Source organism: Sphingobium chlorophenolicum, assembly GCF_000722875.1.
Taxonomy (GTDB): Bacteria; Pseudomonadota; Alphaproteobacteria; order Sphingomonadales; family Sphingomonadaceae; genus Sphingobium; species Sphingobium chlorophenolicum.
This window is the reverse complement of the sequence record NZ_JFHR01000002.1, coordinates 169,520-215,787: the sequence shown is the minus strand read 5'-3', so window position 1 is coordinate 215,787 and position 46,268 is coordinate 169,520. Positions and strand designations below refer to the sequence as shown.

General features: G+C 65.8%; 38 protein-coding genes, 1 tRNA gene, 1 other RNA gene and 2 pseudogenes. 9 read left to right on the top strand and 33 right to left on the bottom strand.

The window, feature by feature from the left end:
* Positions 1-131 precede the first annotated feature (131 nt).
* The 14 genes and pseudogenes from BV95_RS02620 to ssrA all read right to left on the bottom strand — a co-directional run.
* Positions 132-710: pseudogene (locus BV95_RS02620) on the bottom strand (prepilin peptidase); the annotation flags it as partial.
* Positions 707-1,429 carry a type II secretion system protein N gene (gspN, locus tag BV95_RS02615; protein WP_037446988.1) on the bottom strand — a complete coding sequence of 241 codons (723 nt, stop codon included), beginning with the start codon at positions 1,427-1,429 and terminating at the stop codon, positions 707-709. The pseudogene BV95_RS02620 and the gene gspN, both read right to left, overlap by 4 nt.
* Entirely contained in the window at positions 1,426-1,908 is a 483-nt protein-coding gene (gene gspM / locus BV95_RS02610) for a type II secretion system protein GspM (protein WP_037446987.1), read from the bottom strand. The genes gspN and gspM overlap by 4 nt, the downstream gene beginning before the upstream one ends.
* Positions 1,905-3,017 (bottom strand): type II secretion system protein GspL, encoded by a 1,113-nt coding sequence (gspL, locus tag BV95_RS02605; protein ID WP_037446984.1) that lies wholly within the window; start codon positions 3,015-3,017, stop codon positions 1,905-1,907. Before gspL ends, gspM begins: the two co-directional genes overlap by 4 nt.
* Positions 3,014-4,003, bottom strand: a complete 990-nt coding sequence (gene gspK / locus BV95_RS02600) for a type II secretion system minor pseudopilin GspK (RefSeq protein WP_037446981.1) — start codon at positions 4,001-4,003, stop codon at positions 3,014-3,016. Before gspK ends, gspL begins: the two co-directional genes overlap by 4 nt.
* A complete protein-coding gene (gspJ, locus tag BV95_RS02595; protein ID WP_037446978.1) occupies positions 3,996-4,619 on the bottom strand; it encodes a type II secretion system minor pseudopilin GspJ in 624 nt (207 codons plus the stop codon). Before gspJ ends, gspK begins: the two co-directional genes overlap by 8 nt.
* A complete protein-coding gene (gspI, locus tag BV95_RS02590) occupies positions 4,616-4,981 on the bottom strand; it encodes a type II secretion system minor pseudopilin GspI (RefSeq protein WP_156028537.1) in 366 nt (121 codons plus the stop codon). The genes gspJ and gspI overlap by 4 nt, the downstream gene beginning before the upstream one ends.
* 55 nt (positions 4,982-5,036) lie before the next feature.
* On the bottom strand, positions 5,037-5,516 hold the full coding sequence (locus BV95_RS02585; RefSeq protein WP_255265396.1) for a GspH/FimT family pseudopilin: 480 nt from the start codon (positions 5,514-5,516) through the stop codon (positions 5,037-5,039).
* Between the two features lie 16 nt (positions 5,517-5,532).
* A complete protein-coding gene (gene gspG / locus BV95_RS02580; protein WP_037446975.1) occupies positions 5,533-6,024 on the bottom strand; it encodes a type II secretion system major pseudopilin GspG in 492 nt (163 codons plus the stop codon).
* A gap of 94 nt (positions 6,025-6,118) precedes the next feature.
* Positions 6,119-7,336: a type II secretion system inner membrane protein GspF gene (gene gspF, locus BV95_RS02575; protein ID WP_037446972.1), complete on the bottom strand. Its 1,218-nt coding sequence runs from the start codon at positions 7,334-7,336 to the stop codon at positions 6,119-6,121.
* Positions 7,329-8,873 carry a type II secretion system ATPase GspE gene (gene gspE, locus BV95_RS02570; protein ID WP_276525115.1) on the bottom strand — a complete coding sequence of 515 codons (1,545 nt, stop codon included), beginning with the start codon at positions 8,871-8,873 and terminating at the stop codon, positions 7,329-7,331. The genes gspF and gspE overlap by 8 nt, the downstream gene beginning before the upstream one ends.
* Before the next feature lie 105 nt (positions 8,874-8,978).
* Positions 8,979-11,138, bottom strand: a complete 2,160-nt coding sequence (gene gspD, locus BV95_RS02565) for a type II secretion system secretin GspD (RefSeq protein ID WP_037446969.1) — start codon at positions 11,136-11,138, stop codon at positions 8,979-8,981.
* Entirely contained in the window at positions 11,135-11,938 is an 804-nt protein-coding gene (locus BV95_RS02560; protein ID WP_037446966.1) for a type II secretion system protein N, read from the bottom strand. Before BV95_RS02560 ends, gspD begins: the two co-directional genes overlap by 4 nt.
* Positions 11,939-12,371: 433 nt before the next feature.
* Positions 12,372-12,717, bottom strand: a transfer-messenger RNA (tmRNA) gene (gene ssrA / locus BV95_RS22920).
* 23 nt (positions 12,718-12,740) lie between these two features.
* Here ssrA and BV95_RS02555 point away from each other — a divergent pair.
* Positions 12,741-13,493 carry an NRDE family protein gene (locus BV95_RS02555; protein ID WP_037446962.1) on the top strand — a complete coding sequence of 251 codons (753 nt, stop codon included), beginning with the start codon at positions 12,741-12,743 and terminating at the stop codon, positions 13,491-13,493.
* Between the two features lie 151 nt (positions 13,494-13,644).
* On the opposite strand, the gene BV95_RS02550 is transcribed toward BV95_RS02555, so the two are convergent.
* The 4 genes from BV95_RS02550 to BV95_RS02535 all read right to left on the bottom strand — a co-directional run bounded on the left by BV95_RS02550 (position 13,645) and on the right by BV95_RS02535 (position 17,715).
* Complete coding sequence (locus BV95_RS02550; RefSeq protein WP_037446960.1) at positions 13,645-15,027, bottom strand: sensor histidine kinase; 1,383 nt, start codon at positions 15,025-15,027, stop codon at positions 13,645-13,647.
* Positions 15,027-16,124 (bottom strand): DUF2336 domain-containing protein, encoded by a 1,098-nt coding sequence (locus tag BV95_RS02545; RefSeq protein ID WP_081873252.1) that lies wholly within the window; start codon positions 16,122-16,124, stop codon positions 15,027-15,029. Before BV95_RS02545 ends, BV95_RS02550 begins: the two co-directional genes overlap by 1 nt.
* A gap of 47 nt (positions 16,125-16,171) precedes the next feature.
* Positions 16,172-17,338: a hypothetical protein gene (locus BV95_RS02540; RefSeq protein ID WP_037446957.1), complete on the bottom strand. Its 1,167-nt coding sequence runs from the start codon at positions 17,336-17,338 to the stop codon at positions 16,172-16,174.
* A gap of 71 nt (positions 17,339-17,409) precedes the next feature.
* On the bottom strand, positions 17,410-17,715 hold the full coding sequence (locus BV95_RS02535; RefSeq protein WP_037446954.1) for an Hpt domain-containing protein: 306 nt from the start codon (positions 17,713-17,715) through the stop codon (positions 17,410-17,412).
* 81 nt (positions 17,716-17,796) lie between these two features.
* Between BV95_RS02535 and BV95_RS02530 the strand changes: the two genes are divergently transcribed.
* Positions 17,797-20,466: a hypothetical protein gene (locus BV95_RS02530; protein ID WP_037446950.1), complete on the top strand. Its 2,670-nt coding sequence runs from the start codon at positions 17,797-17,799 to the stop codon at positions 20,464-20,466.
* Positions 20,467-20,941: 475 nt separating this feature from the next.
* On the opposite strand, the gene groL is transcribed toward BV95_RS02530, so the two are convergent.
* Both groL and groES read right to left on the bottom strand, forming a co-directional pair.
* Entirely contained in the window at positions 20,942-22,588 is a 1,647-nt protein-coding gene (gene groL / locus BV95_RS02525) for a chaperonin GroEL (protein ID WP_037446947.1), read from the bottom strand.
* A gap of 99 nt (positions 22,589-22,687) precedes the next feature.
* Entirely contained in the window at positions 22,688-22,975 is a 288-nt protein-coding gene (gene groES, locus BV95_RS02520) for a co-chaperone GroES (RefSeq protein ID WP_007688871.1), read from the bottom strand.
* A gap of 316 nt (positions 22,976-23,291) precedes the next feature.
* On the opposite strand from groES, the gene yghU reads away from it, so the two are divergent.
* Positions 23,292-24,161: a glutathione-dependent disulfide-bond oxidoreductase gene (gene yghU, locus BV95_RS02515; protein WP_037446944.1), complete on the top strand. Its 870-nt coding sequence runs from the start codon at positions 23,292-23,294 to the stop codon at positions 24,159-24,161.
* 159 nt (positions 24,162-24,320) lie between these two features.
* Here yghU and BV95_RS02510 read toward each other — a convergent pair whose 3' ends face one another.
* The 4 genes from BV95_RS02510 to BV95_RS02495 all read right to left on the bottom strand — a co-directional run bounded on the left by BV95_RS02510 (position 24,321) and on the right by BV95_RS02495 (position 32,455).
* Positions 24,321-25,091 (bottom strand): NUDIX hydrolase, encoded by a 771-nt coding sequence (locus BV95_RS02510; protein ID WP_037447032.1) that lies wholly within the window; start codon positions 25,089-25,091, stop codon positions 24,321-24,323.
* A 50-nt stretch (positions 25,092-25,141) separates the two neighbouring features.
* Positions 25,142-27,607: a glycoside hydrolase family 3 protein gene (locus BV95_RS02505; protein ID WP_037446941.1), complete on the bottom strand. Its 2,466-nt coding sequence runs from the start codon at positions 27,605-27,607 to the stop codon at positions 25,142-25,144.
* A gap of 23 nt (positions 27,608-27,630) precedes the next feature.
* On the bottom strand, positions 27,631-29,889 hold the full coding sequence (locus tag BV95_RS02500; RefSeq protein WP_037446938.1) for a beta-glucosidase family protein: 2,259 nt from the start codon (positions 29,887-29,889) through the stop codon (positions 27,631-27,633).
* A gap of 115 nt (positions 29,890-30,004) precedes the next feature.
* Positions 30,005-32,455 carry a TonB-dependent receptor gene (locus tag BV95_RS02495; RefSeq protein ID WP_037446934.1) on the bottom strand — a complete coding sequence of 817 codons (2,451 nt, stop codon included), beginning with the start codon at positions 32,453-32,455 and terminating at the stop codon, positions 30,005-30,007.
* 160 nt (positions 32,456-32,615) lie between these two features.
* On the opposite strand from BV95_RS02495, the gene BV95_RS02490 reads away from it, so the two are divergent.
* The 3 genes from BV95_RS02490 to BV95_RS02480 all read left to right on the top strand — a co-directional run bounded on the left by BV95_RS02490 (position 32,616) and on the right by BV95_RS02480 (position 36,042).
* A complete protein-coding gene (locus tag BV95_RS02490; RefSeq protein WP_037446931.1) occupies positions 32,616-33,851 on the top strand; it encodes an MFS transporter in 1,236 nt (411 codons plus the stop codon).
* Positions 33,848-34,873, top strand: a complete 1,026-nt coding sequence (locus BV95_RS02485) for a LacI family DNA-binding transcriptional regulator (RefSeq protein ID WP_037446928.1) — start codon at positions 33,848-33,850, stop codon at positions 34,871-34,873. The genes BV95_RS02490 and BV95_RS02485 overlap by 4 nt, the downstream gene beginning before the upstream one ends.
* 293 nt (positions 34,874-35,166) lie before the next feature.
* The gene (locus BV95_RS02480; RefSeq protein WP_037447029.1) at positions 35,167-36,042 is read left to right on the top strand and encodes an OmpA family protein; all 876 of its coding nucleotides are present in this window, start codon (positions 35,167-35,169) and stop codon (positions 36,040-36,042) included.
* Between the two features lie 317 nt (positions 36,043-36,359).
* On the opposite strand, the gene BV95_RS02475 is transcribed toward BV95_RS02480, so the two are convergent.
* A complete protein-coding gene (locus tag BV95_RS02475) occupies positions 36,360-37,382 on the bottom strand; it encodes a YeiH family protein (protein WP_037446925.1) in 1,023 nt (340 codons plus the stop codon).
* 3 nt (positions 37,383-37,385) lie between these two features.
* Positions 37,386-37,631 carry a DUF6356 family protein gene (locus tag BV95_RS02470; RefSeq protein WP_037446922.1) on the bottom strand — a complete coding sequence of 82 codons (246 nt, stop codon included), beginning with the start codon at positions 37,629-37,631 and terminating at the stop codon, positions 37,386-37,388.
* Between the two features lie 119 nt (positions 37,632-37,750).
* Between BV95_RS02470 and BV95_RS02465 the strand changes: the two genes are divergently transcribed.
* Complete coding sequence (locus tag BV95_RS02465; RefSeq protein WP_037446921.1) at positions 37,751-38,221, top strand: Lrp/AsnC family transcriptional regulator; 471 nt, start codon at positions 37,751-37,753, stop codon at positions 38,219-38,221.
* A gap of 52 nt (positions 38,222-38,273) precedes the next feature.
* Here the strand turns inward: BV95_RS02465 and BV95_RS02460 are convergent.
* The 5 genes from BV95_RS02460 to BV95_RS02440 all read right to left on the bottom strand — a co-directional run bounded on the left by BV95_RS02460 (position 38,274) and on the right by BV95_RS02440 (position 43,166).
* A tRNA-Ala gene (locus BV95_RS02460) sits at positions 38,274-38,349 on the bottom strand.
* A gap of 53 nt (positions 38,350-38,402) precedes the next feature.
* Entirely contained in the window at positions 38,403-39,239 is an 837-nt protein-coding gene (locus tag BV95_RS02455; protein ID WP_037446919.1) for an HpcH/HpaI aldolase/citrate lyase family protein, read from the bottom strand.
* Positions 39,236-39,688 carry a MaoC family dehydratase gene (locus tag BV95_RS02450; protein WP_037446917.1) on the bottom strand — a complete coding sequence of 151 codons (453 nt, stop codon included), beginning with the start codon at positions 39,686-39,688 and terminating at the stop codon, positions 39,236-39,238. Before BV95_RS02450 ends, BV95_RS02455 begins: the two co-directional genes overlap by 4 nt.
* On the bottom strand, positions 39,688-41,568 hold the full coding sequence (locus BV95_RS02445) for an acetyl/propionyl/methylcrotonyl-CoA carboxylase subunit alpha (protein WP_037446914.1): 1,881 nt from the start codon (positions 41,566-41,568) through the stop codon (positions 39,688-39,690). Before BV95_RS02445 ends, BV95_RS02450 begins: the two co-directional genes overlap by 1 nt.
* Entirely contained in the window at positions 41,565-43,166 is a 1,602-nt protein-coding gene (locus BV95_RS02440; RefSeq protein ID WP_037446911.1) for a carboxyl transferase domain-containing protein, read from the bottom strand. Before BV95_RS02440 ends, BV95_RS02445 begins: the two co-directional genes overlap by 4 nt.
* Positions 43,167-43,211: 45 nt before the next feature.
* Between BV95_RS02440 and BV95_RS02435 the strand changes: the two genes are divergently transcribed.
* Complete coding sequence (locus BV95_RS02435) at positions 43,212-43,550, top strand: DMT family protein (RefSeq protein WP_037446909.1); 339 nt, start codon at positions 43,212-43,214, stop codon at positions 43,548-43,550.
* Positions 43,551-43,560: 10 nt separating this feature from the next.
* On the opposite strand, the gene BV95_RS02430 is transcribed toward BV95_RS02435, so the two are convergent.
* The gene (locus tag BV95_RS02430; protein WP_037446905.1) at positions 43,561-44,706 is read right to left on the bottom strand and encodes an isovaleryl-CoA dehydrogenase; all 1,146 of its coding nucleotides are present in this window, start codon (positions 44,704-44,706) and stop codon (positions 43,561-43,563) included.
* A gap of 86 nt (positions 44,707-44,792) precedes the next feature.
* Between BV95_RS02430 and BV95_RS02425 the strand changes: the two genes are divergently transcribed.
* A complete protein-coding gene (locus tag BV95_RS02425) occupies positions 44,793-45,716 on the top strand; it encodes a LysR family transcriptional regulator (RefSeq protein ID WP_234703083.1) in 924 nt (307 codons plus the stop codon).
* A gap of 142 nt (positions 45,717-45,858) precedes the next feature.
* On the opposite strand, the pseudogene BV95_RS22915 reads toward BV95_RS02425, so the two are convergent.
* Positions 45,859-45,978: pseudogene (locus BV95_RS22915) on the bottom strand (S-adenosylmethionine:tRNA ribosyltransferase-isomerase); the annotation flags it as partial.
* Positions 45,979-46,268: the final 290 nt, after the last annotated feature.

Sequence of the window (46,268 nt, the reverse complement as noted above, 5' to 3'; positions counted from 1 at the left end):
CCTGTCCTCTCACCCCTTTCAGTTTCGAAACTGGTTTCGACATTGTCACTCATCGTCACCTCGCAAATGCAAGGATCACCATCTACCAGATCGCCAAATCATGAAAATGTGGGGGATTTTTACCGCTTACAACCGAACCAGGCCCCCAGCGCACCCAGCAGCTTGGCGTCGCCCAGCCCAAGGCCCTCGCGTCCGCGAAACCGGCGATAGGCGAGCGCGACAGCCAGAAGCGCCAGATAGCCTATGACAGCGCCGATTATCCTGTCCGTCATGTTCGCATTGGTGGTCCAAAGACCGATGGTGAGGCCCAGGAAAGCCAGCGGCAAAGTCAGCGCGTCGGGCAGCCAGAAATGCCGCTTGTCCAGCACGGCCAGCGTCAGCAGCAGCCAGCCGAGCAAGGCCCAGCCGACGCCGCCAAGGTCGGGCGCGAAGCCGAGAGCGAGTGCGCCGATGATCGCGCAGCCTGCTTCGATCCGTCCATGCAGCGGATCGATCGCTGCGCCGCAGGTGCGGCAACGTCCGCTCTGCGCCATTGCGCTCAGCATGGGGATGAGGTCGAGCGCGCCCAGAACCCGGCCGCAGCCGTCGCAGGCTGACCGGCCCCGCGCCACGCCTCTTCCCTGCGGCCAGCGCAGGATCAGCGTGGCGAGGAAGCTCCCTGCGATGGCTCCCGCTATGCCGCCCAGCAGGGCGGGAAAGGCGTGGATCACAGCGTCCCTTCGACTTTCAGCACATGTACGCCCCCGGCGTTGGCAAAGCCCGCCTTGGCCAGCGCTTCGCCCAGTGTCGCGTCCGCCGTTTCGACCCGCATCTCCGCCACATAGCGGCCGGAGCGCCAGATGCGCAGGTTGATCTTTTCCAGCCCGGATTGGCTCACCAGCGGCAGCAGCAGCGTTTCGCCATCGCAGATCGCTGCGCCCGAAAGGCCCTGGCTTAGATTGAGGCCGGGAAATTGTCCTGCCATCTGCGCCCGCACCCGCCCCTTGGCATGGCCGCAGCGATCGCTGGAAAAATAGGCCGACACATCCTCCATCGCGACGCTGCTGACCGGCAGGGGCGCGAAGGTCCGGCCGAGCGGCACCGCGCCCGTCACATCGTCTATCCCGATCCGGCCGAGGCCGATGGTCAGCGCGCCGCTGAGATCGTCCGCCGCGCCGTTGCGCCGCCAGATGTCGAACCGTGCCCGGCCCACCGGCAGCGACCAGGGCGACAGGCCCGCATGGACCGAACCAAGCGAGGTCGTTCCCAGCATCAATTGATCGATCCCGCCGCTCCATACCGTGCCCTGCACTTCGCGCACCGCCACGCCCAACCGCTCCAGCCCCGCCATGCCCAGCGCAATCCGCATCGGCAGGAACAGGATGAAACCCAGGGCAAAGAGCAGGATCAGGGCCATGCGCGTTCGGCACGAAAGGGAGAGGGCCGTCATTGCCCGCCGCCCCGCTTCAGTACGGCCTGCACCGATATGCTGCCCGCCGTCGGCGATGGCCGGGCGCTCATCGTTTCGACCCGCACGCCCTGCGCCTCCAGCGCCGCCAGCCAGGAAAACAGCGCTACCGGCCGTACTGAGGCGATGGCCATGTCCAGCCGGTCTGTGCCCTGCACCTGCGCCCGTTCCAGCGTCAGACCGGCCTCGGCTGCGCTTTGGCTGATGAATTGCTCCAGCGGCACGTCGGTGGCCGTGGATGGGCGGGGCAGCAATTGCAGCAGCTTCGCCTTGGCCCGGATCGCCGCGTTGCGATCCGTCGCCTCGCGCAGCGCATCGCGGGCCGAGTGCTGCGCCGCATCGAGCGGACGAAGCACGCCCAGCCACATTATCACCACCGCCAGCAGCGCGAACATCACGCCGAGCATCCATTGCTCGCGAGGGGAGCGCTCGTCCCAGAGGATTTTCAGCCGTTCCATCATGAGCGTACCGTGATATCCGCCAGCATCCGCCCGTTGGGTTGCTGCGAGGGCGTCGCCGTGGTCGTGAAGCCCGCCGCCTGCAAGGCTAGCAACAGGCTGTCGATATCCTCCATCTTCGCCGCCGTCAGCGTCGCCCGTACCATGCCGTCCGGGTCGCGGGACAGGGCGGTCAGCGACACGCCGGGCACATCCTGCATCGCGTTCAGCACGCCCGCGACCGGCGCGGTGAAGGCATAGCCCCCTGCCCCACGGGCCGCGAGTTGACGGTCCATCTCCGCCTCCGCCTGCATCAGGTCGGTCGCGCCGGGCACCACTTGTCGCGCCAGCGTCAGGCTTTCCGCATCCAGCGCGTTTGCCGCGACATGCCGCTTGGTCAGCCCCACCAGCGCGATCAGGAGGCTGACGAGCAGGATCAGTCCGCTCCAGAGCATGATCCGGCCCAGCGTCCGCTTGTCGAAGGAGCGGCGGACCCGTTTCGCGAAATCGCCCTGCCGCAGGTCGAGCGGCGGCGCGTCCAGCGCGGCTATGGCCCGCGCATCGATCTGTTCGGGCGGGACGTCCCGCACGGGCGCATCGCCGATCAGTTCCGGCAAGGCCAGATCGCCCGCCAGCGCCATGTCCGGCCCGCGCAGCACCGGCGCGCCTCCGATCAGGCCGCGGCGATAACCTTCCTCCGGCTCCGGGAGCAGCAGGGGCGCGGGGACGATGATGTCGGGGTCCAGCCCATGATGCTGCGCCCAGAGCAGCCAGTGCTGCATGTCGGCCCGCGACACGGCGGCGACCAGATGGGGCCGTGCCGGATCGTCATTTTCATTGGCGGCGGCGAAGAACTGGTCTGCGGGCACGATCCCCCCGGACAGTGCCGCCAGCCGCGCCGCTGCCCGTCCCTGTCGCGCGGGCAGGTCGGGATGGTTTGCCCAATGCAGCGCCACCAGCGCCGCCGGGGGCACCAACATTACCGTCATATCGTCCGGCAACGCCGTCAGTCCGCAGGCCGCCAGCCAGTTCGCGCCCGCGCCGGTCTGCACGATGGCGCCGTTCGCAACCCGCATCCATGACGGTTGCGCGTCGGGCGCATCGGCCAGAATGACGATCAGCCCTTCGCTCACGCGCCGGTTCCCCAGTTGCGGCGGATCAGCATGGCCGGGCTTTGCCGCGCATCGATCAGCGCCCGTTCGACCACCTGCGTTCCCCCGACATCCACCGACACTTCCACCCCGTAAAATCCCGTCGTCAATTTGACCTGCTGCTGCACTTCCGCCAGCGGGCTCAGCCCCTCCAGAGCAGGGACCGCCCAGAAGGCCACGGTGCTGCCATATCCTTCCACGGGGCGCTGGGCCAGCAATTGCCGTGCCTGGGGAACGCTGATTTGTCCCTGCATCAGCATGGCGAACAGCGGCGCTTGATCGGGCAACAGGGTGTTGATGTTGAGGGGCGACAGATCCGCCGTCGGCAACGCGCAGACCCAGGGTCGGGCCGTGGCGTAGATGGCGGGCGTCACGCCATGCACGGCGCGCAATTCGCTGGGATCGACCATGAAGCGGTTCGCCGTGCGGTAGGGCCGCGCCGCCTGCGCATAGATTTCGTCCTCCGCCCCGCCCGGCTGCGGCGTGCTGTCCGTGTCGATCCAGTCGGCCAGCGATGCCGCCGCTGCCTGCGCCTGTCGCGCATCGACGCCCAGCGCCTGCAACAGCGCCTGGAATTGCGACACGCCCACGGCGCGGACCTTCAGATCGGCCTCATTCTCGCCCGCGACCACGCTGTTGAGGTTGAAGCAGTTGCCGCCGTCCGTGACACGCGCCGTCGCCACGCCGCCGGGCACCGCAATCGTCTGGGGCGTGCCCATCCAGTTTCCGGCGAGCGTGGTCTTACCCGGATTGGCGGCCACCAGATCGCCGATGCGGAGGCGAGCGATCTCTACCCCCGCGTCGGCATAGGCACGCGCCTGATCGACCGCGCCGCCATTGCCCGTCATCCGGGTCGCGAGCGCCAGCCGCTCCAGCGCGCTGGATGCGACCACCGCCATCACCGCGACCAGCAGCAGCACCGTCAGCAACGCCGCGCCGCGTTCGTTCGGGTTGCGGGGATCAGCCATCCAGCTTCTCCGCCGGGCCTGGCCCAACCATGAAGCGCAAGGTCACGGGCGGTTCGCCGGTCCGCGTCACCACCATCTCCACGGCGCGGGGCATCAGGTCGGGCTGGGTCGGCGTCCATTCTTCGCGCCATTCGCCTCTGGCGTCGCGGAAGCGGAGCGCGATATCCTCGACATGATCCAGCAGCGCTGCCGGATCGTCGCCTGCCGCGCCGTCAACCTGGGCATAGGTTCGCCGCTCCAGCCGTCCCTGACGCACCCAATATTCGACCTTTTGCAACGAAGGTCTCGGCAGATCGCCCAGATTGTCCCAGCCGCCGCGCACGAACTGGAGGATGGGCAGGCTCTCCCCCTCCCGATGGGACCAGAATGCCGGGGCCAGCGTTCCGGCCTCCGTGCGGCTGATGCGCGGGATGGCCTGCCCCAGATCGGCAGCCAATGCGCCGCTCGCCCGCTGAACCGCCGCCATATCGTCCAGCCGCAGCTTGATTTGCGCCTGCGCCGACACGCTGTTGCCCAGCAGCATGACGCCCGCCGCCGCGAGCATGGCGAAGATCGTGAGGGCTACGAGCAATTCTATCAGCGTGAAGCCGCTTTGGGTGGAAGGGGCCTGCCTCATGGCGTGGCCCGTAGGAAGCTCAGTACCACGGGGGACGATCCGGCTTGTCCGTCTACGGTCAGGTTTATCTGTAACAGGCGCTTGTCGTCGGTCGCCTTTACCTCCCGCGACCAGTGCCAGCGGCGGCCGCCATTGTCGACGTCACCCTCTTCATTGCCGAGCGAAGGGGGCGTGGGGTCGGTCTGCACCTCCACCATCAGGTTGCGGGCGACGATCTGGGCCATGGCCTTGCTGTCGAGGTCGGCGGCCGTGTGCAAAGTCACCCCTTGCAGGCGTACCAGCGCTAGCGCGGCGAGGCTGAATACCGCCAGCGCGACCAGCATTTCGAGGAGGGTGAAGCCCTGTTGGGCGGAGCCCCACAAAGACCTGAAGCCCTGTTGGGCGGAACGCCGCAAAGACCTGAAGCCTTTTTCGCGCCTATCCACCGACCATGACCTTTCCGGCCATATCGACGGAGATCGACACCCGCTCGCCATCCCGCGCCAATGTCACCGTCATGGGATCGGTGGGCAGGCCCGTGCCGTCGAAACCGATCTGCTGCCGTCCATCCTTGCCGACCAGCGCGTACGTTCCGCCCTTCCAATTGGCGGTGGCGAAGGGCTTGTCCTCCATCGCCACCCATGCGCCGCCTTCCCGGCGCTGGAAGCCGTAGCCCGATGCGGAAACCCAGACGCCCATGGGGCGGGCGGTGACGACCGCTTCGTCGCGGGCGGCGGCAACGCGCGCGGCGAAGCGGTCGGCATCCTCTATCACGCGCCCGCGCGGGTCGGGAATCGACAGCACCACGGCAGCGGAAATAAAGCCGATGATCGTCAGCACGACCATCAGTTCGATCAGCGTGAAGCCGCGCTCGTCGACACTCGAGCGCGTCCCCGCGAAGGCGGGGACCCAGCGCACCAAACGGCACCTCGCCTCAAAGCTCGCTGGAGGTGATGTCCGCATTCTCATTCTCGCCGCCCGGCTGGCCGTCCGCGCCCAGCGAACCGATGTCGAACGCGCCCCTCCGCCCCGGCACAGTATAGCTATAGGGGCGGCCCCAGGGATCGTTCGGCAGCTTCTTGATATAGCCGCCGCGCCGGTAACGCTGCGCCTGCGGGAGCGAGGCGGGCGGGTTGATCAGCGCCTGCAAACCCTCCGTAGCGGAGGGATAGGTGAGGTTGTCGAGCCGATATTGCTCCAGCGCCTGTTCGATGGTGGAAATGTCGGCCTTGGCCTTCTCCACCCGCGCCGTGTCGGTCGCGGGGATGACGTTGATCGCCACGATGGTCGCCAGCAGGCCGATGATGACGATGACGACCATCAGTTCGACCAGCGTGAAGCCGAGTTCGGCGAAACGCCTCACGGGCGTGAAACCGTGTTCGGCATCCCCCTCAACCTCGTCATTCCCGCGCAGGCGGGAATCCATCTCCTGAACGTTCCGCTTAGCGCTTCTTATGGGAGATGGATTCCCGCCTTCGCGGGAATGACGGAGGGGAAGGATTTTATGCATAAATACTCCTTCAAGCCCCGGTAAGGCTCTGCAATTGCAGGATGGGCAGCAGGATGGACAGGATGATGACCGCCACGATGCCGCCCATCAAGATGATGATCGCCGGCTCCAGCATGGCGAGCGCGGTGGAGGTGAAGCTGTCGAATTCCCGCTCCAGATATTCCGCCGCCCGTTCCAGCATGGTGTCGAGCCGCCCGGCGCTCTCCCCGCTTGCCGCCAGATAGACCAGCAGCGGCGGAAACACGCCCGCCCGCCGCAGCGCCGCCGACAGGCTGCCGCCGCCGCGGATGGCCTCGACAATCTCCTCCGATGCCTGACGCAGCACGCGGTTGTGGACGGTCTGGGTGGTGAGCGACAGTCCCTCCATCAAAGGCAGGCGGCTTGCCACCATGGTCGAGAGGGTGCGCGCCATTCGCGCTGCGTGGAGGTCGCGGATCAGGCGGCCCAGCAGCGGGAGGCGCAACAGGGTGGAATCGAAGCGGTAGCGAAAAGTCTCGATCTTCAGCGCCCGCCAGAAGCCGAAGCCCGCAAGGCCGATCAGGATCAGCAGCAGCCACCAATAGCCCGCAAGGAAAGCAGAAATCCCCATCACCATCCGCGTCAGCAGCGGCAATTGCTGGCCGACCGTGTCGAACTGTTCGACCACCTTGGGCACGACGAAGATCATCAGCGCCGCGACCACGCAGACCGCAAAGGCCGCGAGTACGCTGGGATAGGCGATGGCGGTCAGCACTTTCGAGCGGATCACTGCCTGCCGTTCCATCAGGTCGGACAGCCGATCCATGATCGTGGGCAGGCTGCCCGAACTCTCGCCCGCCGAGACCATCGCCCGGTAGAGCGGAGGAAAGCTCTTCGGTTCCGCGCCCAGGGCGTCGGCCAGCCGTCGTCCCTCCAGCACACCCGAATGCACCTTGGCTACGATGGCGCGGACATGCGGTTGCTCGCTCTGGCGTCCGATGGTGCGCAGCGATTCCTCCAGCGGGCTGACCTGGATCAGCGTGGACAATTGCCGCGTGAAGAGCGTCAGTTCCTTGGCTGACAGGCGCGGCGAGCGAAGCGATAATCCGGCTCCTTTGCGCGCCTTTTCCACCGCTCCCGGATCGATGCGCACGATGTATAGCTTGCGCGCATCCAGCCGGGCGCGGGCATCGTCCATCGTATCGGCCTTGATCCGTCCAGCGCGCTCCTTCCCTGCGGGGTCTATGGCGATATAGTCATATTCAGCCATCGGCGGTGGTTTCCGCCTCCGCCGCGTCGCGCCGGGACACGCGGATGGCTTCCTCCGCCGTTGTCTGGCCGTCGCGCACCAGCGCCCGCGCCGCCGAGCCCAGATTGGGCGCGTTCAGGAAAGCGTGGCGCGCGATCAGCGATTCATCGCCGCCATCGTTGATCAGGCGGCGAATGGTGTCGTCCACCCGGATCGCCTCGAACACGCCGATCCGGCCCTTATAGCCGGAGCCGTTGCATTCCTCGCACCCCCGCGCACGGTAGATGATGGTGCCCGGATCGAAACCCAGGAGCGCGCTGGCCGACTTGTCCGCCTGCACCGGCTCGCGGCAATGCTGGCATAGCCTGCGCACAAGGCGCTGCGCGATGACGGCGCGGAGGGTCGAGGCGAGCAGGAACGGCTCCACGCGCATGTCGCGCATCCGGGTGATCGCGCCGACCGCATCGTTTGTGTGCACGGTCGACAGCACCAGATGCCCCGTAAGTGATGCCTGCACAGCGATTTCGGCGGTCTCGCGGTCGCGGATTTCGCCGACCATCACGACATCGGGGTCTTGGCGCAGGATCGCCCGCAATCCCGCCGCGAAGGTCAGTCCGACCTTGGCGTTCACCTGGGTTTGCCCGACGCCATCGATCGCATATTCGACCGGGTCTTCGACGGTCAGGATATTGCGCGTGCCGTCGTTCAACTGCCGCAAGCCCGCATAGAGCGTCGTCGTCTTGCCCGATCCTGTGGGTCCGGTGACGAGGATGATGCCGTTCGGCTCCCGCAAGCCCTCCCGGAAGATCCGGTCCGCCGACCCCGCCATGCCCAGCAGGTCGAGGTTCAGCCCCGCATTCTCCTTGTCGAGAATGCGCAGCACCACCCGCTCGCCAGCGCGGCTGGGCAAGGTCGAGACGCGCACGTCGAGCAATTTCCCGCCCAGCGCCAGCCCGATGCGTCCGTCCTGCGGCAAGCGCCGTTCCGCAATGTCGAGCCGGGCCATGACCTTGATGCGGCTGACGACGACGGGCGCGACATGCGGAGGCATGCGTAATGTCTCGCGCAGCACGCCGTCGACGCGCATGCGCACGATCAGGCCCGTCTCATAAGGTTCGATGTGGATATCCGACACGCCTTGCCGCGCCGCTTCCGCGATGATGCCGTTGATCAGACGGATGGCGGGCGCGTCGTCCGCGCTGTCCAGCAAGTCGTCCGCCGTGGGAATGTCTGCGGCGAGCATGTCCAGTTCATCCGCGCCGACATCGATGGAACCAGCCATCGCCGCCGCGCTGCCCTCCATCGCATAATGGTCCGACAGATGCCGGTCGAACTGCGGCGCGTCGACGAAACGGACGTCGAAACTGCGCGCCAGATGCCGCCGTACCTCCAGCAGGACGCGGGGATCGCTGCCTTCGCGGACGGCGATGGTCAGGCGTTCGCCGTCCAGCGGCAACATGACCACGCCATGTCTGCGCGCAAAAGCATAGGGTATGTCGACGGCGCGGGGGGCGATATGCGGGGGAATATCGACAGAAGCGGAAGCGGCTTCTTGCACCCTAACCTCCGTTCGGGCTGAGCTTGTCGAAGCCCCGCCTTTTTCCAAGAAGAAGAGAAGTGAAGGGCTTCGACAAGCTCAGCCCGAACGGACGGAAGAGATGCATTATCGCGTTCCTCCATTCGCTTGCCCATCGACGGGACGCACGACCCCGCTCGACTGGCGGGCGGTCGGTTCGATGATCTCTACGGGCGGTTGCACCACGGCGTCGCCCGGTTGCGGAGCGGCGGCGGGCGGGGTCGCGCCCATATAGTCGCGCACCAGTTCGTCGATGCCGGGTTCCTGATCCGGATTGCGCTGCAACTGCATGCCGCGAATATAGCCGTAGCGCTGCTGCGTCAGCTTCTGCGCATCCTCCTTCGACCGCAGGATCGTCGGGCGGATGAAGACCATGAGGTTGGTCTTGGTCCGGCTCTTGCTGCGCGACTTGAACAATTCGCCGATGCCCGGAATGTCGGACAGCAGCGGAATGCGCTCGATCGTCTTGCGCTCATTATCGTCCAGCAGGCCGCCCAGCGCCAATATCTCGCCATCGTCGACCGTTACCGTCGTCTCAATCTCGCGCTTGTTGATGATGAGGTCGGTGTTGCTGTTGCTGACCGGCCCGGCGACGCTGGACACTTCCTGCTTCAGGAACAGTTTGATCGCGCCGCCGGTGTTGATCTGGGGCTTTACCTCCAGCTTGATGCCGACATCCTGCCGCTGGACGGTGCGGAACTGGTTGTCGAAATTCTGGCTGAGCGCTTCGCCCGTGGTGATCGGCACCTGCTGGCCCACCAGGATCGATGCCTTCTGATTATCCAGCGTCATGACCGACGGCGTTGAGAGGATATTGCTGTCCGTATCGGATTTGACGGCGTTGATGATCGCGCCGAACACGCCGTTCCGGCCAAGCGAGGTCGCCACCCCGCCAAAACCGCCGGTCGCGTTCATGATGCTGTCGACCGCCGCCTGTTGCAGCGTGTTGGCAAGGTCGCCATTTTCCCGCGTTCTCGTCTCCGTCCGGGTGCCGTCCGGGGCCACCACGGTCGTCGTCGTCTCGCCCAGCCGGTCGGCGGCAATCGCACCCGCCAGCGTCAATATGTTGGGCGAGGCATTTGAATAGTTGGTCGCCGCGAAGCCCGTCTTGGTGCTGCCGATCAGGAACTGCACGCCCAGCTTCTTGGCGGCGGCGTCGCTGATCTCGACGATGATCGCCTCCACCAGCACCTGTTCGCGGCGCGTGTCGAGTTGGCGGACCGTTTCGCCCAGCATGCGCTGCACGTCGCTGTTGGCGGCGACGATGATCGCATTGGCGCCTTCATAGCGGGTGACGATGGCCGGTCCCCGCGAAGAAATGCCGTTGCCGCCCGGAGCCGCGACGGGCACCGCAGGGGGCGCGGCTCCAGCCGCCGGGGTGGAGGCCGTCACGGCCGAACCGGCCGCCTGCCCCACCAATTGCTGCAACACCGGCAGCAGCTTTTCCGCGTCGGCATGTTCCAGCCAATAGACGCGGATTTCCGTACCGCTCGCCGCCTGCCGGTCCAGTTCCCGCGCCATCTGCGCCAGCCGCGCCACCGTCCCGGCATCGCCCCGGATCGCCACGGCATTGCTGCTGTCGACCGGGACGATGGTCGCGGGCTTGGCCGCGCCCTCCCCGCCGGTCGTCACCAAAGCTTGCAGGGACGTCGCGATCTCCCGCGCTCCGGCATTTTTCAGCAGGACGGTCGTGGTCGAGGCCGTGTCCCGGTCGATCCGCGCGATCACTTGCCGGATGCGGCCGATATTGTCAGCATAGTCCGCCACGACCACGCTGTTCCCGGCGCGGTTCGCCGTCACGGAACCGTCCTTGCTGACCAACGGTCGCAATGTCTCCAGCGCGCTCGCCGCGTCGATGGAACGCAGGCGGAACACCTCCGTCACGAACTGGTTGCGATTGGCTGCGCGACCGACGCTGCTGGGCTGGCCCGCCGCGCCGTCGGCAGGCTGTATGCGATAGGCCCCGCCCGGCGCTGGCACCGCCACCAGCCCATTCGCCCGCAGGGTCGACAGGAAAATCTCGAAATATTCCGAGCGGGATAGCGGCCGATCCGTCACGACCGACACTTTCCCGGCCACGCGATTGTCGATGATGAAGGTCCGCCCCGTCACCCGCGCCGCATCCTGGATGAAGGCCCGGATATCGGCGTCGCGCACGTTCAGCGTCTGTTGCGCCATGACCGGCGATGCGATGGGAGCCGCCAGAGCGAGAGCCATGGCGGCGGAAAGGAACGATTTTCTGGTCATTGGCCTTGCAGTGTCAGATTGACCGGGGAAGCGGCAGCGCCGCGCTCTACGGTCAGGGAAATGTGCGCGCCGGGCATGATCTTGCCTTGCAGCGTCTGAAGATCGCTCACCGATCCGACGGGTTGGCCGTCAATCTGCGTGACGATGTCGCCGGGCAGGAAACCGGCCTGCTGGAACCCCGGTCCCCTGGGGGTCAGGATCAGGCCGGTGACGCGCCCATTCTGCATTCGGGGGGTGAAACCGATGTCGCGCCTGACCATATCGGCGGTGGGATTGTCCATGCCCGCCACCGGCGGCAGGGGCGCGGCGGTAGGCGCGGGCTGCGACTGGTCGAGGAAGACCTGCTCCTCCGACCCGCCGCGATCGATGGTGATATGGTCGAAGGCCACGGCTTTCAGCATCACGCCGGGCATGATCTCCTCCCCCACGGCGAAGCTGTTCTGGACGCCGTCCGGCCCGGCGACGATAGCCGAGCCCTCACCCGACCCTTCGTTCAGCCTGATTCCGTAGACCGTCAGCGCTAGGGAAGTCACCACGCCCCCGCCCGCCTGTTGCGGCCCGCCGCGATAAAAGGGATCGAAGCGGGAAAACAGCGCCTGACGCTCGGCTACGGACAGGATTCGCGCCTGACGCCCTTCCCAGGGGCCAAAGCTGCCGACGGGGGTCAGCACCGCCCAGACCAGCGCCGCGCATTGCAGCGCCAAAATGCCCAGCAGCAGCTTTTCGGCCACCGATAACCAGTCGACGGGCCGCAGCCGCCCGCTCATGGTTCGGATATTATCGCCGAAAGGCACGCGCATGCGCTTCGTTGATCCCCCTTGATACCGGCGCCTGCTAGGACCGATCGACATTTAGTTCAGGGCGAGCCGAAAATGGTAGTTTTTCGTGACCCGGAGCGCAGCATACTTAAAGTACGTGAGCACCGGAAGCACGGAAAAGTGCCATTTGCAGGCCGCCATGGGCTGAATGTCGATTGGTCCTAGGAAACTGGCCTTACTATCGGATGACACTATTGTGACGCTTTGATGACATTCGCAACGGCGGAAACGACGGTGCTTGCATTTCACGCGACCGGGAACATCGGCCCCGAAACCATCTCATCAAACAAAGCAGGGGCGCCACCCTTTCAGGATGACGCCCCCTCTCCCTGCACCCAGGGCTTTCGCCATGTCATTTTCAACGCATGGCCTATAGGTCCGGAGGGTTCTGTTGCCCGGCCCCTCCGGCGGCCGCTGAATTCCCTTCTGTTGCCCGGTGGGTTCAACCGCGTTCTTTTTGAGTAATGTCCGGCCGTGAGGCCATCAATTACGCAGCAAGAGCAAGAGCCTCGTTATCGTTGGCACTTGTGAGTTTTGAACATTTTTACGGCTTACTCAGGCCGGGTGAAGGCACCGCTTTTCAACACACGTCGATCCTAGTTCGGCCCCGTCAGACACCCCCCGAAACAGGGGATATGTGGTGGAGCCGCCGGGTACCGCCCCCGGGTCCGCTGTGCCTATTGCACGACACGATTTATCACCATAGCCGGGCGAACCCGGCAGGGGCTTATATGGAGAGGCCGGGACCGTTTATCAAGCCGTCCCGGAATAGGAGAAAAACGGCATGTGCATCATGGCAATGGCGTGGAACGCGCATCCGCGCTGGCGGCTGATCCTGATCGGCAACCGCGACGAACTACATGCCCGCCCCGCCGCGCCGCTCGCCCGCTGGGAGGAGCCGGGCCACCTGATCGCGGGCCGCGACCTGCTGTCGGGCGGAACCTGGCTGGGCGTGTCGGATCAGGGGCGCGCCGCCATCGTCACCAATTTGCGCGGCTATGGCGACCCCCGGCCCGACCGCGCATCCCGCGGGGCGCTGGTGACGGACCTGCTGGCGGGTCGTGAAGTCGCGAAGTTGAACGATTTCAACCCGTTCAACCTGATATCGATCGAAGGTGGGCAGGCCCGTTTCCTCACCAATCGTCCCGCGCCGCTGCGCACGGACCTCACTCCCGGTCTCTACGGTCTTTCCAACGGGGCGCTGGATGCGCCATGGCCCAAGACATTGGCGCTCAAATCCGCCCTGCTGGACTGGCTGGTCGCCGGAGCGGCCGCTCCCCTTGCCCTCTTCGACGCGCTGCGTTCGGAAAGCCTGCCTCACGCCGGGATCGCGCCCGACGCGCCCTCCGATGTTCCGGCCGAAGCATTGATATCCCCCATATTCATCCGCAATCCGGTCTACGGCACGCGATGCAGCACGATCATCGCCGTCGATGCGCAGGGCCATGGCAGGATCAGCGAACGCCGCTTCGACGCGGAGGGCGTGCAAACGGGGGAGAGCAGCGTTGCCTTCGCATGGCCGATGGTGGGGGAATGATGGATGACTGGCGGCCGTCGTTAAGGGCAGCGTGCTACTGCGAAGGCAGGAGCCTAGTTCAGGCGGTTCTGTTATATATTGAGGGTGCAACTGGGCTCCTGCCTTCAGGAGCACGTTATATATTATAACTCTCGCTGGCATTTCCGCCTCCCTATCCCTCCAGGGCCGGAAGCAATAGCGTGAACCGCGCGCCCCCTTCGGGCGCGTCGTCGATGCGGATTTCTCCGCCCATCGCCAGAGCCAGACGCCGCGAAATATAGAGGCCAAGACCACTGCCTCCGGCGTCGCCGCGACCCAATCGTTCGAACTTGTCGAAGATGCGCTCGCGATTTTCGACCGGAACGCCGTCGCCCTGGTCCAGCACCGCGATCCAGGCCTGTTCGGCGTCCCGCCCCGTCTCGATCCGCACGGTCGATCCCTCGGGCGCGTAGCGGACCGCATTGCCGACCAGATTCATCAATATCTGCAAGACCCGGCGGAATTCCCCAATCGCGGGCGCCTTCTCCGCCGTCGGGGGAGCCGTCACGCTCATCCCGCGATCCATCGCCTTGACCATGAACAGCCCAGCCGCCCGCCGCCCTATGTCGGCCAGGTCCAGCTCCTCGGCGACCACGCTGAAATCCGGCCGGTCGATGGCCTGCAGATCGGCGAGGTCGTCCACCAGCGCCATCAGATGCCGCCCCGCCGATGCGATGTCATGGGCATAGCCGACATAGTCGGGCCGCAGCGGCCCTTCCAATTGCGCGCCGATCGAGTCCGCATTGGCGATGATGCGACCCAGCGGCTGGCGCAGCGAGCGGTCCAGCCTCTTGCCGAATTCGGCGGGATAGAAGAGCGCCGGTTCCGGCGCGGCGAGCGGGGCCGTCACCGCCTGGTCCATCGGCAGCGCCTTGCCCCGATAGCCCACCAACTGCCCGGTCAGGTCGAACATCGGGAAGCCTGCCAGCGTGAAACGCCGGTCCGGATCGCTGGCCAGCACCGCGACTTGATCGCGAAAGGCGCGCCGCTGGGCGAAGCCGCGCAGGATCGCCAGATCGCCGTCCGCGTCCGGCCGCAATTCGAAATAGCTGGTGAAGCTGCTGCCCGGCACGGGCGGGGCCGGAGGCAACGCGCCTTCGCCGCCAAAGCCCTCCAGCACCATCTGGAACCGCAATTGCGTGTCGATCTGCCACGTCCAGCCGTCCGACAGGGCGGCGATGTCGCTTTCCCGCCGCGCCGGGTCGACCGGCGCGATGGCCGGCGGGCGTTCATGCCAATCGATGACGGCGATATGGATCAGGTCCGCTTCCCGCCTGGCGCGCACCCACATGTCGATGTCCCCGCGCTCCGCCGCCGCGACGACGGGGCGGGACAGCACGATCCCCAAATGTCCGGCCAGCCGCGCCATCGCCGCCAGTTGCGGGATCGCCAGCACGCTTCCCAGATCGCCGCCCGCCTCCTGCTGCAAGGCAAGCAAGGGCGCGTCCGCGCTCAGCAACCGGCCGTCCGCGGCGACCGTCGCCCGGATGATGGCGGGATGCGCCGGCATGTGCATCAGCCGCCGATCCGCCGCAGATGATCCAGCCTGGCCCGCAGCGCCGCCGGGGCGCGCAGGGCGTTCACGACCGCATCGGCCTGCGCCACGGTCAGTTCCTGATAGCGCATCGCCTCCCCGACGATGGCCGAATCGGACAGCGACGGCCGCACCGGCCGCAGGGCCAGCAGCAGGTGCCGGTAATCCGCATCCGATCCGCCAAGGGCGCGGCAGAGCGCCGCGACATGCGCCATCGGTCCCGTCACCAATATGTCGGCGGCCTGCCCGCTTTCCATCCGCAACCGCCGCCCGGCGAGCGCGGCGAACAGCAGGAATCGCCTCTGCCCCAGGGCGGCGCCCATCAATTCCGGCGCGTCGGCGCGCTCGCCCAACTGCCGCACCAGCCGGTCGGCGGCCGCAATCGGGCCAGCGGCTTCATCATGCCGCATCAGCAACCGCTCAGCCGCCGCCTCCACCAGGGGCACCACCGCATCGGGTTCGATCAGGCCGCTGCGCTGGACGATCGCCGCCAGGCTGGCCGCGGCCGTCCAGAGCAGTTCGGAAAAAAAGTGGGCGGGCAGGTCGGGCAGCATGGGCTGGTCGTCCGCCCCGGTCAGCAGCCATCGTCCCTCCGCCAGCATCAGGGCGGCCAGCGCGTTCCCCAGGGCTGGATCGTCGGCCGGGAACAGCGATTCCGCCTCCGATTCGCCGCCGGGATTGCCGTCAGGCCCGCCAAATTGGCGCAGCATCAGGCTGATCCCGCCCCGCATCCGCATATGGGCGAGCAGGGCCGGACCCAGCAAAGTCGGCTGCGCACACAATGTCGGCCAGCAGACCGGGTGAGGCCATTGCGCCAGAGCCGCCGCGATTTCCGGCGTCTCCTCCAGCCCCAGCCGCAATCCGATCTCTATAGCGGTCAGGCATCCGCCCAGATGGCGCCGGGTTTCCGCCACCAGCGCGTCGTGCCGTTCCTGATCCTCATCGGGAAAGAAGAAAGCCAGATCAATGGCATGACCGACGGGGACGGCGGACATGCCCGCCATGACTCGCGCCATCGGCCAGCTATCCGCCTGGGTCGGTCCGATCAGGGGCGAAAAGGCGCTCATATCGGCCAACATAAAAGGCACGTCGTTAAAATGCACTAAACCGTAATGCGCAAAATCGCTCAAATCCGGCGCGACAGGATCATCGTTCCGGCGGACGCGATGGCGCACAGCATCGCCAGTTCGATCATCGGCGCCAGCGCCCCCGCTAGCGAGGCCGCCAGCAACGGCACCAGCGCGCTGGCGGGGGTGAAGATCGCCCATGGCCGGGCGCTCCCCACCTTGTTCCAGCGGTCCGCCAACTGGATGATCGCCAGCATCAACGCCAGATAAGCGGGCGTCGATCCTCCCCCCGCCAGGGCTATCCCGCCCACCGCAAAGGCCGGGGCGACGAAGGCCAGCCATCCCACGGGCAACGGCCGCAACGCCATTTCGTCCAACCGGTCGGCGGTTTCCGCCATCAGCAGCGACAAGAGCAACAGGCAAAAGCCCGCGCCGGTCCAGAGCAGTTCTATCGGCACCAGCGCGATTGCGCCCAGCGCCATGGCGGCGATCCGCACCTGCATGGCGGGAACCTGCATGCGCATCAGCGCCGGGCTGATCAGCCGCGCCGCCGGACCCAGCAGATAATGTTCCGCCGCGCCGCGCACCCGCCGTTGCCGGGGGCCATGGGACAGCACGGCCTGCGCCGCCAGATCGGCCTGCTCCTGCGTTTCTACCAGCGCGACGCGGCCTTCCATCAGGTCGTCCTGCGGCACGGTGACGCGCCGCGCGCCCGCCTGCACCGCCGCGCGCACCAAGGTCAGCGCCAGATCCCAGTCGCCGATCATGTCCAGCGTATTGAACAGCAGGTCGGGGCCGACCCGCGCCATCCCCGCCCAGCGCTGACCGGCGTCGATCCGTTCGAACGGCGCGCTGGCGCGGCTGTCGTCCGTCACCAGCAGGGCGTCGCCCTCCTGCCCCGCCATCGCGTCGAAATAGCCCTGCCCGATGATCGCCCCGTCGGCCACCAGCAGCGTATCGGCGTCACGGGGCGCGTCGCGCACCATGGACAGCATGTCGCGGACCAGCGCGACGGCGATGCCGTCCGCCGACAGGCGGTCGACCGCCTGCGACAGGGCCGGGGTGATGGTGCCGACAAGGATCATGACGCGATCCGCCCCGGCGCGCACAGCCTGCCGCGCCTGATATTCCACCAGCGTCTGCCCGGCGAAATGCAGGCTGGCGCGCAGCGATCCGGCGGAATCGCCGCTCGCCCGGTTGGCGCTGAGAATAGCCGCGAAAGTCATGCGTGATGAAACCGACCCGATTATTGTTCGACCCACCTTGTCGCAAGGCGGCGGCGATCACGCAAGCAGCGTCACGCGCCCAATGTCAGATCGTCGAGCATCGCCCGCAACCGCCGCAGGATGCGCGGGTCGCCGGGCGCGGCGTCCGCCGCTTCGTCCGCCATCGCCATCAGGCTGGTGAGGCCGAAACTCGCCGCCAGCCCCTTCAACCGCCAGGCGGCAAGTTGCCAATTGGCGTCGCAGCGGGCGCGCCCAAGCAGATCGACCTGCCGCTCCGCACTTTCCATGAAAGCGGCGCGCAGATCCTCAATCAACAATCTGTCTTCACCGACAGCAGCGGCGAGAGCCGCATTCAGGGCGCCTGGATCATAGGACATGGGGTCGAACGCTATCTGGCTTGCGTTAAGTTTTGGTAACAGGGCATTTTCGTGCGCGTAAAAGCTGCTAGGATAGGCGCCATGAACGGGGGCAGCACAATCGTCGAATTCTGGCGCAACGCCGAGGCAACGGCCGGGGACGCCTCTCAGGCGGACGACAGCTTGCTGTTGAAGCAGGCCGTCCTGGATCTGGAAGAGGAAGGCGTCCTTGCGGAGCATGGCCATGGCATGCGCGGCGCGCAATGGGCGCTGATCGCCGCCGGTCTCGCCTGGATCGGCTTTGCCGGGTGGGCCACGCTGTCGTCCGGGCAGTGGCGCGCCGGTCCCGCGGCCTGGCCGGGCCTGGTCGCGACCATCCTGGTTCCCCTGATCCTGCTGGGCGTCTGCTATCTGCTGTTGGTGCGGAACAGCCGTGGCGAGGCGCGCCGTTATCTGGACACGGCGCGGGCCTTGCGGACGGAGGCGGAACTGCTGGAACTGCGGCTGGGCCGAATCGCCGGCCAGTTGGAGACGGCGCGTCAGACCATGCAGGATCAGGCCGAACTGCTCGACAGCTATGGCGCCGCCGCCAGCAGCAATATGGAAGCGTCGGCGGAACTGATCGCGAGCCGCGCCCACAGCACCGCGGAGCACGCCGAGGCCGCCGAGCGCGCCGGGCTTGCGCTGGTCCAGCGGATGGAGGCGCTGGTCGCATCGATCCCGGAACTGGAGGATCGCGCCACCCGCATGTCGGCGCAGATCGTCGACAACGGCCATGCGCTGGCCGAACGCATCGATACGCTGGAGGCGCGGCTGCAAACGCTGGGCGAGCTGTCGGACGATGCCCGCACCCGCACGCTTTCAGCGACCAAGAGCCTGTCGGGCCAGCTTACCGAGATTCAGGAGGCCGCCCGTTCCGCGACGCAGGAAGTGACGGGCATGGCGGACGTGGCGGCGGGCCGGATCGAGGCGACCGCGCAGAGCGCGCGCAAGGCGATGGAGGAGAGCCGGCTTGACATTGAGGAGAAATCCGTCGCGCTGAGCGACCTGACCGACCGCACGAAGGCGGACATTGCGGAGACGACCCAATCCGTCATCGCCCTGCTGACGCAGGAATTGAACCGCGTCGAGATCGACGTGCTGCATCGGCTGGAAACCACCCATGGCCGGGCGCAGGAAACCATGGCGGCGGTCGACGCGAACCTGACCGCCCAGGCCCTGTCGCTCAAATCGCTGATCGAAGGCGCGCAGGCCGGGATCGCGGCGACCAGCCAGTCCGCGCTTTCCATCCTGTCCCGCGATGCCGAAGCTATCGAGGCCGAACTGCATGATCGGGTCGAGACGGCCATTGCGCAAATGCGTGAAGGCATCAGGCTGACGGACGAAGGCGTCGCCCGCCAGACAGAGACGCTGGAGGCGCTGATCGCCCGTTCGCGCGGCAGCATCGACGCCATCGGCGATGAAACCGTCACCAACCTTGCGGATCATGTGGGCGAAATCGAAAGCCGCCTGCACCAGATCAACGATCTGGTCGAAGGACAGCGGGCGCTTGTTTCCGGCCTGCAAGGCAATCTGGACGAGGCGATCGAGGCCGCCCAGTCGCGCTTCGCGGCGATGGAGCAGTCCGCGCTGACCCGCAATGAGCGGCTTACCGACGCCCTTTCCCGGCTGACGACGGAAACGCAGCGCATCGATTCGGCGCTGGCGGCTGGCGGGCTGACGGCCGAAAGGCTGATCGGCAGCGCGGAGACGTTGATGATGGCGCTCGATTCCAGTGTGCGGGAACTGGACGAGACCTTCCCGGCCGCGCTCCAGCGGTTCAACGGGCGGATCGAGACCAGCCGCACGCTGCTGGACAGCGCCGCGCCGGAAATGGAGCGGCTGGAGGCGATCTCCGAAGCGCTGCTCGGCCGCACCCAGGAGGCGGAGGAACTGCTGCGCGGCCAGGGCCGCCGCCTGACCGAGTGGCTGAAAAGCACGCAGAGCGGCGTCGACGCCAATCGCCAGTTGGTGGAAAAGCTGCGCACGGCGCTCGACAATGCGCATCAGGACGCGACTCGCATTACCGAGGGGGCGGGGCCGCTGCTCGTCACCGCCCTGCTGCGGGTCAAGGACACCGCCGATCAGGCCGCCGAACGCGCTCGTCAGGCGCTGAGCCGGGCCATTCCCGAAGCGGCGCAATCGCTCGCCGACGCCAGCGAAGAAGCGATGCAGCGCGTCATCGGCGAAAAGGTCGCCGCGCAGATCGAAGCGATCGCCAACGTAGCCGAGGAAGCGGTGAAGGCGGCTCACCAGGCATCCGACCGGCTGACCCGCCAGCTTCTGACCATCGCGGACACCAGCGCCAGCGTCGAAGCGCGGATCGAGGAGGCCGAGCGCGCCGCCGAGGACCGCGACCGCGACCATTTCGCGCGCCGCTCCGCGCTGATCATCGAATCGCTGAACAGCACGGCCATCGACGTTTCCAAGATATTGTCCAACGACGTCACGGATTCGGCCTGGTCAGCCTATCTGAAGGGTGATCGCGGCGTATTCACGCGGCGCGCGGTGAAGCTGCTGGATGCGGGCGAGTCGCGAGAGATCGCGATCCATTATGACAATGACCCTGAATTTCAGGAGCATGTGAACCGATATATCCATGATTTCGAATCGATGTTGCGGATCATATTGTCGGCCCGCGACGGCAATGCGTTGGGTGTCGCGATCCTTTCGTCGGACATGGGCAAGCTTTATGTCGCGCTCGCCCAGGCAATCGAGAGGCTGCGGCAGTAAATCGGGTGGTATGGGGCCGGAATCGCTTCGCGATTTTCCAGCATGTCGAAGAGCCATTCCCTGCTTAATCCAGGCATGGATGTGTAGGACAGGATTTTCAGCTGAGGCTGGGCAGCTTCGATTGCAGGATGTTTGTGGAGTGTTTTGGCCAATCCAAGACATTCCTTCTCCCTTGAGGGAGAAGGATACGGAGCCTTGCTGAGCGGAGCGAAGCTAGGCGCAGTTGGATGAGGGGGTGCGGGCCTGCGGCCCGCGCGGTCCCTTGGACCGCATCCCCCTCACCCAGCTACGACTAGGCAGCAAGCTGCCAAGTCTGCGCAGCCCTCTCCCTCAAGGGAGAGGGGTAAAAGGAATGGCCGCTTTCCACCCAGAAGAGACAAAAACCGGCGGATCGCTCCGCCGGTTTTTTCATTGCATATCGCGTAGGACTTTCCGCACTACGGGCGGGCAGGCGCCCGCCCGTGGCTGTCGGTTTTTAGAAGTCCATGCCGCCCATGCCGCCCATGCCGCCGCCGGGCATGCCCATCGGCGCCTTGTCGTCGGCGGGCAGTTCGGCGATGGTCGCCTCGGTCGTGATCAGCAGGCCGGCCACCGAAGCGGCGTCCTGCAGCGCGGCGCGGACGACCTTGGTCGGGTCGATCACGCCAGCGGCGACGAGGTTTTCATAGGTGTCGGTCGCGGCGTTGAAGCCCTTGGTCTCGTCATTCTCGCGCAGCAGGTTGCCGGCGACGACGGCGCCGTCGACGCCCGCATTCTGGGCGATCTGGCGCAGCGGCGCTTCGATGGCCTTGCGGATGATGTCGATACCGCGGGTCTGGTCGTCGTTGGCGCCCTTCAGCCCTTCCAGAGCCTTGGTCGCGTACAGCAGAGCCGTGCCGCCACCGGGGACGATGCCTTCTTCAACGGCTGCGCGGGTGGCGTGCAGCGCGTCGTCGACGCGGTCCTTGCGCTCCTTGACTTCCACTTCGGTCGCGCCGCCGACCTTGATGACGGCAACGCCGCCAGCCAGCTTCGCCAGACGCTCCTGCAGCTTTTCGCGGTCATAATCGGACGTGGTGGTCTCGATCTGAGCGCGGATCTGCTCGGTGCGGCCCTTGATCGCTTCGCCGTCGCCAGCGCCATCGACGATGGTGGTGTTGTCCTTGTCGATGGTGACGCGCTTGGCGGTGCCGAGCATGCCGAGCGTGACATTCTCAAGCTTGATGCCGAGGTCTTCGGAGATGACTTCGCCCTTGGTCAGGACGGCGATGTCTTCCAGCATGGCCTTGCGGCGGTCACCGAAGCCCGGAGCCTTGACCGCAGCGACCTTCAGGCCACCGCGCAGCTTGTTGACGACCAGGGTCGCCAGCGCTTCGCCTTCGATATCCTCAGCGATGATGAGGAGCGGACGGCCCGACTGAACCACAGCTTCGAGGATCGGCAGGATCGACTGCAGGTTCGACAGCTTCTTTTCGTGGATCAGGATGTACGGATCAGCCAGCTCGACAGCCATCTTTTCCGGGTTGGTGATGAAGTAGGGCGACAGGTAGCCGCGGTCGAACTGCATGCCTTCCACGACGTCCAGTTCGAAGTCGAGACCCTTGGCCTCTTCCACGGTGATCACGCCTTCCTTGCCGACCTTTTCCATCGCTTCGGCGATCTTCTGGCCGACTTCGACGTCGCCGTTGGCCGAGATGATGCCGACCTGGGCGACTTCGTTCGAACCGGCGACCGGCTTGGAACGGCCCTTGATGTCCTCGACAACCTTTGCGACGGCGAGGTCGATGCCGCGCTTCAGGTCCATCGGGTTCATGCCGGCGGCGACCGACTTCATGCCTTCGCGGACGATGGCCTGGGCCAGGACGGTCGCGGTGGTGGTGCCGTCACCGGCGATGTCGTTGGTCTTCGAAGCGACTTCGCGGACCATCTGCGCGCCCATATTCTCGAACTTGTCCTTCAGTTCGATTTCCTTGGCGACGCTGACGCCGTCCTTGGTGATGCGGGGGGCGCCGAAGCTCTTGTCGATGACGACGTTGCGGCCCTTCGGGCCCAGGGTCACCTTGACCGCGTCGGCCAGGATGTCGACGCCGCGCAGGATGCGCTCACGAGCGTCACGCGAAAACTTTACGTCCTTCGCTGCCATGATCTTTTACCTCTCTTTGAGAATTGCAAATCTTGCGAAGTTCACACCGTTACGGGCACGAAAATCCGCCAAAATAGGAAATGACGATCGGGTTCGCAGTTACGCGATGACGCCCAGAATGTCGCTTTCCTTCATGATCAGCAGGTCTTCACCGTCGACCTTGACCTCGGTGCCCGACCATTTGCCGAACAGGATGCGGTCACCCGCCTTCACGTCCAGCGGCGTCACCTTGCCGTCTTCGGCCTTGGAGCCGGTGCCGACGGAGACGATTTCGCCTTCCTGCGGCTTTTCCTTGGCGGTGTCGGGGATGATGATGCCGCCGGCAGTCTTCTCTTCCGCTTCCACGCGGCGGACGAGAACGCGGTCATGCAACGGACGAAATGCCATGTTGAGTGCCTTTCCCTCTTTACGACGTTAAATAGGATAAGGTGGAACCGCCCATGGAGGGCGACTCCGGCTCCTTCTCCCGATGAACCCGTGCCTGTTAGCACTCCCTTTCGGGGAGTGCCAGCGCCGTTTCATATGGACGGGGAAAATGGGCGATCAAGAGCGGTGCGGAAATTTTTTCCACCCCGCACCGGTGGAAACGGCCCAGTCGTCCCACCGTCTTTTTTGATCGCCGGGTTTGCGCCAGACGGCGACCATCCTTACCTAGGCCGCAATATCCCCCATTCCCATTCACGGCTTCGAAGGAAACGCCTGCATGACCGAGAAAAGCTATATTCCGCCGCGCGTCTGGACCTGGGACAAGGAAAGCGGGGGCGCCTTCGCCAATATCAACCGGCCGGTCGCGGGGCCGACCCATGATAAGGTGCTGCCGGTCGGCAAGCATCCGCTGCAACTTTATTCGCTCGCCACGCCCAATGGGCAGAAGGTGACGATCATGCTGGAGGAGTTGCTGGAGGCGGGCAAGGATGCGGAATATGACGCCTGGCTGATCCGCATCAATGAAGGCGACCAGTTCGGCAGCGGTTTCGTTTCGATCAATCCGAACAGCAAGATTCCGGCGCTGATGGATCATGGCGCATCGCCGCCGCAGCGGCTGTTCGAATCCGGGTCGATCCTGGTCTATCTGGCGGAGAAGTTCGGCGCTTTCCTGCCGACCGACCCGGCCAGGCGGACGGAGACGCTGAACTGGCTGTTCTGGCAGATGGGCAGCGCGCCGTTGCTGGGCGGGGGCTTCGGCCATTTCTACGCCTATGCGCCGGAGAAGTTCGAATATGCGATCAACCGCTATGCGATGGAGGCGAAGCGGCAGTTGGACGTGCTGGACCGGCAACTGGCCGAGCATGAATATATTGCGGGCGACGAATATACGATCGCGGACATGGCGATCTGGCCCTGGTATGGCGGGGTCGCGCTGGGCCGCGCCTATGATGCGGCGGAGTTTCTGGACGTCGGCAGCTACAGCAATGTGCAGCGCTGGGCGAAGCAGATCGATGCGCGGCCCGCAGTGAAGCGGGGGCGGATGGTCAACAAGGCGATGGGTCCGCTGGAGGAGCAGTTGCGCGAACGCCATGACGCGGGCGATTTCGCGACGCGGACGCAGGACAAGCTGCAAGGCGCGGGATAGGGTGTTGGTGCGTTAAATCTCCTTGCGTGGCATGGGATGGGAAAGGGGCACGACCTGCGTAAATTCCCCTCCACCAGCCTGCGGCTGGTCCCCCTCCCCATCTTGCGATGGGGAGGACTTGGATAGGTTCGCCGACCACGCCGACGGTCGGTGGCGATTTCAGGTGCGGCGGGCGGTTTGCAGGGATTCGGATGTGATAGGGTAACCGAGATGGGTGGGAATGCAGAGATGCGTTTCGCCATCTCTCTCCTCCTGCCAGGGCGTTACCTTTTCGACCGGGATGGACAGGGCGTGGGCCGCGAGGTCGTCGAAGCTGGTAAATTGGGCCAGCCGTTCCAGATTGCGCCGCGTCGGGAAGATGATCTGCCCTTCCCCACGGTCGCAGCGGGCCAGGGTTTCGGCCGCGGCGCTCCAGAAAAGCTGGACATTTTCGGTTTCATCGACACTCGCCGCCTGCCCTTCTGGCGCCTGGACGAGGTAGAAGCGGGTGTCGAACACGCGCCGCACCCGCTCCAGCCGGGCGGGGTGCCAGCGGGCGAAGGGCAGCAGCGCGTCCAGCGCGACTTCCAGTCCATGGGCGTTCAATATATCGCCAAGAGCCGCGCCTTCGATCAGCGCCCGTCGCATCGTCGCGATCCGGTCCGGTTCCGGCGGGCGGGTGAAGCCGATGGCGAGGCCGCTTTCCTCCAGCGTCTCGCGGATCGCGGCGATGCGGGCCGCCGCTTCGTCCAGCGGCAGGCCGCCCGCGATCCTTTCCGCCAAGGCATGATCGCCCGCATCCACGGCGCCGCCCGGAAAGACCAGCGCGCCCGCCGCGAAGGCCATGCTGGACGCCCGTTCCATCATCAATATTTCCGGGGCCGCGCCGGGGCGATTGCGCAGGATCACCGCTGTGGCGGCGGCGCGGCTCTCTGGAACTTGTTCTGTCATGGAACCGCAATAGGCTTTGCGGTCGCCAGCGGTAAAGTCCCTTCCGCCGATCAGGGCGTGTCGCCGCACGCGTCCATCGGCATGCTGACATAGTCCAGCTTCACGTCGGAGATGCTGATGTCGGCCGCGCCGGTGGATCGCAGCACCAGCGGCGCGGTGACGGCCTGCATGTCCGCGCCGCGCTTGGCGAAACATTGCAGCGGGATGGCGAGCCGGGTCCACTCCCCTGCCCTGGCGGAGGAAATGCTGTTTCCTATCGGCAGTTCGACGGTTTTGCCGCCGCTTTGCAGGCCAGCGGTCAGCTTGCCCGCCGGCTTGGATTCCGCCTTATATTCGACGACCAGGCTGATTTCGCCGTTGCTCTCGCGGGAGAGGTCGATGGCGCGGGGGGCGGTGAAGGCGACCTGCCCTGCCCCCCTCCAGACGAAGCGGCGGCTGTCCTCCTGCGCGCGGCGGTCGACGCCGCTCTGGGTGACGCCCTCCGCCTCTATGGACCAGCCCGGCGGCGTCTGGCCGCGTCCGTAGAAGGTGCCGGGGGTGGCCGCCGCCATGCCCGCCGGGCGGCTTTCGTCCAGTTTGCCGACCTTGCCGGGCTGGGCGTAGCTGAGGCCGTAGCCGAAGGGGAAGAGCGGGTCATAGCCCGCGTCGCGGCGGTTCAGCACATATTGGTCGGGGCGTTTGGGCCAGGAGAAGCTGAGCTTGCCCCGGAAATCGTGGCGCGGCTTACCGTCGGGACCGGCGAACAGCAGGTCGGCCACGCCGCCGCCCTCGCTGCCGGGCAGGAAGGCCGCGACGAAGGCGTCGGAGGCGTTGAGTTCCGCATTCACCCAGAGCGGGCGGCCCGACAGGAACACCGCGACGACCGGCACGCCCGCCGCCTTGAAGCGGCGCAGAATCTCCAGATCCTGCTTGTCGCCGGGGCTATATTCCAGATTGGGCACGTCGCCCTTGAATTCGGCATAGGGTTTTTCGCCGAAGACGAGGATGGCGGCGTCGGGCCTTTGCGTGAAGCGGCCGTCGGGGGCGTAGCGCGCCGTGCCGCCGCCCGCCTTCACCGCCTCCTCTATCCCCTTCCAGATCGACTGGGCGTTGGGGAAGGCGGAATTGGGCACGTCGATCCCCTGCCAGGTGATCGACCAGCCGCCCGCCTGCTGGCTGATGCTGTCGGCGGCCTCCCCCGCGACGAGGATGTTGGCATTGGCCTTGAGCGGCAGGACGCCCTCATTTTTGAGCAGCACCAGCGATTCGCGCGCGGCGCGGCGGGCGACGGCGCGGTGGTCGGCGGAGCCGATGGCGTCGAACCGGCCCGCAAAGGCACGGGTGGAGGGGCGGCCGCGGTCGAAGGTTCCGGCGCGGACCTTGACGCGCAGGATGCGCCGCACGGCGTCGTCCAGCCGCGCCGCCGGGATGGTGCCGTCCTTCGCTTCGCGCAGCGTATTGTCGTAAAGCTGCTTCCAGCCGGAGCCGGAATACATGAACATGTCCAGCCCGGCGTTGATCGCCTGCGGGCAATCCTCGTTGGAGCAGCCCTGCACCTGGCCATGGCTGTTCCAGTCGCCGACGACGAAGCCGTCGAAGCCCATGCGGTCCTTCAGCACGCCGGTCAGCAGCGATTGGTTGCCGCTCATCTTTTCGCCGTTCCAGCTTGAGAAGCTGGCCATGACCGACTGGGTGCCCGCCTCGATCGCGGCGGGGTAGCCGCCCAGATGGACGTCGCGCAGCACCTCTTCGGGCACTTTCGTGTCCCCCTGGTCGCGGCCGCCGGTGCCGCCGTCGCCCAGGAAATGCTTGGTGGTGGCGATGAGATGGTCGGGGGCGAGGAAGTCCTTCGTGCCGACCCTGCCCTGCACGCCCTCTATCATGGCGCCCGCATAGTCGGCGGCGATCTGCGGCTCTTCCCCGTAGCTTTCATAGGTGCGGCCCCAGCGGTCGTCCTGCACCACGGCCAGCGTCGGGGCGAAGGTCCAGTCGAGGCCAGCCGCCGCCGTCTCCAGCGCGGTGATGCGGCCGATTTCGCGGATCAGCGCGGGATCGCGGGCCGCGCCCAGACCGATATTGTGGGGGAAGAGCGTGGCGCCGACGATATTGTTGTTGCCGTGAACGGAGTCCGTGCCCCAGATGATCGGGATTTTCGGGCCTTTGCCGGTGCGCGCCATGGAGGCGTCATAATATTCGTCGGCCAGTTGGAGCCATTTGGCGGGGGAGGCATATTCATCGCCATAGGGGCCGCTATTGCCGCCGTTCAGGACCGAGCCGATCTTGTAAGTGCGCACGTCGGCGGGGGTGATGGAGCCGATGTCGACCTGGATGATCTGGCCGACCTTATCCTCCACCGACATGCTTTTCAGCAGCGCTTCGACGCGCTTTTCGACGGCGGGGTCGCGTTTGGGCTGGGCGGCGACCTTCGGCCAGAGTTCGGGATGGGCGACCGAGGCGGCGGGTTGCTGCGCGGTTGCGGCAGTGGCGAGCAGGAGCGTCAGCGCGGTCAGGGAAACGGGCGAAAGGCCGATGGTCATGGCGTCTCCTAACATAGTCTCTATTATGGTTTCAGGCTGAGGGCATCCAGTTTCGCCACGCCCTTGAGCGTTGCGTCGCCTGCATGATGGCCGACCGCCAGCGCATAGTCGCCGCTGTCGAGCCGCCAGCCCTTCCCTTCCTCGAACCGGGCGATCAGGCGCGGGTCGACGGTCATGGTGACGCGGCGGGTTTCGCCGGGGGACAGGCTGAGCTTGTCGAAGCCCGCAAGCCGCCAGGCGGCGATACCCGCGCTGCCCCGCGCCTGCACATAGAGTTGCGGCACGTCGGCGCCCGCGCGGCTGCCCGCATTGGTGACGTCGAAGCTGACGGTCAGGGCCGCGCCGTCCTGCACCGTCAGATTGGCGTAGGTGAAGCGGGTATAGGTCAGGCCATGGCCGAAGGGGAAAAGCGGCTTCACCCCCTTCATCGCATACCAGCGATAGCCGACCTCCGCGCCCTCCGGATAGTCGACCGCGAAGGGCGCGACACCGCCGGTCATGCCGTAATTGGTCTTGTCCCCGGCATCCCGGCGGGCCTCAGCCGCGTGCAGTTCGGCCAGGCCCGCCGGTTCCGGGCGCGGCGCCTGATCGGCCCGCACCGGAAAGGTGATGGGCAAGCGACCCGAAGGCGCCACATCACCGAAAAGGATATTCGCGATGGCTTCGCCGCCGCGCTGGCCGGGATACCAGGCCTGCACCAGCGCCGGAACCTTTGCGATCCAGGGCATCTCCACCGGGCCGCCCGTTTCCAGCACGACGATGGTCTTGCGGTTGGCCGTGGCGACCGCGTCGATCAGCGCGTCCTGATTGTCGGGCAGGCGCATATTTTCGGGGTCTTGCGCCTCGGTCTGCCATTGCCAGCCGAAGACGATGGCGAGGTCGGCGCGGCGCGCCGCCTCCGCCGCTGCCCGTGGGTCGCTGCCGTCGACATAGCTGACCTCCGCCTGCGGGGCGAGGGCGCGGATCGCGTTCAACGGCGAGGAAGCGTGCCACGTCATGCGGGCGAAGGAGGCCGCCGCGCCCTTCGTCAGCGGAATTTCGACCGGGGCCCCGCCGACGGAGCGGACCTGTGACGATCCGCCGCCCGACAGCACTCCAACATCGGCATGGCCACCGATCAGGACGATCCGCCGCGCGCTTTTCGCGAGCGGCAGCAGGTCGCCCTCATTCTTCAACAGGACGATGCCCTCTCCCGCAGCGCGCTGGGCGATGTCGGCATGGGCGGCATAGTCGATCTGGCGCGGGCTTTCCGGGACGGGGTCGTCCATCAGGCCGCTGGCGATGACGCCGTAAAGGATGCGCCGCACCATGTCGTCCAGCCGCGCCGCAGGGATGCGGCCAGCCCGATAGGCGTCCTCGAACGGCTGGCCGAAATGGATGGCGTCGTCCAGTTCCTGCCCGGATTCCTGATCCAGCCCGCCCAGCGCCGCCTTCTCCGTCGAATGGACCGCGCCCCAGTCGGACATGACCCAGCCCTTATAGCCCCAATCCTGTTTCAGGACGCTGTTGAGCAGCCAGTCATTTTCGCAGGCATAGTCGCCATTCACCTTGTTATAGGCGCACATGACGGAGGCGGGATCGCCGATCTCCGTCGCGATCTGGAAGGCCAGCAGGTCGCTTTCGCGCAGCGCCGCCTTGCCGATGCGGGCGTCCAGCACGGTGCGGCCGGTTTCCTGCGAATTGAGCGCGAAATGCTTGATGGTGGAGACGATATGGTTGCTCTGGACGCCGCGAATATGTTCGCCCGCCATCACCCCGGCCAGCAGCGGGTCTTCGCCCAGATATTCGAAATTGCGGCCGTTCCACGGGTCGCGGGTCAGGTTGACGCCGCCCGCGAGCAGGATGTTGAATGTCTTCGCCCGCGCCTCCGCCCCGATCATCGCGCCGCCCGCATAGGCAAGCGCGGGGTTGAAGGTGGCGGCGGTGGCCAGGCTGGCGGGCAGAGCCGTGGCCGTGTCGCCCTTGCGCTGTTCGATCTGGTTGGCGACGCCCAGGCTGGCGTCGCTTTCGCGCAGGGTCGGGATGCCGAGACGCGGGATGCCAGGGATGTGACCGGCCGACGGGATCATGGCGATGGGTTCGGCGGGCTTGGCCAGCGGCGGGAAATAGCCGTGGATGATCGCCAGCTTTTCCTGCGTCGTCATGGCGGCGACCAGCGCCTGCGCGCGCGCCTCCGCCGACAAGGCGCGGTTGCTGCCCGCGACGGTGGACGGGGGCGTCCGGGCATGGGCCATGCCCGCGACGCCCAGCAGGAGGGAGGCGATCAGCAGCTTGCGCGTCATCGGGATACTCTTCGATAGGGGGAGATGGGGGCGGCGGAAGGCCATTCGGCCCTTCCGCCGCCCGTGATGACGATCCGGCCAGGGGGGCATGCCGGTCGTCACCAGGAACCTGCCCCTAGAAGTTGGCGCGGGCCCGCACGCCCCAGGTGCGCGGGGGCTGGAGGTTGGAGAGGAACACCGGGTCGTAGCGCGGCGCGCCGAAGGCTCCCGCTCCAGTGCGGATGCGGCCGTTTTCGATATTCTGGACGAAGGCCTCGACCGAATATTTCTGGTCCGGCGACAGGAAGCGGATCGACGCGTCCGACCGGAAATAGGCCTTCTGCCGGTCCCAATCGGTGCCGTTGGTGCCGCGATCAGGCATATTGTCGGCCGGATCGTTGGGATTGACGAACGGGTTGGCGTCGCCGTTGAAGTAGCTGAGCCAGCTCTTCGTCTCATAATGGGTGGTGAAGCGCGGGGTGATCTTCGCGCCGCTCGCCAGTTCGAAATCATGCTCATAGCTGAGCGTGGCCGAGAAGCGCGGGGCATGCGCCAGTTCATTGCCCTTGAGCTGGGCGATGGAGGACAGCTTGCCCCCGTCATAGAGGCGGCCGTCGACGCTCTCCAGTTCCTCCAGCTTCGTCTTCTGGAGCGTGCCGGAGAATTGCAGCCGGTCATTGTCGGTCAGGTTCGCCATCAGTTCGGCCTCCAGACCATAGGCCTTCGCGCCCTTCGCATTCTGGGTGATCATCTGGCTGCGCACCACATTGCCCTGATCGTCGCGGAAGGTGACGGCCTGGTTCACCTGATAGCCCTTGAAGTCGCTATAATAGGCGGCAAGGTTCAGCGTCACGCGGCGGTCGAGGAAGCGCGACTTCAGGCCGACTTCATAGTTGGTGAGCGTTTCCGGATCGGTCAGCCCGGCATTGTCCTGGATATTGCCCGACTTGAAGCCGGTGGAGATGCTGGCATAGCCCAGCACGTCTTCCGCCAGGTCGGCATCGACGCGGGCGAGATAGGTGAGCTTGTCCCACTTGCCCTTCACGTCGTTGCTGGAGATGGAGAAGCCGGGGAGCAGCGCCACCAGTTCATCCGCCGTCGCGCCGGGATAGGCGCCGAAGATGCCGCCCTGGCACGCATCGGCGGGCAGGGTCGCGGGGCAGCCGGAGAAGGTCACGTTGCGGCCGCCAATATCCTCCTTCTTGTCCGAAGTGTAGCGCAGGCCGCCGGTCACGCGCAGCGCATCCGTCACATGCCAGACCGCCTGGCCGAAGACGGCGCGGCTGTCGATCTGGCGATTGGCCTGGATGAAGCTGCCCGCCCAACTGAAAGTGCCGTCGCGATAACCGTTCCGCTGGTCGATGTCGAAGCGGATGCGGTTCTTTTCATGGCTGTAATAGGCGCCCAATATCCAGTCGACCGCCTGCTCGCCGGTCGATTTCAACTGAAGCTCATGGCTCTGGAAATCATAGCGGGAGGAGAGCGTGCGGTTTTCCCCGAAGGCGCCGAGCGGCAGGTCGTTGCCGTCCGCGTCGACCTGACCGGTGGGCGGCAGCGCGCCCGCGTCCGCGTCGGTCTGCGTCGAGCCGCCGATCCGCGACCAGCCCGCAATATAGCTCAATTGGATGCCGTCGGTGACGTCGTAGTTCATCGTGCTGCGGACGGCGACCGAATAGCGGTCCGTGTCGGGCGCGGTGTCGCTGAGCGTCGACCAGCGCTTCGTGCCGGGGCGCGGCGTCTGGAGCAGGCCGATGACCGGCGCGCCATTGTCGAGGAAGCCTTCCGCCGACAGGTTCCAGCTAAAGCGCTCGCTGGGCTGCCAGAGCATGGATACGCGGCCCGACTGCTGGTCGGCGGCATAATATTTCTTGCCGGTAGTGACGAAGGCCGAACGGTTGATGCCGGGGACGTCGGGCGCGGGCTGGAAATCGGCATAGCCGTCATGCCGGTCGGTGACGAAGGCGACCCGGAAGGCCAGCGTGTCGGTGACGGGGATGTTGATCGCGCCGCGCACGCCCAGACGGTCGTAATTGCCGGCGGTGACCTCCACATTGCCTTCGAACTGGCCGAGCTTGGGTTTGGCGGAGATGAGGCTCAATGCGCCGACGGTCGCGTTGCGGCCGAACAGCGTGCCCTGCGGGCCGCGCAGCACTTCGACGCGCTCCATGTCGTACATCAGCACGGAGGCGCCCTGCGAACGGGGCGAATAGATGCCGTCGACATAGATGGCGACTTCGGGGTCGGCCACTTCGGTATAGGCGCTGTCATTGCCGATGCCGCGCAGCGTCAGCAGCACCGCCGACTGGTCGCCCTGCTGGTTGAACTGGAGCGAGGGGACGAATCGGGCAAGGTCGGTGACGTCCTTCACCTGCTGCCGGTCGAGCTGCGCCTGGCCGAAGGCGGACACAGCGAGCGGCGTCGATTGCAGCGTGGTTTCGCGGCGGGTGGCCGTCACGATGATATCGCTGCCATAATCGGGCTGGGCCGCCGCCTGGGGGGCGGCTGCTTCCTGCGCGAAAGCGGGGGTCATCCACAAGGTTGCGGATGCAAGCGCGGTGCCTGCGGCCAGCGCAATGCTTTTCATCATCTTCTCCCTGGACCGGATGGTCTGTGGGACGCGTATTGACCAAAGCCTGACAACGATGTCAACAGGATTTTTGACATCGTTGTCACATATTGCCATATTGCGCCGAACGGGCTTTGCCGGTTTCACTCTCTTGTCCAAGGTTCAGCCAAAGCCTCTTTCCATGGTGGCCATCACGTCATCCCCGCCCCTTTCCGATCATGAGCAGGTCGCCAGCCGCCTTTTCCGGCTGTCGGTCGGCGTGTTTTTCATCGGCGGATTCCTGACATCATCGGTCAGCCTGCTGGTGCCGCAGCTCAAGCTGATGCTGGATCTGGATTATAAGGGCGCGCTGCTGGTGCAGATGGCCTTTCATTCCAGCTATATGATCTTCGCGCTGCCGATCACCTGGGCCATCGTGCGGGCCGGTTATATGCGGGCCATCGTCGCGGGGTTGGCGGTGATGACGGCGGGATGCCTGGCGCTGACGCTGGCGCAGGCGGCGCTTTCCTTCGCCATGGTGCTGGGGGCTTTGTTGCTGGTTTCGGCGGGGCAGACCTTCCTTCAGATCGCGTCCAACACCGTGGTCGCGGTGATCGGGCCGTCGCGGGGCGCGGCGCGGCGGCTGACGCTGCTTCAGGGTTTCAATTCGCTGGGGACCGTGGCGGGCCCGTTGCTGAGCGCTCCGCTGCTGCTGGGCGAGTTGGACCCGCAGGCGCGGCGTGGAGATGCCGCCCTGCCCTTCCTGGCGACGGCGCTGGTCACGGGGCTGCTGGCCTTCGCCTATTTCCGCAACCGCGCCTTGCTGGAGGAGAGCGGGTCGCGGCGCTTCGTTGCGGTCGGGCAGATGTTCCGGGTGATGCGGTCCCGCCGTCTGCGCTGGGGCACGGCGGCGATCTTCGTCTATGTGGGGGCGGAGGTGGCGATCGGCGCGCTGCTGCCCACCGTGCTGATGCGGCCGGACCGGCTGGGGGCAGCGCCCGTGCTGGCCGGGCAGTTGGTCAGCCTTTATTGGGGCGGCGCGATGGTCGGGCGTTTCCTGGGCGCGTGGGCGATGCGGCGGGTCGCGGAGGCTCGGCTGCTGATGGGGGTTGCCTTGGGGGCGGGCCTTTTGACGGTCGCGGCGATATTTCTGCCGGGCGGGGCTGGCGCCTGCGCGCTGCTGGCGGTGGGGCTGTGCAACGCCATCATGTATCCCACCATCTACGCCCTCGCCCTGCCCGAAGACGAACGGGAAGCGCCGGTCGCGTCCATGTGGCTGTGCATGGCGGTGGTCGGAGGGGCGGTCGTGCCGCTACTGACGGGGGCGCTGGCGGATGCGACGGCGTTGCTGCCCGCGCTGGTCCTGCCCGCCGCCTGCTATGCCCTTGTTGGCCGGTTCGCGGCCCTGTGCGCGCAGCCGCTGGAGAGCCGTTCATGAGCATCGTCACGATCAAGGATGTCGCGGCCCGCGCAGGCGTCTCCCCCAAGACGGTTTCCCGCGTCATCAATGGCGAGGACCATGTCCGTCCCGAAATAAGGGAGGCGGTGCAGCGCGTCGTCGCCGAACTCAATTACCGGCCCAACGCCTTTGCCCGCAGCCTTTCCAGTTCGCGATCCTATCTGCTGGGGCTGTTCATCGACGACCCCGTGTCGGGCTATGCCGCCGATGTGCAGCATGGCGCGCTGCTGCGCTGCCGGGAGCGCAGCTATCATCTGGTGGTGGAACCGGTCGACCTCCATCAACCGGACTGGAAGGACCATGTCCGCAACAGCATCACCAGCCTGAGGCTGGACGGCGCCATCGTCGCCCCGCCGATTTGCGATGTCGCTGAATTGATCGACCTGTTCCGGGAGGCGGACGTGCCCCATGTGCTGATCGCCCCTTCGGGCGAGCCGGGCGGGTCGGGCGCGGTGCGGATGGACGACCGGGGCGCGGCGCGGGAGATGACCGAGCATCTGATTGGCCTCGGCCATCGCCACATCGCGCTGGTGCAGGGACCGGTCAGCCACAGCGCGTCGGCCCGGCGGGAAGAGGGATTTCGCGCGGCGATGGCGGCTGCGGGGATTGCGGTGGACGAGCGGGCCGTTGTGCGCGGCGACTTCAGTTTCCGGTCGGGGCTGGAATTGGGTGAGGCGTTGCTGAACCGCGCCGACCGGCCAAGCGCCGTCTTCGCCTGCAATGACGATATGGCGCTGGGGGTGCTGATCACGGCGATGAAACTGGGCATAGCGGTGCCCGATGCATTGTCCGTCGCCGGATTCGACGATGCGGCATCTTCCCGCGCCGCATGGCCGCAGATCACGACCATTCGCCAGCCCAAGGCGGAAATGGCGGCCGCCGCCGTGGACATATTGGTCGATCCGTCCTTCCGCAAGAAGGACGCCGGTTCGCAGGCCCCGTTGATGCTGCCCCATGCGCTGGTGGTGCGGGACAGTAGCGGGCCCTGCCCTGCGGCTTGAGGCGCCGTCGTTCGGGGCAAACTGAGCAACTGCGCAGGTTGAGCCTCCGTTCGTCGCACGATGCACTCCGATTGCCTGCACCGGCTTCGGGGCGGACCGCCCGTTCATGTGCGGGCAAGGTTAATCTGAACAGGCAGAAGCCATGGCGCCATCCGTGGCGTCATGCCGACATTTTTACGAAGACGAATAGGAGGGGTTCTGACCGCTGAACACGCCATCACGCGGACGGCAGTCGGACGAAAAGCTGCGGCAAAAGCAGGCCCGACTGGTCCATTTCAAGGAGTAGCGTGATGATGAACGTCATTTCCAGAAGCCCCAAATATCTCTTGATGATCGCCCTGCTGTCCGGCGCCGCGTCGGGCAGCCTCTCCGCGCAGACGCAGGACGCCCCGGCGGCCCCGTCCGCCGACGTTTCGGCGACCGCCTATCTGCCTGCGGAGAAGGTCGCGGGGCCGGAAATCAAGGGCATTATTTCAGCGCGCAGCGGCGACAAGATGCAGGTCACGGCCGCCGACGGCAGCAAATCCGTCATCCAGATCGATGACGCCACCAAGATCAGCGCCAGCAAGGGCCTGTTCGGCCTGAACCGCAACAAACTGGCCGCGACGTCGCTGCTGAACGGCCTGCCGGTCACGGTGAAGACATTGCAGACCGGCGGCGGGTTGCTGGCGAGCCAGATCAATTTGCAGAACAAGGATCTGAAGACCGCGTCGATGATCCACAACGGCACGGCCCAGGGCTTCGAGGAACAGACCGCCGCCACCGCCGCGCTACGCGGGCGCATGGGCGAGATCGACCAGTATAATGTGAAAAGCACGACCAACGTGAATTTCGACACCGGCAAGGCGGTGCTGTCGGCGCAGGCGAAGAACGACCTTTGCGCGGCGGCCGCGACGGCCGAGGGGATGAGCAACGCGCTGCTGCTGGTGGTGGGCTATACCGATTCCACGGGCGACGAAGACTTCAACCAGGTGCTGAGCGAAAAGCGCGCCGGGCGGGTCGTCAATTATCTGCAGCAGGCCTGCGGCTGGAAGCCCTATCGCATGCTGACGCCCACCGGCATGTCCGAAGCGGATCCGCTGGCGAGCAACGATACTGCGGAAGGCAAGGCGCAGAACCGCCGGGTTGCTGTGAACATCCTGGTGAGCAAGGGGCTGGATGGCCTGTAAGGCGTAGGCTGTTCGACATTCAGCCCAGGCAACGTGGACAGATTCCAGACTCGCCGGGCTGAGTGATTTGGGTGCAAAACGGACCCATCCTATTCCTCCCCATCGGGAGATGGGGAGGGGGACCGGCCGGAGGCTGGTGGAGGGGAATGGGGCACGACCTGCGTATTTCCCTTCCACCACCGCCTTCGGCGGCGGTCCCCCTCCCCACGCTGCGCGTAGGGAGGAATTGATGTCCGCTATTGGCCATTTTCCGACATTTCGAATTGTCCACACGGTCTGAGGGGTGGGCCAGCGGCCCACCCCGATATCGGCGAAGATCAGCGGATCGCCAACAAGGCCGCAAGCAGGGACAATAGGAAGGCCACGATGGTGGCCGCCAATATGGTCAGAATGGGCCTGGCCCCCGTTTTCATCAGGCTGGCCAATGGCGAGCGGATGGCGGTGGCGGTGACCGCCGCGGCGAGGAAGGCGCTGGCCGCCTGGGTCGACAAGCCGGCGGCCACCGACGGGATCAGGCCCAGCGAATTGACGCCCGCCAGGCCGAAAAAGCCCACCACGAACCATGGCACGCCGATGCGTTCCCGCCTTTCGTCGCGCAGGAAGAGGGTGATGATCGCCAGGATCGGCGCGAGCAAGGCAACGCGGCTGAGCTTGACGATGGCGGCGATCTGTCCGGCGCCGACCGAATAGGCATAGCCCGCGCCCAGCGCCTGGGCGACGTCATGGATGGACGCGCCGAGCAGGAAACCGGCCTGCATGTCCGACAGGCCGAGCATGTGCGCGGCCACCGGATAGAGCATCATCGCCGTCGCGCTCATGGCCGAGATTCCGACCAGCACCAGCGACAGATTGGCGTCGTTCACCCGGCGCGAGCCCAGGGTGGTGGCGAGCGCCATGGCGGCGCTTGCCCCGCAAATCGCGACCGATCCGCCCGCGAGCAGCCCGAAATTCGTGCCGAGCTTAAGCCAGCGCGCGGCCAGCACGCCAGACCCGATGGTCAGCGCCACGATGGCGATCACGCAAAGCAGGGCGACCGGCCCCAGATCGGCGATCTGCGCGGCGGTCACCCGCATGCCGAGCAGCACGATACCCCACCGCAACAATGTGCGCGACGCGAATCCCAGCCCCGGCAGAAGCCGCTTGTCGGTCGACAGAAAATTCAGCGCCAGCCCCAGCAGCAGGGCCATCAGCGTCAGCGGCGCGCCATAATGATCCGACAGGAAGCCTGCGGCCAGCGTGCCGAGCAGCACGACCGTCAGGCCGGGAACATATTCCCGCCAGCGATGGCGCGTGTCGGCGGGTATGTCGCAATAGAGATCCGCCGCCAATATGTTCGCCATGGCCTACGGCCTCGCCGCCTTCGCCGCTTCGCCTTCCACCTTCGACCGGCGGTTCACGACCATGCGGTCATGCAGGCGGGCAACCGCGTCGCTGCCCGTTTTGGTGAACAGGTTCGGCAGGATCGCATGGACGAGGCAGGCGACCCCGGCCACCACCATGTCGGTGCCGAAGCTGCCCGCGGCGCGCAGATGTTCAAAATAGGTTTCGCCGACCTGATGCGGATGATCTAGGAATATGCGTTTGAACATGCTGATTTCCCTATGCGGAGCCTTGGGCCGACAAATAGGCGGTTATGCAGGGAAATTGGTTCTTATATTATCTCTCATTTTCCGCTAATGGAGCATTTCAATCTATATAGGAGCCGAATTTGGAGAACATTTCCCTCGATCCAGTAGACCGGCGGATTTTGGCGATTCTTCAGCAGGATGCCACCACTCCAATTTCCGAAATCGCCGAGCGCGTGGGTTTGTCGCAGACGCCGTGCTGGAAGCGAATCAAGCGCTATGAGCGCGAGGGGCTGATCGAACGGCGGGTGACCATCCTGAACCGGGAGAAGCTGGGGCTGGACGTGACGGTGATGGTGGCGGTGCGGACGGCGCAGCACACGGACGAGTGGCTTCAGGCCTTTGCCGAGGGTATTGCCCGCATACCGGAGGTGGTCGAATTTTATCGCATGAGCGGCGAGATCGACTATCTGCTGAAGATCGTCGCGCGCGACATCGCGGATTATGACCGCATCTACCGCAAGCTGATCCATGTCGCGCCGCTGCACGACGTCAGCTCTTCCTTCGCCATGCAGGAGATCAAGTCGACGACGGCGCTGCCGCTCGCCGATTGAGCGGCGTTCCCCGCACGGGGGAATTTATCCAGTGAAAACAATGGGAAGAAAATGGTGGAGCCGAGGGGGATCGAACCCCTGACCTCGTCATTGCGAACGACGCGCTCTCCCAGCTGAGCTACGGCCCCTTGAAGGTGGGCAGCCTATAAGCGAGCGATTGCGGCCATGCAACGGTCTTTTTTCATTCCGCCGCACCCAAAATACGCTGCGCCTGGACCAGGTGGGGCCGGTCGATCATCTTGCCGTCCAGCTTCAGGACTCCAGCGCCGGGATTGGCGGCGAACGCGTCGACCACGGCCCTGGCGCGCGCGATTTCCGCGTCGGTCGGGGTGAAGCCTTCGTTGATGACGGCTACCTGCACCGGGTGGATCGCCATCATGCCGGTGAAGCCGTCGCGCCGCGCTCGTCCGATATAGGATTTGAGATCGTCCATCGCCTCGATCCGGGGGAAGACGGTATCGATGGCGGGGACGCCCGCGGCATGGGCGGCGAACAGCGTCAGGCTGCGCGCCATTTCAAAGGGCGCGGTGTAGCGGCCATCCTCCTCGCGGGACGTCGACGCGCCGATGGATGCGGGCAGATCCTCCGCCCCCCAGGTCAGGCCCGCCAGCCTGTCGCGCACCTGACGAAAGCTGCCCAGTTCGAAGAGGGCGGCGGGGGTTTCCGTCGCGATGGGCAGGATCGGCGGCACGTTCGCGCCGTCGGCCAGGGCGATTAGGGTCCGGATGCTTTCCGCCCCTTCCGCCTTGGGCAGCATGATCCCGTCGGGCGCGGCGGACAGTGCGGCGGACAGGTCGGCGCGGGTGTGATCGCCGTCCAGCGGGTTCACCCGGACGAAGGCCGTGCAATCGCGGGGGGACGCCAGCCATTCGGCAATCGCTTCCCGTCCGAAGGCCTTACGCTCCGGGGCGACCGAATCCTCCAGGTCCAGGATGATGGCGTCGGCGCCGCTGGCCGCCGCCTTGGCGAAGCGTTCCGGGCGGTCGGCGGGGACGAAAAGCAGCGAGCGGAGCTTCATGCGGGCCTCTTCTTCAGCAGCGCCATGCGCAGGCATTGGCAGACGATTTCGTCCCGCTGGTTAATGAGCCGATGCGTGAATGTCACGATGCCCGCTTCGGGGCGGGAACGGCTTTCCTTGAGATCGGTCACTTCGCTGTCGGCCCGCATCGTGTCGCCGATGAAGACGGGCTTGGGCATGACCAGCCTGTCATAGCCCAGATTGGCGACCAGCGTGCCCAAGGTCGTTTCGCCTACCGACAGGCCCACCATCAGCGCGAAGGTGAAGGTGCCGTTGACGAGGATCTGGCCGAATTCGGAGGCTTTCGCGGCTTCGGCGTCCAGGTGCAGGGGCTGTGGATTATGGGTCATGGTGGAGAAGAGGAGATTGTCGGTCTCCGTCACCGTGCGGCGGATTTCATGTTCGATCCGGTCGCCGATGGTCCATTCGTCATAAAAGCGGCCCGCCATCAGTCTTCCTCCCGTTCCACCAGCACCAGCAGCGTGCCTTCGCTGACCTGACCGCCTTCGGTCGCGTCCAGTTCCGCCACCACGCCGTCGAAGGGCGCGGTGAGGCTATGTTCCATCTTCATCGCCTCCAGCGTGACGAGTTTCTGGCCCTTGGCGACCTTGGCGCCCTTCGCAACGGCGACGGCGATGATGCGGCCCGGCATGGGCGAGAGGATCGCGCCGTCGGAAGCGGCGGCGCCGCCTGCCTTGACTGGCGGGTTCTGCGTGAAGAACCAGCTTTGCCCGGCCTCGGTGACGATGATCGTGCCGTCGCGCTCCATGTCGGAACGCAGGCCCGTGCGCAGCGCGCCGGACCCGGCGTCCGCGATGACATGGCGGCCTGCCACGAACAGGTCGATCCGGGTTTTCGGCGCGGCATTGAGGCGGAAGCCGAACAGCCCTTCCCTATCGTCCCGGCCGGTCCAGTCGCTGCGGAAACGCTGTCCGGCGGCGGCGAGAACGCGGTCGGACGGGCCGTCAATGGCGGTCAGCGCCTCCCCCTGCCGCTCGATCAGGCCGGTGTCGAGACGGCCTTCAGCGAAGTCGGCCATGGACAGGCAGGCGTGCAGGAACGGCTTGTTGGTGTGTAGCGGGCCGACGAAGCTGCCGTCCAGCCAGCGGAGCAGGTCATTGCGCGCCGCCTCCCGGTCCGGGCCGTGACAAATGACCTTGGCGATCATCGGGTCGTAGAAGGAACTGACGGTATCGCCTGCCTCAACGCCGGTTTCCACGCGGGCATGGTCGTCGAACAGCAGCCGGTCGATGCGGCCGGGGCTGGGCAGGAAACCCTTGGCCGGGTCTTCCGCATAGAGGCGGGCCTCTATGGCGTGGCCGTTGATCGATAGTTCTTCCTGCTTTTTCGGCAGGGGTTCGCCGCTCGCCACGCGCAGTTGCCATTCGACCAGATCGACGCCCGTAATCTCCTCCGTCACCGGATGTTCGACCTGGAGGCGGGTGTTCATTTCCATGAACCAGATGCGGTCGGCGCGCAGGCCTTCGCTGGCGTCGGCGATGAACTCGATCGTACCTGCGCCGACATAGTCGACCGCCTGCGCGGCGCGCACCGCCGCGCCGCAAATGGCTTCGCGGGTGGCGGCGTCCATGCCGGGCGCGGGGGCTTCCTCGATCACCTTCTGATGGCGGCGCTGGAGCGAACAGTCGCGTTCGAACAGGTGGACGACCTGGCCGTGGCTGTCGCCGAACACCTGCACTTCGATATGGCGGGGCGAGAGGATATATTTTTCGATCAGCACCTGATCGTTGCCGAAGCTGGAGGCCGCCTCCCGCTGGCAGGAGAGGAGCGCGTCGGCGAAGGCTTCCGGCGCGTCGACGCGGCGCATGCCCTTGCCGCCGCCGCCCGCGACCGCCTTGATCAGGACGGGATAGCCGATGGCGTCGGCTTCGGATTGCAGGCGAGCGGCGCTCTGATCCTCGCCCAGATAGCCGGGGGTGACGGGGACGCCCGCGTCGGACATCAGCTTCTTGGCGGCGTCCTTGAGGCCCATGGCGGTGATGCTGGCAGGATTGGGACCGACCCAGATGAGGCCGGCGTCGATCACCGCCTGTGCGAAGGCGGCGTTTTCCGACAGGAAGCCGTAGCCGGGATGGATGGCCTGCGCGCCGGTCGCCTGCGCGGCGGCGATGATGCGGTCGCCGATCAGGTATGATTCGCGCGCCGGGGACGGGCCGATATGCACGGCTTCGTCGGCTTCGCGGACGTGGAGCGCCTTTGCGTCGGCGTCGGAATAGACCGCGACGGTGCGGATGCCCAGGCGGCGGGCGGTGCGGATGATGCGGCAGGCGATCTCGCCGCGATTGGCTATGAGCAGGGACTGGATCACATGCGGAACACCCCGAAGCGGGGCGCCTCCTCTACTGGAGCATTGAGCGTGGCGGCGAAGGCGAGGCCCAGCACGTCGCGGGTCTGGGCGGGGTCGATCACGCCGTCGTCCCACAGGCGGGCGGTGGCGTGATAGGGGTTGCCCTCATCCTCATATTTCTGGCGGATCGGCGTCTTGAAGGCTTCGGCCTCCTGCGGCGTCCATTTGGCGGCGTCGCGGTGGACGGTCGCCAGCACGCTGGCCGCCTGCTCGCCGCCCATCACGGAAATGCGGCTGTTCGGCCAGGTGAAGAGGAAGCGCGGGCTGTAGGCGCGGCCGCACATGCCGTAATTGCCCGCGCCGAAGCTGCCGCCGATCAGCACGGTGATCTTGGGCACGCTGGCGGTCGCGACGGCCGTCACCAGCTTTGCGCCGTGCTTGGCGATCCCCTCCGATTCATATTTGCCGCCGACCATGAAGCCGGAGATGTTCTGGAGGAACAGTAGCGGAATGCGCCGCTGGCAGGCGAGTTCGATGAAATGCGCGCCCTTCTGCGCGCTTTCGCTGAACAGCACGCCGTTATTGGCCAGGATCGCGACGGGCATGCCCCAGATATGCGCGAAGCCGCAGACCAGCGTGGTGCCGTAGAGAGATTTGAATTCGTGAAATTCGCTGCCGTCGACGATGCGGGCGATGACCTCCCGCACGTCATAGGGGGCGCGGACGTCCTGCGGGATGACGCCGTACAGTTCTTCCGGGTCGTATTTGGGCGCCTTCGGTTCGCGCAGGTTGAGGTCGATTTCCGGCGCCGGTTGCAGCGTTGACACGATGTCGCGCACGATGGTCAGCGCATGTTCGTCATTTTCCGCGACATGATCGACCACGCCGGAGCGGCGGCCATGGACCTCCGCGCCGCCAAGGTCTTCGGCGGAGATGACTTCGCCCGTCGCGGCCTGCACCAGCGGCGGGCCGGCGAGGAAGATCGTGCCCTGGTTGCGCACGATCACCGTTTCGTCCGACATGGCGGGGACATAGGCGCCGCCCGCCGTGCAGCTTCCCATGACGCAGGCGATCTGGGGGATGCCCCGCGCGGACATTTGCGCCTGATTGAAGAAGATGCGGCCGAAATGTTCGCGGTCGGGAAAAACCTCCGCCTGGTTCGGCAGGTTCGCGCCGCCGCTGTCGACCAGATAGACGCAGGGGAGACGGTTCTCCATCGCGATTTCCTGGGCGCGGAGGTGCTTCTTCACGGTCAGCGGATAATAGGTGCCGCCCTTTACCGTGGCGTCGTTGCAGACGATCATCACCTGCCGTCCCGACACCCGGCCGATGCCCGCGATCATGCCCGCGCCGGGGACTTCGCCATGATACATGTCGTTGGCGGTGAGTTGGCCCACTTCCAGAAACGGACTGCCCGGATCGAGCAGCCGCTCCACCCGGTCGCGGGGGAGCAGCTTGCCGCGGGCGACATGCTTGGCCCGCGCCGCTTCGCTGCCGCCGAGCGCGGCCTGCGCGACCTTCGCGTGCAGCTCGTCGCGCAGGGCGCGGTTATGCGCGGCGTTGGCGCGAAAACCTTCGCCCTCCGCCGAGAGTTTCGTATCGAGAACAGGTGCGCTCATGCCCTTGCGTTCCCCTGCCCTACAGTTGCATATCCAAGGCCATCCATGCCGACCATCCTGCTCCTCACCATTTCCAATCTCTTCATGACCGCCGCCTGGTATTGGCACCTGAAGGGCGGCATGAACAAACCCCTGTTCGCCGTCATCCTGATCAGTTGGGGCATCGCCTTCATCGAATATTGCTTCGCCGTGCCCGCCAACCGCATCGGTTTCGCCAGCGGATGGAGCGCGGGCCAGCTCAAGATCGCGCAGGAGGCCATCGCGCTGATCGTCTTCGGCGGGTTCATGGTGACGGTGCTGGGCGAACCGCTGCACTGGCGCCATCTCGCCGCTTTCCTGTGCATCATGGCGGCGGTGGGCTTCCTGTTCGTGGGGCGGTCCTGAAAGATCACATTCACGCGCCGATCAGTTCGCGACCGATCAGCATGCGGCGGATTTCGTTCGTGCCCGCGCCGATGTCGAGCAGCTTGGCGTCGCGCATGTAGCGTTCGACCGGCCAGTCCTTCGTATAGCCAGCGCCGCCCAGCGCCTGCACCGCCTCCAGCGAGACCTTCATCGCATTTTCGCTGGCCAGCAGGATCGCGCCCGCCGCGTCGAAGCGGGTGGTCTTGCCCCGGTCGCAGGCCTGCGCCACGGCATAGACATAGGCCCGCGCACTATTGAGCGCGACATACATGTCCGCCACCTTGGCCTGCATGAGTTGGAAGGCGCCGATGGGCTGGCCGAACTGCTTGCGTTCGCGCACATAGGGCAGCACCACGTCGAGGCAGGCCTGCATGATGCCGAGCTGGATGCCGGACAGCACCGCCCGCTCATAATCCAGGCCCGACATCAGCACGCCGACGCCGCCGTTGAGCGGGCCCATGATATTTTCCTCCGGCACTTCGCAATCGTCGAAGACCAGTTCGGCGGTGGGGGAACCGCGCATGCCCACCTTGTCGATCTTCTGGCCGATGGAGAAGCCCTTATAGCCCTTTTCGATCAGGAAGGCGGTGATGCCGCGTGCGCCTTCGCCGGTCTTGGCATAGACGACGAGCGTGTCCGCATAAGTCGCGTTGGTGATCCAGAATTTCGTGCCGTTGAGGATATAGCGGTCGCCCCGCTTTTCGGCGCGCAGCTTCATCGAAACGACGTCCGACCCTGCGCCTGCCTCCGACATGGCGAGCGAGCCGACATGTTCGCCGGAAATGAGTTTGGGCAGGTAGCGGGCCTTTTGCTCCGGCGTGGCCCAGCGACGGATCTGGTTAACGCAGAGATTGGAGTGCGCGCCATAGCTGAGGCCGATGGAGGCCGATGCCCGCGCCACCTCTTCCTGCGCGACCACATGCTCCAGATAGCCGAGACCCAAACCGCCGTCCGCTTCGTCCACGGTGACGCCGTGCAGGCCGAGTGCGCCCATTTCGGGCCATAAATCGCGGGGAAACCAATCCTTGGCGTCGATCTCCGCCGCCAGCGGAGCAATGCGGTCGGCGGCGAAGCGGGCCGTCGTTTCGCGGATCATCTCCGCATTTTCACCCAGGGCGAAATCGAAGTCGGGCATGGCGAACTCTCCTTGGCGCGCATCCTAACCTGCAATGCTGGTTGAGAAAAATTGAAATGGCGCGGGATAGTGTATAGTTTCTGTCTATGATCGAACGCTATCTGCTCCGCTATTTCCTGGCCGTCGTGGACCAGGGCAATTTCTCCCGCGCTGCCGCCCATTGCCTGGTGTCGCAACCGACGCTGTCGGTGGGCATCGCCAAGCTGGAGCAGGCGGTCGGCGCGCCGCTGTTCCTGCGCAGCAACCAGCGGGTGGAACTGACCGAGGCGGGGGCACGGCTGCTGACCCATGCCCGGCGGATCGAGCGGGAGTTCAACCTGGCCGAACTGGCTGGGGAAAGGGCAGAGCAGGCGCCGGTGCTGCGGATCGGCGTGCTGCTGAGCATATCGGGAGAGATGGTGGCCCGCGCCGTCGCGGGGTGCTCGCCCGCCCGGGAGGGGCGGATCGAGTTCATTCCCGGTAGCGAGCGCGAATTGCTGGGGCGGCTGGATGCGGAGCGGATCGATGTGGCGCTGACGCTGATCCGGCCGGGCGTGGACCGTTTCTCGACGCAGGCGATTATAGAAGAGGGCTATGGCATCGCCATGGCGAACAGCCACCGGCTGGCGGGGCAGGCGATGGTCACGGCGGAGGAACTGGCGGCCGAAACCATGATCGTCCGTCGCCATTGCGAGGCGCTTTCGGCCACCAGCCGCTATTTCGTCGATCGCGGGGTGCGGCCCCATTTCGCCTTCCGCTCGACCAATGACGAGCGGGTGATGCAGATGGTCGCGGCGGGATTGGGCATCACGGTGATGCCGAACAGCTATCGCTGGCCCGGCATGGTGCGGGTGGCGCTGAAGGATTTTGGGGAACGGCGGCGCGTGGGGTTTCTTTATGGGGCGCGGGCGGCGGCGCTTCGCGGGACGCCGGTGCTGGAGGCTTTGGCGGGGGTTTTGGGGGATAAGGATGTGGGGGGTGCTGAATCCTCCCTGCGCGAAGCGTGGAGAGGGTCGAAGAGAGGCACGTGACTCTCTTCGACGGCCGAAGGCTGGTGGAGGGGAAATGGCATGACCTGCGTATCTTCCCCTCCACCACGCTTCGCGCGGTCCCCCTCCCCATCTCTCGATGGGGAGGAATTGGAGAGGTTTGCTCTTCGCCCTATGCAGCCATTCAGGGCAACAGCAGTGAGGAGTCCCCGTAGCTGTAGAAGCGATAGCCCTGCGCAATCGCATGGTCATAGGCCGCCTGCATGCGTTCCCGACCCATCAGCGCGCTGACCAGCATGAACAAAATTAACCATATCGGCAAAAAAGTTGAAGAAACGTAACGCAAATTTCTCAGTTTCCGGGTGGATTTTCGCCCCTCCCCATCAAACTCCCATCAGCGCCCACTGTCCGTTTTGCACGGTCGCCAAAAGCTGCCCCATTTTGTTGACAAAGGGGAGATCAGGTTCGCCCCACCCAACACCCATCGGCCCCTGTCCTGCGGTTCTCAGCTGTTTTCCCGCTTGGCCGCCGTCGATCGAGCATAGCCCGACCGCCCCTCTCGTCGCTGTGTTGCAACGAAAGGAACGGCCGGAG

Excerpts from the sequence above, each read along its gene's own strand:
- BV95_RS02555 (WP_037446962.1), top strand. The coding sequence starts at position 12,741 with ATGTGCATCATGGCAATGGCGTGGAACGCGCATCCGCGCTGGCGGCTG.
- BV95_RS02435 (WP_037446909.1), top strand. The coding sequence starts at position 43,212 with ATGCCGACCATCCTGCTCCTCACCATTTCCAATCTCTTCATGACCGCC.
- gspM (WP_037446987.1), bottom strand. The coding sequence starts at position 1,908 with ATGATGGAACGGCTGAAAATCCTCTGGGACGAGCGCTCCCCTCGCGAG.
- BV95_RS02430 (WP_037446905.1), bottom strand. The coding sequence starts at position 44,706 with ATGCCCGACTTCGATTTCGCCCTGGGTGAAAATGCGGAGATGATCCGC.
- BV95_RS02455 (WP_037446919.1), bottom strand. The coding sequence starts at position 39,239 with ATGAAGCTCCGCTCGCTGCTTTTCGTCCCCGCCGACCGCCCGGAACGC.
- BV95_RS02510 (WP_037447032.1), bottom strand. The coding sequence starts at position 25,091 with ATGACAGAACAAGTTCCAGAGAGCCGCGCCGCCGCCACAGCGGTGATC.
- yghU (WP_037446944.1), top strand. The coding sequence starts at position 23,292 with ATGACCGAGAAAAGCTATATTCCGCCGCGCGTCTGGACCTGGGACAAG.
- BV95_RS02440 (WP_037446911.1), bottom strand. The coding sequence starts at position 43,166 with ATGAGCGCACCTGTTCTCGATACGAAACTCTCGGCGGAGGGCGAAGGT.
- BV95_RS02490 (WP_037446931.1), top strand. The coding sequence starts at position 32,616 with ATGGTGGCCATCACGTCATCCCCGCCCCTTTCCGATCATGAGCAGGTC.
- BV95_RS02560 (WP_037446966.1), bottom strand. The coding sequence starts at position 11,938 with ATGCGCGTGCCTTTCGGCGATAATATCCGAACCATGAGCGGGCGGCTG.
- BV95_RS02485 (WP_037446928.1), top strand. The coding sequence starts at position 33,848 with ATGAGCATCGTCACGATCAAGGATGTCGCGGCCCGCGCAGGCGTCTCC.
- groL (WP_037446947.1), bottom strand. The coding sequence starts at position 22,588 with ATGGCAGCGAAGGACGTAAAGTTTTCGCGTGACGCTCGTGAGCGCATC.
- BV95_RS02535 (WP_037446954.1), bottom strand. The coding sequence starts at position 17,715 with ATGTCCTATGATCCAGGCGCCCTGAATGCGGCTCTCGCCGCTGCTGTC.
- BV95_RS02480 (WP_037447029.1), top strand. The coding sequence starts at position 35,167 with ATGAACGTCATTTCCAGAAGCCCCAAATATCTCTTGATGATCGCCCTG.
- gspG (WP_037446975.1), bottom strand. The coding sequence starts at position 6,024 with ATGGATTCCCGCCTGCGCGGGAATGACGAGGTTGAGGGGGATGCCGAA.
- BV95_RS02475 (WP_037446925.1), bottom strand. The coding sequence starts at position 37,382 with ATGGCGAACATATTGGCGGCGGATCTCTATTGCGACATACCCGCCGAC.
- groES (WP_007688871.1), bottom strand. The coding sequence starts at position 22,975 with ATGGCATTTCGTCCGTTGCATGACCGCGTTCTCGTCCGCCGCGTGGAA.
- BV95_RS02530 (WP_037446950.1), top strand. The coding sequence starts at position 17,797 with ATGAACGGGGGCAGCACAATCGTCGAATTCTGGCGCAACGCCGAGGCA.
- gspF (WP_037446972.1), bottom strand. The coding sequence starts at position 7,336 with ATGGCTGAATATGACTATATCGCCATAGACCCCGCAGGGAAGGAGCGC.
- BV95_RS02505 (WP_037446941.1), bottom strand. The coding sequence starts at position 27,607 with ATGACCATCGGCCTTTCGCCCGTTTCCCTGACCGCGCTGACGCTCCTG.
- gspN (WP_037446988.1), bottom strand. The coding sequence starts at position 1,429 with ATGACGGCCCTCTCCCTTTCGTGCCGAACGCGCATGGCCCTGATCCTG.
- BV95_RS02545 (WP_081873252.1), bottom strand. The coding sequence starts at position 16,124 with ATGTTGGCCGATATGAGCGCCTTTTCGCCCCTGATCGGACCGACCCAG.
- BV95_RS02470 (WP_037446922.1), bottom strand. The coding sequence starts at position 37,631 with ATGTTCAAACGCATATTCCTAGATCATCCGCATCAGGTCGGCGAAACC.
- BV95_RS02450 (WP_037446917.1), bottom strand. The coding sequence starts at position 39,688 with ATGGCGGGCCGCTTTTATGACGAATGGACCATCGGCGACCGGATCGAA.
- gspD (WP_037446969.1), bottom strand. The coding sequence starts at position 11,138 with ATGACCAGAAAATCGTTCCTTTCCGCCGCCATGGCTCTCGCTCTGGCG.
- gspK (WP_037446981.1), bottom strand. The coding sequence starts at position 4,003 with ATGGCTGATCCCCGCAACCCGAACGAACGCGGCGCGGCGTTGCTGACG.
- BV95_RS02550 (WP_037446960.1), bottom strand. The coding sequence starts at position 15,027 with ATGCACATGCCGGCGCATCCCGCCATCATCCGGGCGACGGTCGCCGCG.
- BV95_RS02425 (WP_234703083.1), top strand. The coding sequence starts at position 44,793 with ATGATCGAACGCTATCTGCTCCGCTATTTCCTGGCCGTCGTGGACCAG.
- gspJ (WP_037446978.1), bottom strand. The coding sequence starts at position 4,619 with ATGAGGCAGGCCCCTTCCACCCAAAGCGGCTTCACGCTGATAGAATTG.
- BV95_RS02495 (WP_037446934.1), bottom strand. The coding sequence starts at position 32,455 with ATGATGAAAAGCATTGCGCTGGCCGCAGGCACCGCGCTTGCATCCGCA.
- BV95_RS02500 (WP_037446938.1), bottom strand. The coding sequence starts at position 29,889 with ATGACGCGCAAGCTGCTGATCGCCTCCCTCCTGCTGGGCGTCGCGGGC.
- BV95_RS02540 (WP_037446957.1), bottom strand. The coding sequence starts at position 17,338 with ATGACTTTCGCGGCTATTCTCAGCGCCAACCGGGCGAGCGGCGATTCC.